Genomic DNA, 57,671 nt, shown 5'->3' on the forward strand with positions numbered 1-57,671 from the left:
TATGCAAGGCACGCACAGCAAGCTCGAGGTAGCGCTCATCGATAATCACCGATATCTTTATTTCAGATGTGGTGATCATCTGAATATTGATATTGTCTTCACCCAGAGCACTAAACATACGACTGGCCACGTTCGCATGGGAACGCATTCCCACGCCGACAATTGATACTTTGGCAATCTTGTCGTCTGTGATCACTTCGCGTGCGCCAAGTTCCGCCGAAACACGCTCCAGAACATCACGCGCTTTATGCAGATCATTTCGATGCACAGTAAAAGTAAAGTCTGTAGTTCCATCAACCGCGCTGATGTTTTGCACGATCACGTCCACTTCAATATTTTCGCGGCCAACTGGTGCAAGAATACGGCAGGCAACCCCGGGGGTATCCGGAACACCGCGAATAGTTAGCTTGGCTTCATCACGGTTGAATGCGATACCAGATACGACGGGTTGTTCCATCTCGTTGTTTTCCTCATCCAGACTAATCAGGGTTCCTTCACCCTCTTCAAAAGTTGAAAGTACGCGCAGCGGAACCTTGTATTTACCGGCAAACTCTACGGCGCGGATCTGCAGGACCTTTGAGCCAAGACTCGCCATCTCCAGCATTTCCTCAAACGTAATCCGATCCATACGACGCGCACTATCCACCACTCGTGGATCAGTGGTGTAGACCCCATCAACATCCGTATAAATCTGGCACTCAGTGGCATCAAGCGCTGCAGCGAGAGCCACGCCCGTGGTATCTGAACCACCGCGCCCCAAAGTAGTGATATTTCCATCATCATCTACCCCCTGGAAGCCGGCTACTACAATTACTTTGCCGTTATCCAGGTCAGCGCGCATGCGTTCAACATCAATACGCTGGATACGTGCTTTGGTATGGGCGTTGTCCGTGAGGATCTTGACCTGCCCCCCGGTATAGGAGCAGGCATCATAGCCACGTTTCTTCAGAGCCATGCTCAATAGCGCAATGGTGACCTGCTCACCGGTAGACACCAGCACATCCAGCTCGCGGGGATCGGGTTTTTCCTGGATCTGATATGCCAAATCAATCAGGCGGTTGGTCTCTCCACTCATGGCAGAAAGCACCACAACCAAGCCATGCCCTTTGGCGCGAAACGCGGCTACTTTATCAGCGACAGCCTCTATACGCTCTATCGAGCCTACAGAGGTTCCACCGTATTTCTGCACGAACAAACTCATAATCTTTGTGTTTCCTTAGCCCCTGGCCAAGTACGCGCACTGCTCTGACTTGTGCAGGCGCGCACTTAATCACCAAACTTCGGTGAAATCAACTTCACATACGACTTCTGGCGCCGTTTTTACCGAAATCAGCTGCTGAGGGAGCCCTCAACCCATGTGGGCACCTCCTGCAACATACCCGCTAGGGCGGAAACATCAGTTCCTCCCCCCTGTGCCATATCCTTACGGCCACCGCCCTTACCACCAAGCTTGGCAGCGGCAAAGCGCATAAGATCCCCCGCTGACAGGCGATCTGTCAGGTCCTTGGTTACTGCCGCTACCAGAGCCACCTTATCCTCACCAGGTGCTGCAAGCAGGACAACACCACTACCAAGCTTGTTTTTCATCTGGTCAGCCAGGTCTCGCAGGGATTTAGGGTCTGCGCCATCAACAGACGCCGCCAACAACTTGAAGCCAGCAATTTCCACCGCTTGAGCAGAGAGATCACCTCCGGCACCACTGGCCAATTTGGTCTTAAGCTGACCAATTTCCTTCTCCAGTTTGCGGTTGTTAAGCAATAGCTGCTCAACTTTATCGGCAAGGCTATCCGGGCGCGCCTTGAGAAGTGCTGCAATATGTTCAAGACGCTGCTGGGTTTGATCGAACAATGACAGCGCATGTGCGCCAGTCACGGCTTCAATGCGGCGTTGACCGGAGGCGATACCGCTCTCACTCACAATGCGCAGAAGACCTATATCACCGGTACGCTTGACATGAGTCCCGCCGCATAACTCAACAGAAAAAGCGCCAGTTTCAGTCTCTCCCATGGAAAGAACACGAACTGTATCGCCATATTTCTCACCGAACAGGGCCATTGCCCCCATTTCCTTGGCAGACTCAATATCGGTTTCGCAAGTATCAACCGGAGTATTGGCGCGAACCTGGGCATTCACCAGGGATTCAATGGCATGCAGCTGCTTATTGGTAACAGCCTCTGGATGAGAGAAATCGAAACGAAGGCGCTCGGAGTCCACCAGCGACCCCTTTTGCGTAACATGCTCGCCCAACACTTTGCGCAGAGCAGCGTGCAGCAGGTGGGTGGCGGAGTGATTCAGTGCGGTTGCCTGGCGCACTTCTGCAGACACCTTGGCAGAAATTTGATCACCAATAGTGATGACACCCTGCAACATTTTACCGGTGTGCAAGTGGTGGCCGCCCTGCTTGGTACAATCACGAACCTCAAAACGTCCAGCTGTTGAACTCAGATAGCCACTATCGCCAGCCTGGCCTCCAGACTCGGCATAAAACGGGGTGCGGTCGAGAATCACCGCACCTTCTTCACCTTCCTCCAGGCGCTCGACTTGCTCGCGACCTTTGACGATAGCGATAACCCTACCCCGCGCCTCAGTTGTTTCGTAACCGAGGAACTCTGTCACACCTTCCAGATCCAGAACCTCGGTATAGTCCTGCTTGAATTTACCTGCTGCGCGCGCACGTTCGCGCTGGGCTTCCATCGCAGCCTCATAACCTGCCATATCCAGTGACAAACCACGCTCTCGGGCAATATCCTGAGTCAGGTCGGTGGGAAAGCCATAAGTATCATGTAAAGTAAACACCAGCTCACCAGGAATCTCGCTACCTTCCAGGGAGGCCAGCGCACTCTCCAGCAGAGCCATCCCTTTGTCCAGGGTTTTGGCAAACTGCTCTTCCTCTTTACGTAGAGCCCGCTCAATAAGCTCTTGCTTCTCACGCAACTCAGGATAAGCATCACCCATTTGCTCAGTCAGGGCTTCCACTAACTTAAAAAAGAACACCTCTTTATGGCCGAGTTTGTGACCATGACGCACAGCACGACGGATAATGCGACGCAACACAAAACCCCGCCCCTCATTGGATGGCATCACCCCATCAGCAATCAGGAAGGAGCAAGAGCGAATATGGTCTGCAATGACACGCAGGGATTTTTCTTCGAGGTTCTTGCAGGAGACTATTTCACTAGCAGCTTTAAGCAGCGCCTGGAAAAGATCAATTTCATAATTTGAGTGCACGCTTTGCATAACCGCGGCAATACGCTCCAAACCCATGCCTGTATCTACGGAGGGCTTGGGCAGTGGGTGCAGTTCGCCATCAGCAGTGCGCTCGTACTGCATAAATACCAGGTTCCAAATCTCAATATAGCGGTCGAGATCGTCGTTATCGGAACCTGGGGGGCCACCGGGAACATCGGCACCGTGATCGTAGAAAATTTCTGAGCTGGGCCCACAAGGACCTGTATCGCCCATTTGCCAGAAGTTGTCCTCATCGAGGCGAGAAAAACGCTCTGCGCTAACGCCCACTTCTTTTAACCAGATATCAGCGGCCTCATCATCGCTGATATGAACAGTCACCCACAGGCGCTCTTCGGGCAAACCCAGTACTTTTGTGAGGAAATCCCAGGCAAAGCGGATGGCTTCACGCTTGAAATAATCGCCAAAACTGAAGTTGCCCAACATTTCAAAGAAGGTGTGATGGCGCGCAGTATAGCCCACATTCTCCAGGTCATTGTGCTTGCCTCCGGCACGCACACAGCGCTGAGAGCTAGCGGCCCGATTGTAAGGGCGCTTTTCCTGACCGAGGAAGGTGTCCTTAAACTGCACCATGCCGGCATTGGTGAATAGCAGGGTCGGGTCATTGCCCGGAACCAGAGAGCTCGACGGCACCACAGTATGGCCCTGCTCGGCAAAGTAATTCAGAAAGGCGTCGCGAATCTGTGCGCTTTTCATCCGGCGTAATTCCACTTCGTTAGTTGAAAGTTATGTGAACGACACCGATGACGCGGTGCCACGTCTGTCCTGCTACTGCGCAAGCCCTTGTTCGGGCATCTTCTTTTGAGCCAGCAGGTGAACATGCAGGTGAAATACGGTCTGCCCCGCACTACGGCCATTGTTAACCACCAGCCGAAAGCCCTCGAGTCGCAAGCGCCGGCCCAGCTCGGCTGCCACCCACATCAGGTGGCCGAGTAGACCTTTGTCTTCGCTTTTGGCATCGGACAGATTAACTAGAGGTTTGCGCGGGATAATGAGGAGATGGGTCGGGGCTTGTGGCGCCCGATCCTCAATAACGACACAAAGGTCATCCTCGTAGATTTTCTCGGCCGGGATATCGCCCGAGATTATTTGACTGAAAACGCTGGGTTCACCCATTGGCTTATTTTTCCAGCTTTTCCTCAGCTGTCAGCTGACGCGCTTCAGATTCCAGCATCACCGGAATCCCGTCCCTAACCGGATAGGCCAAGCCACTGGCTCGACAAACCAGCTCCTGGGTATCTTCGCGGTACTCAAGCGGTGCCTTACTTACAGGACACACTAATAGGCTCAGCAACTTCTTATCCATGTTCCACCCCACTATTTCCCCCCGACACAACTTCCGGAGGGCAAAAATGACCGCGTATCATACAATGCTTCATGGGGTTTTTCACGGTATTCACCTCTGCTTAAGCCAACAGATTTCCCCGTTTTAACCCATCTTTACCTATTTTTATCCAGAGATGACAGGGTTTGAGGCTGGCAAAATGGAGTTTAGGTGGCCCAGTAGTAAATCACGGGCTAGACGCCCCTCCTCCACCTCGTTGAACAGCTCGTGGTAAGCTGCCGGAAAACAGTGAAGCCTTTTATTGGTCGAACCCATTCGACCAAACCACTCCCGACTCAGCTCTACATCCACCAAACGATCCGATTCCGGCAGCAGCATTAAGCAGGGTGTAAGCAGCCGCTCCAGATTAGCTGACAGAAACGTCCTCTCCTGGAGAAAGCTTTCAAACCAACGCAGGGAAACCCCGTGGTGGGCAAGCTCATCATTGCGATAGGCTTCGACAATAGAAACATCCCGGCTCAACCACTTGTCATCAATTCGACTGGAAAGTACAAGCTTCGGAAATAATTTGGCCAGCATCATTACCAGCCACAGCTCCAGGCCAGCGGGCTCTTTAGCTCCGCGAAATCCAGGCGCAGACAGGATCACACTGTCCACGAAACCATACCGAATAGCGCTGCCGCAGGCCACTACCGCCCCCATACTATGGCCCAACAGATGCACACTTGTATTGGGGTTACCACTTTTGACCAAACAAATAAATTCATGCAGGTCCTCGCAATAAAGGGAGAAATCATCAATATGCCCCCTTTTTCCATCTGATAACCCATGACCATAATGATCGGGGGCGTAGACGCTGAACCCGGCACGATTCAGATACTGGGCCAGCATGGTGTAGCGGCCGCTATGCTCACCCAAGCCGTGGGAAATAACTACTACCCCAAGCGCTTTCTCAACCCACCAACGGCGGTAGTGCAGGCTTACATTTCTGGTTACAAACTCCATTGCCCCTCCTTATTTTCCTTATTGTTGTAGCTTGGGCCATTCGGCACCTGTCAGCTCTCCCGCTCCAGACTGCTGCAGTACTGTCCCAACATGGCCAAATGGTTAAGGCGTGCCCGCTTGAGTAACGCACCCTGTGCTTTGGCAATATTTTCAGAGCGCCCCGCCCAAGCTGCCAATGCTGGCTGCTGCAACGCCCGGCCGTAGGAAAAGCTCAGTTGCCAAGGTGCATTATTTATCTTGTTCAACGCGTTGAGATTTGCAGAAGCCTCTTCGTTCCCCTGGCCACCAGAGAGGAAGTTTATGCTCGGTACGGCTGCTGGCACTGACCGACGTAAACTTCGCAGGGTGTATTCCGCAACCTGCTGCGGCTCCGCTCGTGCCGATTGCGCCCCAGGTATGACCATGCTGGGCTTCAGTAACATCAATTCAAGAGTGACGCCATGACGATACAGCGCATGAAAAACAGTATGCCAAACTTGTTCATTAACTTCGGCACAACGCTCAATGCTGTGATCCCCATCCATGAGAACTTCCGGCTCCACAATTGGCACCACGCCCTCGGCCTGACACACAGCTGCGTAACGGGCCAACATTTCAGCATTGGCCTGTAGCCCGAGCTCGGTGGGATTGTGTGGACTAACTGGATAGACTTCACGCCACTTGGCAAATCGAGCCCCCTGCTTTTTGTACTCGCGCAGTCGTTCGGCAAGTCCATCCAGGCCATATGTAATCATATCCCCCGCAGTACCAGCCAATGGCCCTTTTCCCTTGTCGACCTTAATCCCGGGGACAACCTTTTGATTCGCAGCCACCTGTGCCAAAAGTTTGCCATTAGCACTGCATTGACCAAGCGTCTCCTCAAACAGAATTACCCCACTGATAAAATCTCCCAGGCCCTTTGCCTCTAGCAGGGCCGCACGGTAATCCCGTCGACTCTGCTCGGTGGACTCCACCCCAATCGTGTTGAAACGCTTGGCAATAGTGCCACTGCTCTCATCTGCAGCGAGAATTCCCCTGCGACCATCCACCAATGCATCAACTGTTGCCTGTAACTCCTCCCAAACCGCCATTTGGCCACCTCCCTGTGCCGAAAGCCCATCTTGAAAAATTATTGGCCTAACTAAAATGCCTTACACGCGGCAACTGCCCGTTGCCAGCCGGCCAACCGCGATTTCCTTTCTGAAGCAGCCATAGAGGGCATAAAATCTCGCTCAATCTCCCTCAAACATTCCGGCAACTTGTCAAAGTGCCACAGACCACTACCAATACCCGCCAGAAGAGCAGCGCCGATGGCTGTAGACTCGATTTGCTTTGGCCGCTCAACCCGCAACGCAGAAATATCTGCCTGAAACTGCATCAGGAAATTATTTGCGCATGCCCCACCATCCACTCGCATATGGCTAATGGATACCCCGAGAGCCCCCTCCATCAAGCGCGCCAACTCATCACTCTGATAGGCGATAGATTCAAGCGTAGCGCGCACTATTTCTGCCCGGCCAGCGCCGCGACTCAAGCCGCACACAGTGCCCCTCGCTGATGGGTCCCAATGAGGAGCACCGAGGCCACTGAACGCGGGCACCAGGTAAACTCCACGGGTATCAGGAATACTCTGCGCAATCACCTCTGTATCCACTGCCTGCTGAATCAAGCCCATCTCATCACGTAGCCATTGGATCGCAGACCCCGCGGTAAATACCGACCCCTCAACTGCATAAGCAGGGGCACCGCTGATATCACAGGCAATAGTGGCGAGCAGCCCCGGAGATGGCTTCGGTCGCTTCTCACCTGCAAAAGCCAGCATAAAACAGCCAGTACCATAAGTATTTTTGATCTCCCCGGGACGGAGACAGCCCTGACCAAACAACGCTGCCTGCTGATCGCCGGCCACACCACAAATAGGTGCGCTTGCCCCAATGAACGCCTCAGGATCGGTATCGGTAAAATGACCGGCAGAAGGCCGGATTTCCGGCAGGATAGACTCTGGACAACCAAAGAGAGCCAGCAATTCCGGATCCCAGCGCTTTTGTTCCAGGTTGTAAAGTAGGGTGCGACTGGCATTGGTGTGATCAGTCAAGTGTGCGCGGCCACCGCTCATTTTCCACACCAGCCAGCTATCTACTGTGCCGAAACACAGGTCTCCGCGATGAGCGCGCTCCAGCAGCTGTGGCTGTGCACGGAAAATCCACAGCAATTTGCTTGCGGAGAAATAGGCATCCAATAGCAATCCACTTCGTTCGCGCAGCCAATCAGATTTTTCTGCAGCAGCTAACTCCTGGCAGATTTCTGCGGAGCGACGGCACTGCCATACAATGGCGGGGTGCACCGGCTCGCCGGTATGCCGGTCCCACAGAACTGTAGTTTCACGCTGATTGGTAATACCCACTGCCTCAACATCGGACGCGCGGATGCCGGCGCGTTGCAGAGCTGCCGCGCAAACCCGCTGCGTCACCTGCCAAATCTCTTCGGCATTCTGCTCAACCCAACCGGGTTTAGGGTAGTAGTTGGGGATTTCAGAGTAACTGCGCCCAACCAGAGCACCGCTACTATTAAAGACAAAGGCCGTAGTGCCCGTAGTGCCCTGGTCAATGGACAGGATCATAGGGTGTCTCGCGCTTATTATTCTTGCTTTCATCATCACAGGTCGGACAGCAACAATACCACCGTGACCCAATCATGCATGAGAGTATAAGCCCGATTACTTCCCGTCTAGCGCCCAGCTGATAGCATCTGCGGGAAAACCGCGATACGCCAAATAGCGCTGGCGCCTTGCGCGCTCTTTCATTTGCTGGTCTCTGGGCAGCGCTATATTGATAGGAGCACGGTATTTGCGCTGGAGCTGCTCCTGGGCAAGCTCAAACCAATCAACCTCCAGCAGCTCAATCGCATGGGTCGCGAGCTCTCCTCGAATCCCCCGCTGCTGCAACTCCTGACGAATACGCATAGGTCCCTGCCCACGCTGAACACGAGCGCGGACAAATACTTCAGCAAAGCGCTGATCTGACTGATAATTAAGTGTTTGTAAGCGCTCGAATAGAGCATCGAAATCGGCACCGGGGAACTTGCCCGCAAGCTTTTGCTTCAATTCATGGCGCGAATGCTCACGACGGGCAAGTAACTCAAGCGCCGCACCGAACAGCACTTGAGCGGGATCAACGGAGAAATCCGTGTTTGAATAAGGCACTTACTCTTCCGGGAGTTCCACTGCCTCTTCGGGGCTTGCCGGAACCAGGTCACCCAGCAGTTGCGCACGCAGTTGCCCTTCAATCTCATTGCGGATATCCGGGTTGTCACGTAAGAACTTTGTGGCGTTAGCCTTACCCTGGCCAATCTTCTCGCCCTTATAGCTGTACCAGGCACCAGCCTTGTCAACCAAGCCCAGTTTCACTCCATAGTCGATTACCTCGCCAACCATATTGATGCCTTCGCCATACATGATCTGGAATTCAGTCTGCTTGAAGGGGGGCGCCACCTTATTTTTGACAACTTTTACGCGAGTCTCATTACCCACTACCTCATCGCCGTCCTTTACGGAACCGATACGACGGATATCCAGACGCACGGAAGAATAGAACTTAAGCGCGTTACCACCAGTGGTGGTTTCCGGGGAACCAAACATCACACCGATCTTCATACGGATCTGGTTAATAAAAATTGCCAGAGTATTGGTGTTCTTGATATTACCGGTCAGCTTGCGCAAAGCCTGGGACATCAGGCGGGCCTGCAAGCCGACGTGGGAATCCCCCATCTCGCCCTCAATCTCTGCACGCGGGGTCAAGGCCGCCACAGAGTCCACTACCAGCACGTCCACGGCACCGGAGCGTACCAGCATATCGGCCACTTCGAGAGCCTGCTCACCGGTATCCGGCTGGGAAACGATCAGCTCGTCAACATTAACACCCAGCTTCTCTGCATAGATGGGGTCGAGCGCATGTTCAGCATCCACAAACGCGCAGGTGCCACCTTTGCGCTGCGCCTCAGCAATAACTTGCAGTGTCAGGGTAGTTTTACCTGAGGATTCAGGACCATAGATCTCAACAATACGGCCGCGGGGCAGACCACCAATACCCAGGGCCACATCCAGACCTAAGGAGCCAGTTGAGATCGCCGGGATACGCTCGCGCTCTTTATCTCCCATGCGCATCACTGTGCCTTTGCCAAACTGGCGTTCGATCTGCGAGAGCGCCGCCTTTAGCGCCTTGTCTTTATTGGAATCCATGACCATTCCCATATTGCTAAGCTGTGTTGATTGGTGGCAAGCTTAACGAAGGATTACTGTATAGGCAACCAGTAATTCCGGCACAACCGGTACCAGTCACCATCGCGCAAATTATGGGCTTTGGGCAGCCGCAAAGCTCGCCCTAACATTGCCAAGGTAACCCCCTGCAGCCCTAAACCGGATGCTCATCCAGGATAGCGAGCATACCTTTGATTGCCTCTCTCACAGTCTGCGCCTGTACTTCAGCCCTATCGCCTTGAAAATGAAAGCAACGGGCATCGATCTGCACGGGTTCCTGCCCATCGGCATGAGCCCAGGCAATCCAGACGGTACCTACAGGCTTCTCTTCAGTACCGCCATCGGGACCGGCAATACCACTCACTGCAACAGATAGATTGGCATCCATCATTGCCAACACGCCACAGGCCATCTGGCGGGCAACCGGCTCACTGACAGCACCAAACTGTTGTAAATCCTTGACATCTACACCCAGAACGCTGTGTTTGATGCGGTTGGCATAACTCACGACAGAGCCGTCAAACCAACTTGATGCCCCGGCAATAGCGGTTATCGCTGCGGCAACAGCCCCCCCAGTGCAAGACTCCGCAGCGGTAACTCGCCATGCACGTTTATCCAGTTCCTTACCCAGCCGCTGAGCTAACAGGGTAACGTCTCTATACTCAATCATTACACTTCCCATTAAATTGAATCGGGAGTAGCCCCCTGCCAGGCAGCAGCCTTGATACACTTTGCTCCTAAACCATCGATACGATTGATGCTTTATTAGCTTCGAATTTTAGGGGGCTGGCTATCAAGAGTAGTTTTTCATATCGAGATTAAAAAAGACTGATCGCTTACAGCATTGATCAACGCTGACTTCAGGGAAAACGAAATACAAAATGCCAGAGAGCCTTCCCCAAAGCGAGACCATCAAGACCACCTCCATATTTGTGATGATCATGAGATCAGAGTTGTTCACTTATTGGATGATGGCTGGTTTTACTCCAGCCACTCAAAACCAAGTCTATTGAAATCCAATTGACTCTTGTTCACAAATAAGAGAAGGGAAACGAAATTCAGGTCGGTAGTATCATTTAGCCATGGCGGAATTTATTAACGAACTGTTTTGAACAGCCAACGGTGAAAATTTTTCCGCCATTCTTGCATCTAGCTTCGCACTAAACCTGGGCTAAGTTGCGACGAAGGTGGTACATGAACTGTTCGGCGCGATTAAGCCAACTCAGGTTCCGCACATCGCTTCTGATGAACCCAATCTACAATTTCGCCCTCCGGGATATAACCACAAACAGTTTCCCTCAGTAGCTGGCGTACCCGCTCATAATCATCACGCTCTACCGCACTAAGTAGCTGGGCCAACACCGTCTTGAATGATTCCCAGGACAAGTGATCCTCTGTAGCGCACATAATCATTGGGTGATCGGTCGGGCTGACGTTGTCACCAATCAATAGCTCTTCATAGAGTTTTTCACCCGGACGCAAGCCGGTAAACTCGATAGCGACATCGCCGTGCGGGTCCTTCTCTGACCGCACAGTGCAACCACTGAGGTGGATCATCTTTTCTGCTAACTCAGCAATTTTCACTGGGCTGCCCATATCCAGTACAAACACATCCCCACCCTGCCCCATCGCACCAGCTTGAATAACCAACTGGGCAGCCTCGGGAATCGTCATAAAGTAGCGGGTAATATTGGGGTGCGTTACCGTTACCGGGCCACCACGCTTGATCTGATCACGAAAACGCGGAATCACCGACCCCGATGAACCCAGCACATTGCCGAATCGAACCATGGTGAAACGGGTTTTGTTGACTTGGTTTACAGTTTCGCCATCATTGAACAACGTAGGAGCTGGCTCTTGGCTCAGTGCCTGTAGCACCATTTCTGCAAGGCGTTTAGTGCTACCCATCACATTGGTTGGGCGCACCGCTTTGTCAGTAGAAATCAATACAAAGTGTTCAACTCCCGCTTTTACCGCCGCCTGAGCGGTATGCAGAGAGCCAAACACGTTGTTCATCACACCCTCGGCAATATTATGTTCAACCATCGGGACGTGCTTATACGCCGCTGCATGATACACGGTGACCACATCCCAGGACCGCATCAGATCCAATAGACGCCCTGGGTTACGGATAGACCCAAGGACCGGTACCAATCGCACAGGCAACGATTCACGTCGGATCCGCTGCTCCAACTCTGTATGGATGCTGTAAAGGTTAAACTCACTGTGCTCAAACAACAGCAGTGTAGTTGGACCTGTAGCTACAATCTGACGACACAACTCCGAACCAATCGAGCCTCCAGCGCCAGTCACCATCACTACATGACCACGAATACACCTTTCAAAAAGAGCCTGCTGTGGCGGCACCGCATCGCGGCCAAGTAAATCAGCAACATCTACTTCCTGAATATCTTCGACTTTAACCCGACCACTAGCCAAATCCATGAAGCCCGGTACGCTACGCACATGTAAAGGGAAGCTTTCGAGTAACTCAAGTATCTCGCGTCGGCGTGCACGAGAGGCAGACGGAATTGCAAGAAGTATTTCCTCAGCTCCAGTTTGCTCAATCATTCTTTGAATGTTCTTAGGTTTGAAAACCCGCAGACCCGCTATAACACGATTGGCAATACCACGATCATCATCAATGAAAGCTACCGGCATCATGACTCGATCTATACGCAATGCAGCCACAAGTTGGTTGCCTGCCGCCCCAGCACCGTAGATGGCCACCTTTGGTAAATGATCGACTCGGTTGATAAAGGGCACTTGCTGGCTAGCCACATACCAATCGCCCATAAAGTACTGCCGCATAACCAGCCTGAGGCCGCCGATCATCAACAAGCTCAGCCAACAGTATATAAACACAACCGAGCGAGGCACCCTTAGCGGTGGCTCGCGGTTCAAATAAACAACTAAAGCAAGCACCAAAGCCGACAGCATTACCGCTTTGAAGATGCTAATCAACGCATCCTTGCCAAAATAGCGCATCACCGCACGATACATGCCAAACCTAACGAAAATAGGTATCGCGATTAGCGGTGCACTAACAAATAACCAAGCGTATTCGGCAAAGGGGTTAACAGGCTTATCCAATCCCAAACGAATTGCAAAGGCCAGCCAAAGGGCTAGCCACACTAGCAGAACATCAGTTATCACTTGTAAGATGCGTTTATTACGGCGGGGCAGCCCCAGTAGCCAGTTGCGCAGCTCATCCATTATTCCTTGGACCCCATAATTCTAATAGTAATCATTACGCTGTCAGCGCCGTTCCCGGTGCCAATACCTCCCCCTCGGCTATAACCACGCGATACCCAGCACTACACCCCGCTTGCAACCAAGCTTTCGCACCCACTTGCACCCCACCAGCTAAATGTACACCAACTCCTAAATGGGCAAACTCCCCCAAGCAAGCATCATGATCCACTGTCGCTTGAGCATTGACGATTGCACCGCAGCCAATCCGTGCGTCTACTCCAACCATGGCTAACGCCATCACCGCACTCCCCGCCCCCAATTGTGCACTAACGCTGACAGACGCAGCGGGATGGACTATCGTAGCCAATGGAAAGCCCGCTTGCTGCAAAGTTGCCAACCACTGCTCTCGTAACGCATTGTTACCAACTGCAGCAATGGCAGCATCCACTGTTCCAGCAACCTCAGCCAAAGTGAAGCTGTTCGCTATTACAGGGCAGCCGAAAGATTCTTCCAATTCCGGCCAACGGTCATCAGCAAAACAAACCCGCTGCCATTTTCCTGACAACATTGCGGCCTCAGCCACGGCTTTACCATGACCACCTGCTCCCAGAATTAACAGTGTCTTTCTCAAACTCATATTTCAATTACTTAATCATACAAGGTGTGATTATTTTGTAGTAATTCGGTTGCAGAACTACTTATTAGTATTTATAACCGCCAGTAAATTAGATACAGTAAAGTGCATCCTCTACTCCCGCTCCCCTGCCTTGAACTTCACCACCAGTACCAACAGCGGAAAATAAGCAATGAGCAAACCTAAGGCACCATCCAGTTCTCCTAACCCAACCCACAATGCGATCGGCAGTAACCAAAGCAAATTAATCACTAGCACCGACAGAGTCACCGGTAAGTGCTTTCCAAACCGACGTGAAGCAAACTGATAGGCATGGCTTCGATGTGCCTCATACACTTTCTCTCCACGCGATAAGCGACGCATTAAAGTCCAGGTTGCATCCAGTATGAAAACCCCAAGCAAAATTAACCAGCTCCACAATAATTGTGGCGCCACCCAGGCAGCCTGCAAGGACAACACTCCCAAAGTAATACCTAGAAAGCCACTGCCAGCGTCCCCCATAAAGATACGTGCAGGTGGGAAATTCCAAAATAAAAAACCTGCCACCGAAACTGCTAATAGCACCGGAATGACCCAGTCGGAAGTTTGTAGAGAGCCCGAAAAGCCAAGCCCAAAATACAATAGCGCCCCGCCTAGGCATACACAAATGGCCTCAATACTGGCAATACCATCAATACCATCCATAAAGTTATAGAGATTCAGCATCCACACTAAATAGATCGCTGCCAGAGCATGGCCAAGCCAACCCAGGTTCAAGGTAATACCAAATAAGCTCAGTGGGGGCAGCCCACCCAACCACTGCAATGCCCAAATAGCAGCAGCAAAATGCCCCAGTAGTCGCCAACGTGCGGGAATATGGCCATGATCATCTAGAAAACCAATCACGGCCACACCTATACCTGCTCCCAACAGCGCCCACATCATAGTCCACGGTACTATGTCAACTAAGGTTAAAAGCGGTAAGGTTCCCAGAAAGGCGAACACAAAGGCGACTCCACCACCACGAGGCGTTGGTGAAATATGTGAACTACGCGCGTTCGGGATATCAACCAAACTGCGAGCTAAGGCATAACGGCGCAAGGCCCCGGTCATAAATAGTGAAACGCCAGCCACTGCCACCAGTAACCACCAGATACTCATTTGAATTGCTGCTCCAAAAAATGCTTGGCCGTATTTCGCAATGCTTGATCAACACCAACCGGCGGGTTCCAGCTCAATAAATCACGAGTTTTATCTATATCAACCTGTAACGAACCACACAGTCTCTGAGAGAGAGCCCGCTTACGTAAAATTGCCGCTCCAGCCTCCAAAATTATGCTCGGTATAGGCAATAAGTATGATGGCTTACCCAAGGCGATACTCAATCTACGTAACAATTCAGTAGTCGATAGGTCCTCACCATCACTAACCAAGAAAGTCTGATTAGCAGCAGCAGGATGATCGACACAGGTCACAAGTAGATCAATTAAATTATCTAAGGCAACCAAACTACGCCGATTATAGATAGCTCCAAAAGGCAAAGGAACGCCCTTATGTAGCCAACGCATCATTGTAAGGAAATTGGCTTTCACACCCGGCCCATAGACCATTGGTGGTCGGATGATCACAACCTCCATTCCAGTTTCATCCATCAATGCGCGTAATCCCTGCTCCGCTTCCATCTTGGAAATACCATAGAAATCCACTGGCTGCGGATTATCATCAGCACAATAAGCTCCGCCCTCCAATGTACCTTCACCATTTACCTTAATTGAGCTGATAAATATAAAGCGGCGCACACCAGCCTTAGCCGCCTGACGAGCAAGGTTCAATGTGCCATCCACATTAACTCTACGAAACTCATTAAGTGGGTCTGATGAACTATCGTGCATAACATGCACGCGAGCCGCAGTATGAAGTATCTGATCAACCCCTTGTAAAGCACTAAGCCAGTTTCCACCGGCATCAATGTCTCCCATTGGCACCGGCTCTACACTGGGAAAATTACATGTATTGCTTCGGCGGACTCCCGCTAGCAAGGTAAAACGGCCATCATCAACTAGGCGTTTTAAAAGCGCATTTCCAACAAACCCAGTCGCACCGGTTACTAGTAATTTCTGCTTAACTCGATCTTTCAAATACTTAACTCCAACTTCTTATATACTTCCATATGTGCGCTGACAATGTGTTCAAGGGCGAACTCGCGCTCAGCTAAGTCTCTTCCTGCAAGTCCCATGTCGCGTCGCAGTTTGGCATCCCCAATAAGAGCCTGTATAGCATCAGCCAGTGCAACCGGATCGCGCACAGGCACTAGCACCCCTGAAATACCCGGTTCGATAGCATGCCGGCATCCTGGAACATCTGTGGTTACTATCGCACGACCGCATGCTGCTGCTTCTAGCAATACTTTAGGTAGCCCCTCCCTATAAGAAGGTAAAACTACAATATGAGAAGAGGCGAATAACTCTGCTATATCCGCTCGGAATCCTAAAAGCTCAACAATATCCTCATCCCGCCACTTATTCAGGGTCTCATGTGAAATGCTGGTTGGATTACCTGGATCCGTATCGCCAATCAAATAAAATCTCGCTTTAACATCTCGCTGCTTGAGAAGGCGTACCGCATCCATGAACTCACCAACTCCCTTGTCCACTAGTAAACGAGCCGCAAGTGATACTGTCAACGGGCCATCTGATTCAGGCATAACTGGGTAGTGGGCAAGGTTTACTCCCGCTCCTCGGATCATCTCGACTTTATCGCAATCAAGTCCAGCAAAATCAAGAAGCATATCTCGGTCATCCGGGTTCTGGAATATCACCCGTAGATTCTTCTTTCCAAAAGACAGACGGTAAAGCCATTTTACGCTCATACGAACCAATGAAGCTTTTATTCCGCGTGCGATAAAAATAGAACCAAGACCAGAGACTGCAGCCACCACCCCATGCACGCCAGCAAGACGTGCTACAATACCTCCATAAATAACTGGTTTGATAGTGACCAGATGGACAAGATCTGGCCTCCAATGGCGGTACAATTTATAAATAGAAAATATAAGTTTAAAGTCTGATAGTGGATTTTTTCCGCTACGCGTTAATGGCAGCTCAAAATGAGCAAAACCATATTTAACAATTTCATCAACAGCTGGCCCCGGCATACTCGCGATACTTACTTCGTAACCATAACGCTTAGCATTAAGCGCGATAGGTAGCCGATGAGAGATAAAAAAAGCTGCATCATTGACTACAAAAAGCAAACGCTTCTTCATATAAACCCTACCACCCGAACCTTAAGACTTGATAATGCGATCCATTATTGAAACAGGTAAACATCTTTTAAAATCAAATGTGTTACCCATTCCTCCATACAGTGCGGTTGATATAATCAACATAACTCAAAACGACTCGTACTACCTGAATTGAGACCGGCCCACCCTTATAATCAGCAACAGTGGGTATCGTCTGCTGAGAATGGTTATGCTGGCTGGTAACAACTTTTACAGCCTCTAGCACTTGATCTCGCTTGAGCCCACTCATAACTAATGTGCCTACATCCATACCCTCAGGCCGCTCATGCTCATTACGAATCGTGATAGCTGGCAAGTTAAGAAGAGATGCCTCTTCCGTAATTGTTCCACTGTCAGATAAAACGCAACATGAAGACATTTGCAACTTTATGTAATCCAGAAAACCGAACGGTTTCATAAATTGAATTAACGGGTGATCCAACTGAACACCTAGATCTTCTAAACGTTTTCGAGTACGAGGATGGGTCGAGATAATAACCGGATATTGGTAGCAGTCTGCTAATGCATTTAGGGTTTCGAGAAGATCCTTAAGGTTCTCAGGACTATCTACATTTTCTTCACGATGAGCACTAACAATAAAAAATTTACCTTTTATTAACGACATTCTCGCCAAAACATCAGACTCTTGAATTTTTGGCAGATAATAATCAAGCACCTCCGCCATATGAGAGCCAGTTTTAATTATAGTTTCAGGGCGAATACCTTCCGCAATAAGATAACGGCGCGCATGTTCAGTTAGCACCATATTAATATCGCTCAAATGATCTAGAACTTTGCGATTTAACTCTTCAGGAACTCGTTGATCAAAGCAACGGTTACCAGCCTCCATGTGGAATACCGGTATCTTTCGCCGCTTAGCGGCTATAACAGCTAAACAAGTATTGGTATCACCATAAAGTAGCACAGCATCAGGCTTTTCAAGCTCAAAAACAGCGTCAGACTTACTGATAATATCAGCTATAGTCTGTGCAACAGTCGCACCACCAGCACCTAGAAAATGATCCGGCTTTCGAATTTCCAGCTCATCAAAGAATACTTGGTTGAGTTCATAATCGTAGTTCTGCCCAGAATGAACAAGTACATGATCTACTTGCTTATCTAGTTCAGCAATAACTCGGCTCATCTTAATCAGCTCTGGGCGAGTTCCAACGAGCGTCATTACCTTAAGCATTAAGAGCTTCTCCAATATAATCTAAACTCAACAGTACATCTTTAACCTGTTCAACGCTAAGACGATCTGTATTATGTGACGTATAATCATCTAGTCCGGTAATATCTCTCTCACCCTCGACAAAATATTTCTTGTAGTTTAAGTCCCGGTTATCAGCAGGGATTCGGTAATAGCGTCCCATATCTACAGATTTTGCCATTTCCTCTCGGGAAATTAGAGATTCGTATAGCTTTTCACCATGTCGGGTACCGATGACTTTTATTTTGTTTTCACAAGCAAATAGTTCTTTAAGAGCTTGCGCCAGAACCTCTACCGTGGAAGCTGGAGCTTTTTGCACGAAAAGATCACCCTGTTCAGCATGCTCGAACGCATGCAAGACAAGATCTACCGAATCTTCCAACGACATCAAAAATCTAGTCATATTAGGATCAGTTATTGTCAATGGAGCTCCGCTCTTGATCTGGTTAACGAACAAAGGAATCACTGACCCACGGGATGCCATAACATTTCCATAACGAGTAGCACAAATAACTGGACCTGATACAGGAATCATCCTCGATTTGGCAACCATTAGCTTTTCTGCCATAGCTTTGGAAATACCCATAGCATTAATTGGGTAGACCGCCTTATCGGTACTAAGTACTACGACCCGTTGAACACCGGTAGCGATTGCTGCATTCAGCACATTTTCTGTCCCCATAACATTAGTGCGCACTGCTTCCATTGGGTAGAATTCGCAGGAAGGCACTTGCTTTAAAGCTGCCGCATGAAAGACATAATCAACGCCAATCATAGCTTGGGCAACACTGTCATAGTTCCGAACATCGCCAATGTAAAACTTGACCTTGTCATTAGACAGATTAATTCTCAGGTCTTCCTGTTTCTTTTCATCGCGACTAAAAATACGTATTTCACGAACTCCAGTATTCAGAAAGCGCCTGAGCACCGTATTACCAAATGAACCCGTACCTCCCGTTATCAATAAAACCTTATCATCAAACATATATTGAAACCCACATAACCATTCAATTCAAAAGCAAGCTGCCTGAGCACTTACTTCACTTCAATAAAATCTACCTTCGAGGTCAGAAAAAATTTACAATCGAAAGATTTCTCCTGACTGTCAAGCAACCAAATTAGCACTGCTTTTATACATTCTCTCAACTAATTCTGGCCAAGTAGGTGGAATATAACCTGTAGCCTGGTGAAAAAGTTCAGAATTTAAAGATCGATCAATCACTAAGCGCTCGTCGGGCACTATATCAATAGACTTCTGATACTTCTTTGCAATCAAACACAGTAACTCATACTTACTGATAGGCGCTGAAGCAACATGAAAAAGACCACTAAGTTCCGGCCGAGTGATCACATAATCCTTAATAACCAAAGCTAACTCAATAGTCGGCAAACCAGAAAAAACTGCCTTGGAATACCCTCTCACTTGGTCTGTTTGAGAGAGAAACCAATTAACAAGCGCCATATTTGACCCCAGCTCATGTCCGATAATAGAAGTTCGGAGAGTAATCGCATGCGGCGAATCACGGAGCTCACCTATGAATTTGGACTTTCCATATAAATCTTCCGCGTCCGATACATCTTCTTCCTTATATCTCCCCTTACGGCCAGAAAAAACACAATCGGTACTGACATGAATCACTCGAATATCGGAAAGCCCACAGAGCCGCTCTAGGCGATGCGGGAATATCGAATTTACTGGTAGTGTCGAAAGGGGATTATTAGCATCTGCAAGCTGCTTGATAAGCCCAACGCAGTTAATGACTACGTCTGGACGTACTGTATTTAGTGCCTGTACTAACGCATCATTATCCAGAACATCAACGCCAACCAATAGCCTCTTCCGCTGGTCCTCCGAAAAAAAATGCAAGGCAGAGGCGCTACGAAGTGTCCCCCACACCTCATGAGATAAATCTTTACAAAAAACTTTTATTACAGCATTCCCTAACATTCCCGAGGCACCAAGAACCAATACCCTCATTACTCCACCCCTAACTAGCCAAAAAAACTATTACTCTATCTATAATGATTAAATTCATTCTCTGACCTCTTTACTAAAACTACCTCTCTAGGCATTTAAACCAACATCAACCTAACATACCAAATTGCCAGAGAACCACCGAGCAGCGGTTAAGAATTAAAGATGCAAAGGATAACGTTTATCACGCAAAACGTCTTCGCAATATAAAACTAACATAATAATGAATCTTTTTATAAAACATTAAAACAGAAATCAAAAGAAAATAAACGAGAGTAAAGGGAATAGATAAAAACCACCAATACTCAAAAAACTGGCCATGGAGCCAGCTTAGAAATAGATAAGCTACAATGCCACAAAAACAACTTATTATCACATAGTGCAAGCAAGGTATAATTAACCCAGAATTGATCTTACGTTGCACCAATAAAATCATAACGAAGCTATTGAAAACAGTTGATATCACAACTGAAGAAACCAACCCCTTCAATCCAAAATTTTGAGAAAGCACATAACTAAACGATGCATTAATAAACAAAGCAAACAATGAAACAAAAACCGGTATCAATGTATCTCCATATGAGAAAAACACACGATTCATAATATCTCTAAGCAAACAAAAAGGAAGGGCGATTAATATGATAGAAAAGACTGAGGCAAGCTTAACAGTATCATCCCTTCCAAAATTACCACGCTGAAATAAGAGCTCTACAATTTCTTCTGCGTAGAAGCCCATATAAATAACAGCAGGGACTGAAAGAATGACAACTAATCGAACACATCGTGTGAGATAGCGAAACAATTCAGCCTGACCTTCCTTCGTCGAAACTGCTGCAATACGGGGAAAAATAGATGCAGTTAAAAAAACCAAAAATACTGAGAGAAATATCAGATTAAGTTTATTTGAGTAAGAAAGTAATGATATAGCCCCTACTCCAAGGTCCGACGCGAAGTATACCCCCACAAATGCATTTATTTGCTCTATATAGAAAGCAGTAACCGCCGGCAAAAACAGAAGCATAAATTTCTTATCAGAAAAGTAAGAAAACGCAGCACCACCTACAAATGAAAAGCTCTTACGTGAAATAAAGAAATTTATAAGTAACAACAACACCCAAGCCAGGGCACCAAGCAACAAAACCTTATCGAACTCGGCTGCACCATTAAAAAAATATAACCCTATACAAAAAAAAGTATTATTAAAAACAGGCACAATATAGGAAGGAATTACAACTTTGTTGACGGTCTGTAGAGAATTGAAAAATGAGACCAAACTTGAAAAAACAAAGGTCGCGGACATAATACACAAATAGCTTACGGAAAGAGCCCTAACACGGCTATCGACTGAAGCTGATACCATGTCCAACATCCCCCCCCCAAAACTAAATACGAAAACGCCAATACATGCGGAAAGTAGAAAGAAGAAAGATATAGCAGAGGAAAGTTCCTTGTTTACCTCTAAAATATCGCCCCTATTCAATAAACGCGAGTACATTGGCACTAAAAATATAGGTATTGCCGAGTAGACAGCCATATATAGTAAGGAAGCCAAAGAATTTGACAGGAAATACGCATCTGTAACGACAGAAACTCCATGATAAAACGTTATCAATACATCCTTAAAGAACCCGCTCAACTTGCCCAGTAGAATAAGCGAGAAAATTACAAGAAACTTCCAGTACCTATTCACTTCATTCCTCACGTTGACAGAGAGCTTTGCCAGGCAGAAAGTTATGAAAAGATAAATTTCGCGAAAAAAACCAACCTACGAATAAGACTAGCAACACCATTACACCAGCCAACCCATGCATAAGTTGATTATTGGCATAGCTAAATATCAATCCCATGGAAAAGTATATAAACAATGGGCCAGCAAAAGGGTTACTAGCTTTTATTGCCTGCAACCAAAGCCTCGCATATAAGAATGAAAAAATTGGAGTAAGAAATAGAACACCAATAAAAGTTATATCAGAGGCAAGCCATGCAAACAAAGAATGCCACTTATCAAACCCCCAGCCGTAAACTTCACCTACACGATATGGGTAAGTCTGCTCTAAGACAAAACCATCTGTAGAGAGACCTATCTCTACAATCCTACCGATAGAGTAGGAGTTCCCAACAAAATAAGACCACTCGAATGGCAAATTTAGGCTTAAATACAACCCATAAAGCCCGTTTGAAAAATAACCTAGAAAAATGCCTAGTGCTAGCGTATATTCAGAACCTATAAGGTTAAAAAACAAAGAGCTCTCATCCCATTCAATCAAGGGATGCGTTTTCAAGTGAATATTATCAAGTCCAATACCTGCAGCAAGGTAACGCTGCCGAAGAATCTCTAAGAAAAGGAAGAAAACACATAATCCGATCAAACCAAAAACACAAAAAGTTCGAAAATTCAACTTCCTGCCTTTGGCTGCAAAATTGATCAACATACAGAAAAAAGTAAATATTACTATATCACCCAAATATTTCTGCTTACCACTTCCAACCACATTAACCAAAATAAAAGTTATCAGTATGAAACAAAAAGCACTCTTGGCAAGCAAACCCATTGTTCGATAATAATAGATAGAAAACAATAAAGCCAAAGTGATTAAAGCTTGACCAAAAATATTCAAAATATAAAAAATATCAACTCGAGCTTGTCCACGCTCATACCCCTCGTAACCTTTTACATAATTTGCACCGATGTCCCCAAGGTTCAATTTACCACCTAAGGCGAGAAAGGAGTACCAATGCGCAATGGAAGTTATCACAGCGAAGAACAAAAGTGTGCTAATGAAGAAGGAGACTCTCTGAGCAGAGATAGAGCGTACATCTAGGTTAAATGAATCTATCCGATATTCCCCTCTAGCCCCCAATATAAAACCAAAAGCAAACAGAAGCACCAAAATTGTTATGAAAGGAATCAGAACAAAATAATCAAGATCTTTATATTCAATTGGTCCTAACGTCAAACTTAATATGACGAAGCAGGAATACCCAATGTATATATTAAGAGGGAGGTATCGATAACTAAAGATCTTCATTTTATCTTAAACAGATCCTTATATGCCGCAACTTTTTCGCGGCCAGTTAAATGTCCAATTTTCAGTGATTTCCTTTGAGCTCGAACCAAAAAATCTTCTGTCGTACCGATCTGCTTTGCTGGATTTCCGGCAACAATGGATCCATCAGGAACACTTTTAGTTACAACAGAATTGGCCCCCACAATACACTGACTGCCAATTGTTACATTCGGTAAAATCAACGCTCCCATACCTATAAACACATCATCGCCTACATGAATTTTCCCTGCCAGCTCAAGGTCAGGAATATCTTTCCGGAAAGGCAATGTTGAGCCATCATGACAAACGAATTTTGCACCAATACTGATATAAACATTATCCCCCAAAGTCACTAGGTAAGGCTCTGAACTGAACATTGAATAACTAGAGCCGTATATGGTTACAAAACCCTTTAGTTCAACCCCAATTTTTCTTGCATAGGACGTGGGAAACAACGCGGCATGTAGCATATTTAGCGGTGCTGTAAAAACTTTAAGCAATCTACGCACCTTCATTCAAACCTCCACCTCTGTAATGAACTCAGAGACCATATCCAGATAATTCCCATAATCAAAAGTTCGCGAAAAATAAGCTTGCTGCTTGATAGTGTTGACTTCGGACGCTGATAAAGACATCAATCTTTTTATTAAAGAGAGTTCATCACCGCGATCAGCAAGAAATAGGCCGTCACTATCGGAATATCGATCAAGGCAAATCATTTTGTTTGAAATTACTGGCGTGCCGCACGTTATTGACTCCGCTAGTTTTGAGGGAAATCCGGCCAATGTTACCCGTGTTTCATCACGAAAAAAAATACTAAAATCAGACTCAGCAATACGCTGCAAAACCAATCGATTAGATTGCCTTCCCTTAAAAACTGTACATTTTGCCATATCGAGCAACTTAGCAGAGTGCTCAGGAAACACTCGAAGATAATCCTCTAACTCAATCCCATAAATTTCGAAGTAAAAATCCTCCCCCTCACTATATAATTTATGGAAAATTTCAACACATACGTCGAGGCGTTCCTTAAGATTATTTCGCTCCTTGTTCACTCTGTCTACATCAAAGGGAGAGCCGACATATATAAACTTTTTGCGAAAAGAGCATCCGCGATGAGGTGGCGAAGGAAATCTGCTTACATCAAATAAGGTAGGGAGCTCAACGACTGTTTTCCCTTTGGATACGTAGAAATCAGTGAGATACTTACTCGTAGTAAATATGCCGTCGGCTAGGCGGTGAATAAAATTCATTCGCACCGATGTATCCAAGAATTTTATCACTTGACGTGTAAAATTTCCTGCGCCAGCATCATACCACTCCGTAGCATCGGCGATTATTTTTATACCAGTGCGCTTACAAATTAGTTTTATTTGACCTTGAGCCAGTGCAGGATAATTATAACAAATCACACCTACAAGACTGTTGGAGGGATATTTTTTTAGAAACTTAAGTATCGAACTCAAACCAAGGATATATCTCAACCATGCCACAACTCTCCTAGGGTAGGGAACACTCCAACATTCGAAGTCAAAAAAGTCTTTACGCAAAAGCTCTGTGCCGGCCACCCTAGAGCTATCAACGCCTATAAAAACAACCTCGTAACCAAGTTCACGCAGGATCTTGCCATTCGCAATAACACGGTGGGCAGCGGCATTTCTATCAGGTAACTCGAAGCCGCCAACGTAAATTATCGTTCCTTTACTCATTCTCTTAACCAAAAGTCTTCACATTGAAACGACCAGCGCCAAGAAGATATAAAAGGCTTTTTGCAAATCCAAAAATCACCCGTTATTCTAAGCACAATAAGTTATTTAAACAACTCAATGTACCATGGCATATCTCGCCAAATACCTTCCTGAATACTAAATTTTGGGCAATAACCAAGCTTAGTTATTGCCTTATCGATGTTTGCTTGGGAGTGGCGGACATCACCTTCACGAAACTGACGATAGATTACCTGCTTGTTATAGGCAATATTATGATCTGCAAGGGCTTCCTTAATATAAACGAATAGTTGATTCAAGCTTGTTTTAGCACCTACAGCTACGTTATAAACCTGATTTTTCGAATCAGCTTCAGCGGTAGCTGCGAGCAGGTTCGCCTGAACAGCATTTTCAACAAAACAGAAATCGCGACTAGTTTCACCATCACCATTAATGAATACATCGCCACCATTAATCATAGCGGCAGCCCATTTAGGAATCACGGCAGCATAGGCCCCTTCTGGATCTTGGCGTTTACCAAACACGTTGAAATAACGAAGGCCAACCGTTGCAAATCCATAAGCACGATCAAAAACTTCGGCATACAACTCATTGACATACTTGGTTATTGCATAAGGTGACAGCGGTTTGCCAATAATATCCTCAACCTTGGGCAATCCTGGGTGGTCACCATAAGTAGAGCTACTTGCCGCATAGGTAAAACTCTTTACCTTCGCATCGCGCGCGGCCACCAACATATTTAGAAAACCGTCAATATTTGTTCGATTAGTAGTAACAGGGTCTTTAAGTGAGCGAGGTACCGAGCCAAGTGCAGCTTGATGTAAAACATAGTCTACATCACTACATGCCTTATGGCAGTCCTCTTGATCGCGTATATCACCATTAATGAATCTAAAGCGCTCCCACTGTTCCTGGCTGACCGAAGCACGCACCTCATTCAGATTTCGCTGATGCCCTGTCGCAAAATTATCCAAACCAACTACATATTGATCGAGCCGAAGAAGAGCTTCTAATAAGTTAGAACCGATGAAGCCAGCTACTCCAGTAATCAACCATCTTTTTGGGGAGTCAGGCAGTGTTTGTAATATAGTTTCGTAACGCGTCATGGATTCATTCGAGAAAGTGAGTTAATAATTTAGTCACAGAGCTTCCACTCAAAAGTGGTAACTCATCATTATTTCCTAGGTGTCCCATACATAAAGTAATTGAACTTGGAATTACAGCCGTAAGTCCGAATCTTCGCAACTTAATAGGTACTTGAGATCGTAAAGAACATGTTCAGCCTTGCCGAGACGTCGGATTTTGCTAACACCTAAATCCCTAAACTCGCTATGTGCTACTGCGAGAATTATTCCATCATAAGCATCACTTGTAGGCTCCAGCACCGGTATAATTCCATACTCACTCTGTGCCTCTTCAACATTTATCCAAGGATCATAGACATCCACTTTAATATTGTAATCCGCCAGCTCACGAATAATGTCTACTATCTTAGTATTACGCAAATCTGGGCAGTTTTCTTTGAAGGTCAACCCCATTACCAATACACGGGCACCATCAACATGAATACGCTTTTTAAGCATTGCCTTGACAAGTTGAGACGCCACATAAGCCCCCATCCCGTCATTTAAGCGCCGTCCAGCAAGGATGATTTCTGGATGATACCCAATACTTTCAGCCTTATGGGTTAAATAATAAGGGTCCACCCCTATACAGTGGCCGCCTACCAAGCCTGGTCGAAACGGCAAAAAATTCCACTTAGTGCCCGCGGCCCTCAAAACAGCCTCAGTATCGATATTCATTCTGTTAAAAATAAGCGCGAGTTCGTTTATTAGCGCAATATTAAGATCGCGCTGAGTATTCTCAATTACCTTTGCAGCCTCTGCAACCCTGATACTTTCTGCCTTATGTGTGCCTACGGTAATAATCTGCCGGTACAAAGAATCAATCAATTCAGCAATTTCTGATGTTGACCCTGAAGTGATTTTTGTAATTGTACTTAAGCGATGCTCCTTGTCCCCAGGATTGATCCGCTCTGGACTATACCCAGCAAAAAAGTCAATATTGAATTTTAGGCCAGATGCTGCTTCTAACACCGGAATACAATCTTCCTCCGTTGCACCCGGATAAACCGTCGACTCATAAATGACGATGTCGCCCTTCTTAAGTACTTTCCCAACTGAATGTGAGGCCTTGATAAGAGGAGTGAGATCAGGCGTATTATGCTCGTCAATTGGTGTTGGGACCGTAACAATGAAAACATTGCACTTTGCCAGATCGCTCAAATGAGTAGTGAAGCGCAACCCCTCTGCCGCCACAAGGTCGTCATCACTAACTTCCATAGTTGCATCATGACCCGCGGTTAGCGCATCAACTCGGGTCTGATTGACATCAAACCCAATCACCGTACGGCACTTTCCAAATTCCACTGCCAACGGCAAACCAACATAGCCAAGACCAATAACAGCTAGTCTCAGTTCATCCAATTTTTGCATAACGTAAGGGCCAAAAATCAAGAAAATTAGAAGTTAACAGGAGCCACCAAGCACGCCAACACTTATCGGGAGCCAGCCGAAACTAAACCATCAAGGCTAACGCTTTCTTGGGAATTATTTGGGTACCCATTTAACATCAGACGAACCAGGGCGATCAAAAAGCCAAGCATTCCACCAAGAAGCACTCCTAATACCAAGATCAACGCTTTTCTTGGTTTAACGGGGGCATCAGGTATTTCAATCGGGCCATCTAAACGAGAAACACTAACGTTCATGGAGGGGGCCAGAGCATTTTGGAGGGTGGTGTGCTGCTGCTCCAAATAGCGAAGCGAGGGGATAAATGGCTCATCCGCAGTACGGCCTTCCAAAACCTCAATCTCAGAACGCAATGCTCTAGTGCCACGCATATACATTAGGTCGCCATTCATAAAGGCCGATAACTGTTGGGAAATTTGTCCGCCGATAACCGGGGGAGCCTCCAACCCTACGGCCTCAGCTACAGTCAAAGCTTCTCTAAGCTTCGCTAAACGATCATTTTTGTGGATCTCTGCAAACTTCCTCAGAGTATTTAGTTCCCCCTGGATCTGCTTGCTTTTCACTTCGACTTCTCTCTGTGTGTTACGTAACACCTCGGCAGTAGATTGTCGAGTAACTTGATCCAAGTAGTACTGAGCCCAATCAGCAGCCTTAAGTGGGTCGGAGTGCTTAACGATGACGGTGTGGGCTATCTGACCTTTAGCTGGGAGCTGGACTTTCAGTAACTTACCAAATTTTTTGTATAGCTCATCCCGGGATCCAGAGCGTTGTTCGTTATCAAGGGATGGCAAGTACACATTTTTAAAAAACTGATTGCGGCTCCCCTCAGAACGCAGATTACGAGTAAATACAGAATAAACATCAGTCACTGAGAAGGGGGCAAGCCCAGTGTTTTCACTTCGCGCTATATTAAATCCAGTAATATCGCTGAGCACAGGCGGCAATACACCAATACGCGCCTCGTAAACTGGCTTACTAAGAAACGCATATAGGGCAGCCCCCAAGGTAACCACGAGTGTTACTATCGCTATCAACCACCTTTGACCCCACAATCCCTGAACCAACGCAGTTATATCAATTTCATCATTCCCTGGTGCACTACTTGAATGATTGGCGCTAGTCACTGTTAATTACCTTATTTTGATTGATTTTTACTTGCCGCAAGAATAACAATTTATATCTTAGGACCTTGGCGTACAAAACCGAGCATTCTGCCATTGCTTTTGGGCATTGCAACCCCCATACACAAAAGAAGCTGATCGATAGTAGTATTTTGCTATCAAAGAGAGCCAACCTTCCCTTTCGCTGTTCGGCAGATTCCCGAAAAAGCACTATAAAAGTAGATATTTCAGTAATTAGAAGAGCGGTTTTGAACGAGCAAGAACCTCTTCGAGCCAAAATATCGCAAGCTTACCCATCGGTGGTGCGAGCGCTTATAATTTTAGGTCGCTCAGAGCAGGCTAAAGCTAATTCGTACCCACCATAAACCAAACAAAAATTGAACGGCATTAAGTGGATTGAACCCGGAAAGCCTAACCTGAAGGAACATATGATCATCACATAAAAGGACCATTCTATACGATCCGGCCAACAACTTACAGGTAAAACACCTCCATAAAAATTAACCCTTCAAAGTAAAGAGTTATAAGATTTCTAAATCTTATACCTTCCACTCATGACACCTAAAGATAAAGTTGACTACAGAACACTCACTCCGCCACAGGCTGCCTTGACCTCTCATCGCTTTATCCGGCTTGGCGTGATTCAATAACAAGGAACAACTACTTTAAATAAAAAACAGAAAACACTCACAAATTCACTGTGAGACTGCCTTTAAGGCAGCTAACTCCCTTCCTGCCTATCGAAATCAAACAAGTATCCCCCTCTCATCAAACAGCTTCTGTGGTTAGCGGGGTGAGCACTCAAGCCCGCTTCATACCACTAAAAAGAATGAAATGCAGCCAACTTGATCAAAAATCAAACTAAACAGGTGCCTATGCAGTACCAAAATCCCAAAGAAATGATGGCTTTATCGAATAGAGACCCCCAATAGTCGGGCCTGAAACCACCAGGCAGCACCGAATATATCAAGTAACCCTGCTTTGCATGTCCATAAGATGGTTAACCCTGAGTGCTTAGCCCTACTCTCGCCTTAGATTCAAGAGTTAATATCTAATGAACTGCCTGCCATTGGGGAGTGAAGGCTTAGAAAGGTATAAATTTCATTGAAATACAAGGGTGCTCAGGCTAGCCAGTTCTAGCAACTACTCAACCCTAAAAGTGAAGGCACTATTAAGCTGCTCACCTATGCGTCATTACTAAAATTCCACGCCCCTGCTTTAGATAGCTGTGATATAGATCCTTGACAGGCTCCACTAACACCTCAGCGTCCACTCGATCAAAGCCAAAAGATAAGTAGAAGGGCTCTAAGTGGGTATAGGGAAATGCATAAGTAGCCTGATCGAAATGTTTCGCCATTAACTCCAACAATCTGCGCGCGACTCCCCTGCCCTGGTGCTCCCGCGCCACCGAAACCCCAGCAAGCAGCCTGAAGGTGTCGTACCCCCTTAAGTAGCCACAGGCTACAATCTCCCCCTTTTCATCCCGCACCACGGCACAGTCCTCATAACGCCTAGCTTTGCCTCGAAAGCCATGCATGCGATAAAATTTATTCGCCAGTGGTATCTCAATATCTGACAACCACTGAGCCCGATAGGAAGGCTGTGTTAACGTCATAATTCCGCCTGCATGATGTAGAAAAGAAATGCCCAGAAAAACCTGTGATACCTGCCTGCGCCCACAGAATGCGTGCTACTGTACCGCTCTGGTAAAGGTAGCTAATACCATAAAGGTGCTGATCATACAGCACCCTCTAGAGGGGAAGCACCCATTTAATACCGGGCGTATGGCGCATCTTTGCCTCAGTAACAGTGAGATGATCATTGCTGAGAAGCTCTCAGGCTCAGAACTGGATACACTTCTCGACACACCTTCAGCGCTCCTATACCCATCCCTAGGTTGGCTACCCGATAATATTGACTTGGATATCGATTCCTTTATAAGCGACAGTGACAACAACCAACAACCGGTAATTACACAGCTGATAGTTATTGATGCTACCTGGAAAAAGTCTAAGAAGATTCTCCACTTAAACCCTCAACTTCAAACCCTTCCCAGAGTCAATCTCAGCGGTGGTTTAAAGTCCAATTACACAATTCGAAAAACCTCAATATCAAATGGTTTATCAACAATTGAAAGTATTGTCCAGGCAATGCAACTGCTTGAACAAAAAACTGATTTTCAAAGATTACTAAAGCCATTTGAGAGGATGATCGCCTTACAGAAACTTAGCTACCTGAACTAACCCTACTCGCCCCAACCCAAGTATTATTTCTACTATATGTGTTATTCCCCCTTAAAGGTATCAGCCGACCTAATTCCTTTAGCTAATTCCCCTACGGCCACAAAATCCCTTCATTAACAATTTGACTTACAAAAGACTCATTAAAAACTGGCCCCCCATAACCAGCCAGTAAGAGCTGCTCGGAAATATTCGTTTTCAACCCATGCAGCCCTAAGAACGGGCAGGCAACATGGCCAAGCCATGACTTCTTGACGACATCTTCATAAAAAAACAATAGTTAACACCTTAAATCGAAAAATATGTCGCAATGTCCAGACTAATACGTCTTTGCCTAATAGAAGAAGGCATAAGATGACTCCATAGGGATTAGACAGCTCCTTATGTCAAATAGATTACCGTATTGAAGTCACATGAAGATTAACCAATCGGACGCTGCCAACGGTAACGCCTTTCTGGAGTTGTCAGAGGAAAGGCCCAAGCTATTAATTTTCATCAGAAAACGAATCCGCAACACACAGGAAACAGGTGAAAGACCAAAAGGCCCAAAATAAGCGCGCCTTGCGCGCAGACGCAGTGCGTAATGAGGATGCGTTACTGGAGGCAGCCAAAGAGGTATTTCAAATTTCAGGCGTGAATGCACCCGTCAGAGAGATTGCCGCTAAAGCCGGCGTGGGTATAGGTACCCTGGTATAGTTACCCTGTACCGCAGGTTCCCGCAGCGGTCAGACTTGGTGGCCAGCGTATTCCGTCGAGAAGTGGATGACTGCGCTGCGGAAGCCGCCACCCTTGCTGCTGAAAAGAGTCCGCTGCAAGCGCTAACCCTCTGGTTAAAGCGCTATGTTAATTTTCTCGCTGCTAAAAAAGGATTGGCCTCAGCCCTCCATTCCGGTGATCCTGCATTCGAAGCACTGCCAGCCTATTTCCGTGAAAATTTCGAACCGGCCTTGAGTACACTACTCGCTGCAGTCATGAAATCCGGAGAAATTCAGGAAGAGGTTGATCCCTTTGATCTATTACGCGCGATCGGCAACCTGTCTGTCACCAGCAGTGAAGACGATATTCAACACACATATCGTATATTGGACTTACTGATTAAGGGATTGCAGTTTACTGGAGGTACCACAGGGAAAGTAGGGTAATGCTTTTACATGTAAATTAATAATGGGGCTAGATGCAGCCCCACTTATCAATTAACTCATGGCGTTGTAGATATCCTCTTCTCCATGGTTTCATGTCACTCCTGCCTCAATAGATACCAAATTTACCACCCCTTGATAGACCAGCAAACACATAAAAAAAGATAAAGCATATCGAATCATCGAGCGATATCGATCGCTATCAATTCTAGTCTGTAACCTAAAACCTACCACCAACCCTAAATAGGCAGCAATAGTTATTATGGATAACGGAATAAATTCAAATTCGTTATAGGTTAGGTACAAAGAAAGAATCGCAAGCTGCATCAACTTACCGATAAAAAAGCAGATATTTGAGACAAAAATAATTTCCAGCTTGGATTTGGTCATTTCAAGCAGGTAGATCATAAGAAGTGGCGCGATAGCATTTGTAGCGCCGCCTATTAATCCTGCCAACAGGCCCATTAGAACTGCAAAAAACTGTGGTCTTTTCGATAACGCAGATAAGTATTTTCTCAAGACTCCAGAGAACAGGTAAATTAATATGGACCCTGCGAGTAACAGCTTTAGAATATCAGGGTTAACCCATGTTAACAGCCATGCTCCCGACAAACTTCCCAACGAAACAAGAAGGATAACCAAACTATATTTAGATAAGTCAATCTGAAAACTCCTACATTTATATAAGCTTGATACTATCACCAACAGTGAAGGTACCATCGTTAAAATAACAGCAGTTTTCAGATCATAGACCAGGGCCAGAATGGGGGTTGAGAGCATTGGAAAGCCAAAGCCCAATGCTCCATGGAATAAGCCTGCAATCAATATTAAAAGCAAACCAACTAAAATTATCTCTATCGCCACTCGCTAAGCAACCCTCAAAGTAGCAGGCATATTGAAGCGTATGCGCTTAAGGTGCCTCTTCTTATCCTTTATCTTGGTCCTAGCATGAAGATAACGCCGATTATCCAACAATAATATTTGATTATCACCCAAATGAAATCTAAACATATTGTGTGGCAGCGAAATCTTCAGCTCAAGTTCACATAATGCCTCCAGCTCATCCTTAGAACAAAGGCTTCGCTCGATAATATCATACCTATATCTAAACCCATGGCTTTCATCAATTAGGGTCGCCTCAATAAAGCTGGCTTTTTTATGGAATTCTTCTGGCACTCTTAATCTAAATCTCTTATTTGAAAGTACTTGAAAAGCTCTCTCGCTAAGGCTCTCAATAATCCTATCAGCACATACCAAAACACTTTCACCTCCTCCAAGAGTATCTGCTCTCACCACATGAAGGCCGAAGTACCCTGGCATTTCCTGCTCAAAGGCACCATCATTGTGCAGATTAAATTCCCGGTCGCTATGCGATATTGCAAGTGCCTCATCTCCTGTTTCTCCACCAATCCTAACGTCCCATACTGTGCGCCCCCTTCCATCATGTTCATGAATTAAGCCTATGGTACTGATTATATTCTTCATAATTTCGGCTGAATCATCTGGGAAGCCCAACCGTATTAGTACAATACTTTTTTTAAGTAGTGCTATTTTATAACTTTCATATTCATAGTCAGAGTTCGAGCCTAAATTAAAGCAGCAATAATCTGGAACCCTAAGTGGTATAGCATGAGATGATAAATGTAACGATGACATAGCTAGCTCCCTCTATGGTTTCACAATTTCCAACGTAAGGTATGTCTGCGATCACTGACAATCAATGAGGAGCAAGCTTTATGCCAGAAATGATCAGCGCATCACAAATTTTCGCATTTTAACAATTGATTATTCCCTGAGTCATCTATCAGCTCCAACAACGTAGCTGTACAATATACTCAAGAGCCCAAATACCGGATGTACCTGTAGCTAGCTCTAGATAAGTGATAGCGATACCCCCACTCCGTCTGTAGACAGTTTACTTTCAGCGCGTTTGATCCGAGAATCTTAGGAGCACTAGATGAGCGAAACCTATAAGTTATATGGTATGGCTGCCTCCCTTTATACTGCCAAGGCCCGTAGCTATCTGCGTAAGCAAGGGATTGATTTTAAAGAGTACGGTGTCAATAGTGATCACTATAGCCAGCAACTACTTCCTGTGCTGGGCCGCTTTATTATGCCCGCCATAGAAACGCCAAACGGCGAAGTAATTCAGGACAGCTCAGATATTATTGAGTACTTTGAACGGAAAAATAGTACTCACAACCCCGCCTACCCGACCAGCACTGTTTTACAGGTAATCTCGTACTTATTCGAACTATTTGGCGGAGAAGGCTTACTGCGGCCCGCGATGCATTATCGCTGGAATTTTGATACCCAGAACCTGCAGTATCTCAAGAACGAGTTTGTAGCGGGACTCGCTCCTCCCAATGCTGACGAGGAAACAGAAAATAGTTTGTTCGGCTTTGCCAGCAACCGTATGCGGAAAGCCTGCCAAGGCTTTGGAGTATCGGAACAGAGTGCAGCTTTGATTGAGGCATCCTACAAAGAGTTCCTTGATCTTTTCTCTCACCATCTAAAGAAATTTCCCTATCTATTGGGACATCAACCTACTTTAGGTGACTATGCACTAATGGGACCATTATATGCCCACTTGTATCGGGACCCAGTACCCGGAATGTTGATGCGGCAACACGCCCCTATAGTTGCCCGCTGGGTGGAGCGTATGAATACAACTGAGGATTGTTGGGTAGAACATATGGAGTCAAATTCTCCCCTTATTGACCCAGCATGTCTCCCACCGACCTTAAAGGCCTTAATGCGATATATTGCTATAGAGTACTTGCCGGAGTTAAAAGCGCATATCCAGTTTGCTAATAGTTGGTTGGATCAGCACACCACCTTAAAAGCTGGAACCAATGGTATGGATAACCCAACTGCTCGAACAATTGGGCAGGCTGAGTTTACTTGGAGAGGTATCCGCTTAAAAACACACGTACTGCCTTACCGTTTTTATCTGCTACAACGCTTGCAAGAATGTTACCAGCGCGCCAATCAAAAAGAACAAGATGCTATTAAGTCACTTTTTACTGAAGTAGGTATCGATTCTCTACTGACACTCACTACAAGCCGAAAGGTAGAGCGGCATCAGTTTCTTGAGGTATGGGGAGACTTACGCGCTATTAAAGAAACACCTGAAATTTCATAAGAAACTAATACGTTAATCAGGGATTGGGAGCAATCTAAATACGCCTTTGCTCCCATTGCACTTTAATAAACAATTACATCTCTTTAAGCCGATCGCCGATTAATTATTGCTGCCAAATAAATTTGCGTAGATACTACTGTAAATCTCGTGTTTCGTTCAGCTCCAAATAGCTTTAGTTCCATTTACTTTATCTAAAAAAGAAACTGATACTCTTCCAGTAGCAATTCGTTATCACATTTAGAGTACTCGCAGCTTTGTGAATTCTAGAGGCCCATTTATAGGCTGTTTGATTCTTCAAGCGTGCGCATATAGAAATATAGGCGCCAAAATTAACCCATTATATTTCATTAAGTTCCTTTAACATCAAAGCTGCGTAAAATCGATAGCCTTTTATCAATATTGTAAGCTGTAATTGAACAGGCTTCTGCAGGCCAACAGCTTAAGAACTGCATTAGAACCCAAATTTCTAAGAGCCCCATCCCCTCAAGAGGAGAACGGTAGAGTGACGTAAGAGTAGATGAAAGGCACTGATCCAAGGTACAACACCAGGGGCCAGCTAACCAAATTGATAGAACAAGTATCAAGATGGTTATATGGATAATACGCTAGAAACCCACTCGTCTTCAATAAAGTCGAGTACATTCAGCAGCTTGGAGCGACGCCCTAAGCTCTGGGAGTGTTGCATCCGTCTTTTCTTCTTTTACGCCTATCGTTCTCCTGCACCACCTCTTATTTCCTTCATGTACTACTTTCTAAACTTTCTCACCAAAGAATGCCCCTCATGAATTGAGTATCATTAGGAAATGAATATGCTGATCTTAAAGCGCCGGACAAGCGAAAACCTACGGATTGGGACAAGTGTCACTGTTACAGTATTGGAGGTTAAGGGTAATCAAGTAAAGAAAGGAATACCTGCCCCCAAGTCTTTGGCCGTACACCGCGAAGAAATTTTTATGCGGATTCAAAAGAAGCGAAAAGCCGGCAAAAAAAATTTCTGAGGAGCGGATTCTCTCAACAGAAAGCGCCCGTAGTGAACCCATACTTCCTTGCAAGGCCATTTAGCCTAGCATTGAGGAGGTCATGACACTATTTAATAGTGCAAGCCCTAGAGGGGCAAAAAAGCCAAGTGTTAAGCATCTGGGAATCCACTCCGAAATAAAGATCGTCTCCATAAAGGCCTGAAAACCCAAAAGGCTTGCTATCCTCAGAATTAAGAACTCAACCAGAATAAATTTTTCCGTTTTAAACGCCGTATATTTTTAGCTAAAAACTCATGATTCACGAATAAAACCCCGGAAGAATTGGATCTGTTGAGTACTCGTGTGTCACGCAGCACAAAACCGTCGAAATGTAACTGACTGGCAGTAAACTTAGCATGCGGCACTTACTTTCGGTAAATTGATTTCCCGTATTTATTATCTTTAAAATCACCGATTGTGGTTCCACACTCCAACAATATCCAAATCCAGCCGATTACAGGCCAAAATTGAATTAATCCCCACCAGCCTCTCTTGCCAATATCGTGATACCTTTTGGCCGTAACAGCCAATAGTGGCCAAAGAAGAACGACAAATAAGCTCAAAGCAGCATTTATGCTTACATCGACCAACAATATCGGCATTAGAGAGATTGGTAAAAAAGCCAGCAAAAATTGCCTTCTTGCGATTCTACCATCAAAGCTAAAAAGCAAAGCTTTAATAGAAACTGATCTAGGGCTATCAAGAGTAACTAATTTTACCCTTTCAATGGGAGAACGACCTAAAATTTCCATTGATTCCTCTTTACTATTAACATCCGCACTAGCAGCTTTATTGAAGTCCAGCGGAAATATGTGATCTTTCTCCTATAAAACGGGGCAAGATCACAATCCGCTGCTGGCCCTTGTTAGCTACGTTTAAAGATCACTCCATGATTTTTCATCTATTCCTTAAGATAACCACCCCGAACATCAGAAGTAGATAAATCCAGTTCATTGTTAAGAGCTTCAACTATATCAACTATAACATCATAGCCATCAACGTTTTTGCTTTCTGAGATTGCGCTTGCAAGGTGTTTTATAGTATCTGCCAAGAATATCCCCCAGGCCTTTTCCTCTTGAAATTCATGGTTACGGAAAAGATGTGGATTGATAGAAGTCCATTGAGCGCCATTGGCGACAAAAGCTCGAATTAATTCAACCGAATTTTCATCCTGAACCGCTGCAGGAGGTATTTCCAATTCATTCATAACATTCCTGATATGCACTACTACCACGGCAATTATCGGCCAGTCAAGCAGCGCTTGGCAAGACCTTGCTGCCAAAACCAGCAGTCTGGACAGATTGCTTTATTATACTCTTTTCCACTCATACCACAGATAGTGATACCCTTGGATCTCTCTGACAACGTAGCGCTGAGAACAGCTACTGCACTGAACACAGTAATGCTTTTCTTATAGATCTTTCGAACTTCAGAACTTTCGATAGAAATATTTTCAGAATCTTTTTCTGGCTGGAACAGCTAATCGGCTGGATAAAACTGACAAATACACCCCTGATCCGCTGAAACGAACTCTATTTTTTATGGCGAATAATAGATGATGCTCATTCGATATAAAAGCACCACCAGCTCGACTATTGACGCATGCCTCCTAAAATCGTTCAAATATGGCGACAAGGCCATTATCCTTGACAAATCTCAAGATGCTTTTATCTCAAAAGCAGCATCTCTTACTTTTGATACACCATAAGAAAGAAGCCTATTTAACCACGGATCTTTTCGCAAAAAATTAAACAATCTTTTCACCTACCTGAAAGCATTACGCCCGGTACATCGACGATCAAAACAAAGCGAAGCGACGTATAGTCCGTCTGGACTAACGCTTTCACTGAGTGTAGGTACTGCTGTTTTTTTTCAATGGATGGCTCAACTTACGAAGCCATTTATAAAATAAAAAAACACAGCTATGGGGATAGGGTATATAAATCCCATATAAATTTGTTCGATAGCTTCAGGTGAATTTAGCTATTGACGAAATTTACTCAATTCATCCAGTTACTTTAGGTTAGGGGGAAACTCGCTTAACCTCTTTCCTCTGTGACGAAACAAGGCACTGCACATAGGCTAAAGTAAGAAGAATACTGGCATACCCTATTCTACCGCAATAAGTTTCTCGGCGTTTTACCAATTATTAACGATCTCCGCTTGATAAAAATAGTTTACTGTTAATAGTTACCCATTTGCACATAGTGGAACCAGTATTTTGGTATAGATGTGGTTGATTATATTTATACAGTTAACATCTCGCATCAACGGCCATGTAAGTAATGTGTCCGCTTGCATGCACTTATTATACAGCACCGCCATCTAGTGATTGATAGAAGTGCATAAAAGCACCTGAAGGACAGGTCGCAAATTTGATGAGTTTGTATTTTGACGAAATGTCACCGTTTTCAAATAAGCGTTTCCCTTCTCCAACAACTACTGGGAACGTCCAAAGTCTCAGCTCATCTACCAGATTATGCTTGAGAAGTGACTGCACCAACTGCCAACTTCCGTGAACCTGTAGTAGTGGTCCTTCCATTTCTTTAATTTTGGCAACCTCTTCGGCCGCATCCGAGCCCCTTAGCTTAATTGAATTATTCCATGTAAGATCATCAGTCCTTGATGTCACGACGTATTTTTTTGCCTGATTAAGTTTTTCCGCAGCTGGATTACCTGGTTCAACATTTGCAAAATTCGAGGCAAACAAATTGTAGGTATTGCGTCCTAATAGCAGATCATACGGTTCCGCCATTGCCTCCTTTCCAACCTGCTCCATGACTTCATCCCAATAATCCTTGGCCCAGCCTCCATGACTGAAACCGCCTGAAAAGTCTTCCTCGGGTATGCTCGGTGCCTGCATTACGCCGTCAAGCGTTTGAAATATCAGTATGGCCAGATTTCTCATTGGTTGATTCTCACGAAGAGTCAAATCTTTTGGGTCGTATAACGCCAAGCTAAGCGGTGCCCTTTACGGCACCCTTGCTTGAAAGTCTGATTAGCCTTTTAAGGTGGCATCTAGCACCGTAGTAGAAAAATGGTGGCGCTAGAAAGCCAGACAATAAAATATACCATACCGGCACCTCACGTGCTGGGAAAAACGCTAACACTAATATTATTGAAGAGACGATAAGAGGGTTAAGCAATTTACCTTTTCTGGATATTTTAGAGATTATAAAGCCCGACCAGAAGTAGCTAGAGATACATGCAAAAAATAAAATAATCAGCTCTTCAGTGATGTATGGAGCGTCATATGGCTGGGAACCAAATAGTAAAATTTTAATAAACACTGAGATTACAGCTATAACGACAACACCAAGCAGGCCAAGAAAACCGCCCAAGAAAATTCCTTTTAGATCTATATTATTCATAAAATCCCCAGAAGAAGCTAATGCCCGCAATAGGGGTAATCAATGCTGTGCAAAATTGGGAGTGTACCGACCTACACAAAATATGCACAGCGCTGTGCGTCCCGCTAAGGCCCGCAACGCCATAGCAAACTGCTTACGCTTGTTATACATCTCTAGCTTACCGAACCCGGTAAAAACTCAATTGCACAACCATCTCTCTCTAAAATATAGCCATCCATATAATAGCCACGGAGTGACTCTTTAAAGAAATAGATTTTATCGCCAAACGTCAGCTTTTCCTTGACGTCTACAAGAAGTTTGGATTCTGAAATAGGATCAAGACCTAATTCTTTTCTCCTTTTATTTATATGCGTCTTAATTTCAGAAACTAGTAACGGCCCAAATATCTCCACACCTTCCTTAGAATATAGGTCCTCCATAGATGGACTTTCCTTGGCGCAAGCGAATACTAAATTTGTTGCACTAAATATGGAAAAAAGTACTGCAGAGAAAATTGTCTTATTCATAATGTATAATGACCAGATTTTGAGTAGTCGGAATGCAGTGTAGGCTTCCCCAGCCACGTGAAGCACGGCGACAACAGCGCTTTGTTATGTGTTTTTGGCATGCTCCCTGCTCAGCACTTTAATGAGTATTATTGTTGATTGTACTAGGGCGAATGATAAAGCTATGCCCCATGTAACCCAGAATGCTACGTATTGGAACCCGCGATTATTTGCATACAAATCTGGAGACGGATTCCTAGCCAATTATTCCATCATTATGGAAGCATATATTTCGTCTAGAAAATGGATACCAACTGTTCCCAGAATAAAATATACCGCAACATAGATGCGCCTGCCCTTCTTACTCATTCTTACCTCGAGTTACACATAACGCCACCGGCAGGGGCAGCTTATCTTGTGCACTTTTTGCGCAAAAAGGGAGCGTAGCAACCCATGCAAAATATGCACAAGGTAAGCTACGCCACGGAGGGCCGAAAGCCAGGAGCTTTATTGCCTGGCGTTGTTAACTATGATGCAGGATGTAGTACCCAACAGCCCATAACAGTGCCACATTCAGAACGCCGATCACATAGCCAAAAACTCTAATATTCTTTTCTTTCATACAGCTTTGAAAATAGCCGACAGTGAACCCTAAATAAACCACTGGGAGTGCCACTGTCATAATAAACCATACAATTTTGTATGCATTATAGTCAAAGCTATCTAGGGTCTTCTTGATTTTGGGAAATCGCTCTTTTCCCTCCTCCGATCCTAGAATCGTAGGAATGAGACTTCCGTAGCCTATTAAAAATAATAGAAGCTACAACATGAACATTAATACTACCAATATTTCTTCCCGGCTTTGGCAGTTAACTCCGCGATAATCGGAACAGCATGCGAAGCGTGGTGTGTCCGGTGGAAGTCCGTAGGGCTGGAACGAAATTCATCACCTTGTTATGCCTTAAACAAGTCATTGATAAAACTTACCGGAGACTTTTTACTTACCACCAGATCAGAAATAGCATTGACAAATAACTCCTTATCAGAAGCGGGTCCTGGTCCATGATTTGCTCTGCTATCTTTCGATCGTTCCGTAAGCATTGTGCCGACCTCACCATTCATTGGGTTAACGAAATATTCCAAACTGAAACATCTATAAATCTCACTACCCTTTGGCTTTACCAGGCCTGGTAATAGGTTTCGTTTCTCTGAGTAGGCATAGGTAGATTAATTGTTGTTAGCTCCACCCTTTTTTCAATCTCATCAACGAAAACATCGATTTTTTTCTTGATATAATTTCATCTTCCGGAAATTTTTCTACAAAACTATCCCAAGCATTAGAAAACACACTTCAACCATTCCTATCTATAGCCGCCACAAAATTTTCAATTGCATCACTAAATATTACTTTCGGAAGTAGTATTCTAGTCATGCAATAATGATGCTCTTTGTTCTCAGTTATTCCACTCTTTAGTTCTTAACCTCTGAGAGACATAGCAGCCAATTCAAAAGCAGCCTCTATATAATTCTACCGTCTTAAATCAAAGTCCGCTTAAAAAGCCAACAAAATCAAAAAGCTACATCAAGTGTCACGAAATCAAACAGGTAGACATATAGCAGCGCCTTTATACTTCCAAGCTTTCTCTGCTCTGTATCATTTTTCAGTTCCCTTAAATATCAACAAGTTCGAAAATTTCCTCATGAAGTAGGAGAAGCTTCTCTTGAACTTTGATATACGAAGTGGGATTTAGCTATCAGCACTGTATTTTCCTAACTTGATTACGTACATGCGTCCTAGTGGAAAGTGCGCTACCAATAATTTTCTTTGTGCACCACTATGAAGAATCAGGAGTTACATAGATACCTAGCCTTACATCTTCTTAACTGCCAGGCCCTCCTATAAGTAACATCACACTCTTAAGAGCAAGGTAAGGTGAGAGGTTTTACCTCAAAATCAAAACACCGTATTTCCCTATCAAAGCTTTGCTCTTTAATACATTCGTTTGCTACAAACCATTCCTCTTGCGGTTGATCAGCTATCCATAGTGGTTTGCCCCTCACTCTGCTATTCTGCGCCCCCTATAAAAGAAGCCCTTCGAACTCTGGGCTGGGCTTCCTGTCCAGACCTGCCAAGATTGCGCGCTTCAGGAACATCAGGTTTGGGCTTTCCGTTCAATTTTTGATCGAACGCTTCTGCTTTTTATGCCCTGGAACAAACCTGCCCCCTACCCCAGTATGAGCTAGCCGTATCTCTTGCGGGGCTCTCGGGGTTTGCGAACACTTTTGTAATTTACTGATTTTCTTAGAGAAAAATGCCAAAAACCGCAAGCAAAACCAAAGCCGCGAAGCCCGAACACACTCCCATGATGCAGCAATACATGCGCATCAAAGCCCAGCACCCCCAGGAGCTGGTGTTCTACCGTATGGGGGACTTTTACGAGCTGTTCTTTGATGATGCCAAGAAGGCTGCAGAACTGTTAGATGTCACCCTTACAGCACGAGGCAAATCAGGCGGTGAGCCAATCCCCATGGCAGGCATTCCTTACCATGCCGCAGAAGGATATTTAGCGCGTTTGATCAAGGCTGGTGTATCTGTAGCGATTTGTGAGCAGATTGGCGATCCAGCCACCAGCAAGGGACCCGTTGAGCGGCAAGTAGTAAGGATTGTCACCCCTGGTACCGTCACTGATGAAGCTCTCCTCAATGACCGTCGCGATAACCTGTTGGCTGCCATCTCTCACTTGGGTGATGGTTTTGGCCTGGCACTATTAGACTTGGCCACTGGCCGCTTTGTGGTGCAAGAGACCGATACCCTTGAGGCTCTTGCTGAACAGGTTCAACGGCATAATCCCGCAGAACTTCTAGCTCCAGAAGATCTCACTTTGCCGGCGGAGATTGAGCGCCGCACCGGTTTGCGCCGCCGCGCCCCCTGGGAATTCGAATTGGAAACTGCCCTGCGCCTGCTGAATCAGCAATTTGGCACCATGAATCTGGAAGCCTTCGGCTGCAGCCATATGCACGGTGCGGTAGTCGCCGCTGGTTGCCTACTGCAATATGCGCGGGATACCCAGCGTACCGAACTTCCCCATATTCGTGGCCTGCTCACCGAAAGCGGCGATGAAACAGTTGCCTTGGACGGTGCCAGCCGCCGCAACCTGGAAATCGACCTAAACCTCAACGGCGGCGATGACAATACCCTGCTGTCAGTTTTTGATAGCTGCAAAACCGCAATGGGTAGCCGTTTACTACGCCGTTGGTTAAATAACCCTCTGCGCCAGCTCACTACACTGCGCAACCGCCAGGATGCTATTGCGGCCCTGATTGCTGATTATGGTTTTGAACCACTGCGTGATGCCCTGAAACCTGTTGGGGACATGGAGCGTATCCTGGGCCGCTTGGCATTGCGCTCTGCACGCCCCCGCGACTTGGCACGCCTTGGCCAATCCCTGGCACAGTTCCCCGAAATTCAGGGGCAATTAGAAGATTCAGATGCCACGCTGCTCAGAGAGTTATGCAGCCAGGTCGGTGAATGGCCAGAGACCGTGGCGCTTCTGCAAAAGGCCATTATCGAAAACCCGCCTGTCGTAATACGCGATGGCGGGGTTATCGCCACCGGCTATGACGAAGATTTAGATGAGCTGCGGGCTATCAGCGAGAACGCCGGGGATTATCTGGTTCAGCTGGAGCAGCGAGAGAAAGAGCGCACAGGCATCCCAACCTTAAAAGTGGGTTACAACCGGGTGCATGGCTACTTTATCGAGATCAGCCGGGGCCAGAGTGACAAAGCGCCAGCCGAATATATCCGCCGCCAGACCCTGAAAAATGCCGAGCGCTTTATTACTCCGGAATTAAAGGAGTTCGAGGACAAGGCACTCTCCGCCAAGAGCCGCGCATTGGCTCGGGAGAAAGCACTTTATGAGGAACTGATCAATCAGCTAAATGAGTCCCTGGCAGAGCTGCAAGCCGCTGCGGCCGGTATTTCTGAACTGGATGTATTGGCCTGTTTGGCCGAGCGAGCGGACGACTTGCGCCTCTGCCGCCCCGAACTGGGTACCGAGCCGGGTCTGCATATTACCGGCGGGCGCCACCCGGTAGTCGAGCAAGTTTTAGACGAACCCTTCGTAGCCAACGATATCGAGCTTCGCGACGACCGACGCATGCTGGTCATTACCGGTCCAAACATGGGTGGTAAATCTACCTATATGCGCCAAACTGCGCTGATTGCATTGCTGGCCCACTGCGGCAGCTATGTTCCCGCAGACAGCGCCCAGATCGGTCTACTGGATCGTATCTTCACCCGTATCGGCAGCGCCGATGACCTGGCCGGTGGCCGCTCTACCTTTATGGTAGAGATGACCGAGACAGCTAATATCCTGCGTAATGCCAGCGAGCACAGCCTGGTGCTGATGGATGAGATTGGCCGCGGCACCAGTACTTACGATGGCCTCTCCCTGGCCTGGGCCTGTGCTCACTATCTGGCAGGGGAAGTACGCGCCTTTACCCTTTTTGCCACTCACTACTTCGAACTGACCGATCTACCCAGCCAATGTGCAGAAGCAGCCAATATCCATTTGGATGCCACTGAGCACGGTGAAGGTATCGTCTTCCTGCACCGCATTCAGGAAGGGCCCGCGTCTAAAAGTTATGGATTGCAGGTCGCCAAGCTGGCGGGTATTCCTGCAGATGTGCTTACCGAAGCCCGCGCCCGCCTTGCAGCATTGGAGGCCGGCGTCCAATCAGTAGATGTTCCGGCTCCTCTCTCCAAACCCGCGCCGGCCCCCAGGCAGGAACCGGAAACAGCGGTAGCTCCAGCGGCTACGGCACCCGGCTCTCCCCAGCAGGTTGATCTGTTCGGCAGCCCCAGCCACCCGGCGGTAGATGCCCTGGAAGGGCTGGACCCGGACGATATGACGCCACGTCAGGCATTGGAAGCACTCTACTCTTTGCGCAAGCTATTGAAGTGAAGACTTGGGCGACAGCTGTCGTCCAACGCAACTTGTTATAAACAGTGAACTAAATCGACTGAAAAGCCACTACAATTCGCGCCAGTAATTGATAAAATCCGCTGCACGAAGAATTCAGTGGCACTATCGAGGGACAAACATGACATTCGTAATTGGGGAAAACTGCATTAAGTGCAAATACACTGACTGTGTAGAGGTTTGCCCGGTAGACTGTTTTTACGAAGGCCCCAACTTCCTGGTTATTCACCCCGACGAGTGTATTGACTGCGCCCTGTGTGAACCGGAGTGTCCCGCCAATGCGATTTTCTCGGAGGATGAAGTTCCTGATGACCAGCAGGAATATATTGAGCTGAACGCTGAGCTCGCTGAAGTCTGGCCCAATATCACTGAGAAAAAAGACCCATTACCAGATGCCGAGGAATGGGATGGTAAGAAGGGTAAGCTCGAGCTTCTCGAGCGATAACAGCCTACAAAAAAGCCGTCACTGACGGCTTTTTTCATTTTTGAGCTTTAATAAAGCAGGATAGCTAAATGAGAATAATTATAACTGCGATTTCAATTATTTATTTAAGCTTTTCTCTAGCCACTTTGGCTAATACTGGGAAGGAAAAACAGATTGCCCTGGCCTTTGGCGAGGGCCCCGTACCCGGGGTAACAGAGTCCCTATTACAGCAACTCGATGCACTCCAAATCAAAGCCACCTTTTTTCCTGTCGGCATGCAAATGGAACAGTTTCCCGAACAAACTCGCGCCATTATTAATGCCGGTCACCAGCTGGGAAATCACGGTTACTCCCACATCAACCTGGCTGAACTACCCCTAAGCAGTGCTAAGGAGGAAATCAAAAAAACCTGTAAATTACTCCAAAGCCATGGCTACCAGGAACGCCCAATGATTATGCCGCCATTTGGCAATATATCCGTTGAGCTCAGTGATTTACTGGAAGAACAGGAGTTCCAGCTGGCTGAATGGGATCTTGAGCCCCGCCTTCATGTCGACATGAGTGAACCTGAGTCAATTGCCGACTATGTGGCAGAAAACGCTACCGATGGCAGTGTGGTGATGTTTCATCCCATGTATGAACACAGTGAGCAGATTATTGAGGCCCTCCCGCTGATCAGCACTCAACTCCACCAGCAAGGATTTCGTTTTGTTACTCTCGCCCAAATAGCAGAGAGCGAGAAAATCGAAAACTTGTAAGAGACAGCAGACGACATTATCAATAGGGCCAATGGGAGCCGGGTATTGAACTCTGCGGCCCACTCCCGTACTCACATTGGGAGCTATCACCATGTTGCGCTGGGCCATACTCTTTCTGGTAATTGCCTTGATCGCCGCCTTCTTTGGCTTCAGTGGTATTGCCACCACGGCGACGGAAATCGCTAAAATTCTCTTCTTTATCTTTATTGTGCTGTTCGTACTGGCACTGATATTCGGTAAATCCAGGCCGCCCAAATAGTATTGCCTGACAAGTAGCTCAGGGATTCAGCCAGTAACCCCGGTATGTGCCGGGGTTACTTTTGGTGTGGTGTGCGAGTCGGGACCAGACTTAGTACTTCTGCCAGGTGGTTAAAGCCCGAAACCAGTTCCATCACTCCCAATGCTTCAAGCAGCTCATCATCCCTGGCCCCTAGCTTTCGCGCTTCAGCGATCAAGTGCCGGCGATGATCATCAGGGGCACTGTTGGCATTGCGGGCCAGATCGAACAGAGCATGTTCTTTTTCTGAAAAATGCACGTTTTTGGGGTCGGTACGGATGCGCATAATCTCCGCAGCATCCACTCCCAGCATTTGCAAAGATGTACTGTGATGATAGATGCCATAGTCACAATGATTGTCCGCGGAAACAGCAAGCCCGATAGCTTCTTTCAGCTGGGCAGACAGGCAACCGTGCAGCATGACCGCCTTAAACTTGTCCCAATTGGCTTTAAGCAACCCCTCGTGGTGTGCATAAACGCGAAACAGGCTCGGTATGCCGCCCAGCTGATCCTGAATCTCTGCAAAAACCCTGACCTCCTCGTCACCATCCGGGCTCTCCACCAAAGGGATGCTGCTCATCGTTCACCTACCTGTTAACCTGGCTGTTATTAACTGGCTCCGGCCCCAGCGACACAATTGACTTCCTGGCGCCCTAAAAGACTGTATATAATCACAGCATGCGAAAGATTATCCATTGCGACTGTGATTGTTTTTACGCGTCGGTTGAAATGCGAGACGATCCCAACCTGCGTGGGCGACCACTGGCTGTAGGAGGTAGCAGTGACCGCCGTGGGGTTATTTCCACCTGCAACTACGAAGCGCGCAGCTATGGGGTGCGCTCCGCTATGCCTACCGCCCAGGCCAAGAAACTCTGCCCTGACTTGATTGTAGTACCCGGTAACATGGCTAAATACCGGGAGGTTAGCGGGCAGATCCGCGAGATATTCCTCGACTACTGCGATGATATTGAACCCTTATCCCTTGATGAGGCCTTCCTGGATGTCACGAATAGTGCTCGCTGCCAGGGCAGCGCCACTCTCATTGCTGAAGAAATCCGCCAGAGGGTAAAAGACAACCTGGGTATCACCATCTCCGCTGGGGTGGCGCCAAACAAGTTCCTGGCCAAGATTGCCAGTGACTGGCGTAAGCCCGACGGCCTCACAGTTATTACCCCCGACGAAGTAGATCAATTTGTTGTGCGCCTGCCGGTTGGCAAAATCCATGGTGTCGGCCGGGTAACCGCTGAAAAAATGCATCGCCAAGGCATTCATACCTGCGCGGATCTGAGACGTTATTCTCAAATCGAGTTAAGTAAACTTTTTGGTAAATTTGGCCGCCGCCTTTATGAACTGAGCCGTGGTATCGACGAGCGCCCGGTTAGTGGTGACGGTGCACGTAAGAGCGTCAGTGTAGAACGCACCTTCAGTGAAGACCTGTGTGAATTTGAGGAATGGCTGGAGCAATTAAGCGCACTTTATATGCGCCTATTGGAACGGGTGGAAAAGCTCGGCGATCGCTACGAAGTTAATGGCGCCACCGTAAAAGTAAAATACGCGGACTTTACCCAGAGTACCCATGAGCGCAGTAGCCGCGCGGGAAGAATCTCTGAGTTTCGGCAGCTGCTACAAGAGTGCTGGGAAAAACGGCCGAACCCTATTCGTCTCCTAGGTGTCGGGCTCAGGCTGACCGACTTACGCGCAGGCAAAGGTCCTGAGCAGCTGCCTCTGCCACTACCAGAATTACTACTTCGATAATTTTTCCACCAGACATAATATTTCTTTTTGCGCCATCTCCCCTTTAAAAAAGGCTTAAAGCGACAATCAACCGCTCGTCAAAAACTGGCGTTGGCCGTTACCCGATGTAAAACCGGGTAAGAAACGGACATCTATACTTCGCAAGCCCAAAGACTCTTAGCCAACCTCTAAAAAACCAGAGTCCACCGGTGCCTGAGAAAATATGTAAGACGCTTAAACATACTACAATTTCCATTATCAACGCCGTATAAACCCAGGCTCCAGAAGCCACCAGAGCTCGGATTATCCGCGTACGGAGGCGCGACAACTTGTCCCGCAAAGCATTTCAACACCTGACAGACGAAGCGCTCCTCGATCACTACAAGGAAACGCGTAAAACTGTCGTATTTCACCAACTTTATACGCGCCACAAAGACGCCTTGTATCGCTATTCAATACAAATGGCGCCAGCCTCTTCCGCAAAAATATTACAAGAGCTCTGGCAAAAAATATTGGAAAACCCGCCACAGTTACATGGCAGGCTTTTTCGCAACTGGTTATTTATTCAAATCAACAAAGCTCTGCGTGAACAACAAGCATTGAACGAGCACAAGTCTACTGCAGTCGATTACCGAAAAAGTGCCGTGCTCGTAGCTATCCAGAAACTTCCCTCCTTGCAGCGCAACATTTTGCTTCTCCATATGGAGTGCAAGCTTTCCCTCGCCACTGTCGCAGATATTGAGCAGATATCCCTGAAAAAGTGTCGGGAATACTATCATCGGGCAAAGGAGCAAATTGAAACGCTGGTGTACGGAGTACAACCAAAACCCTGGCAAGTGGAGGTTATAGAAGAGTGATCGAGGTAGAAGCATGAGCAATTGGGAGCACCAATATCGCGAAGAGGTGTCAGCTTTTACCTCCCCGCAGCAACTGGATACCCAGGTGTTACAGCAAGCAAAAAGGCTACAGCCGAAAAAAGATATCGGCCGAATACTGTCCAGAGCCTCACTCGGCTGCGCCACCATCGCTGCCATCTTAATGTTGGTGCATCCAGCACAGCACCTGGGAGCCCTGACCCCAAGGATGACCCCAGACAACGAAAGTCCTCAACCCGAATTGGAAATCGCCCGGTGGCAGCCTCCTCAAATAGAGTCTGAAACACAGGAAGACCCCTGGCAGGCATTGAGAAATCAGGTTACAGCGGGAAACTATATTGCTCTATGCCAAGAGTGGCGATTACAACAGAGGACCACAGCAGAACAACCCTTACCTCGTGAGCTGCGCAAATTCGCACAAAAGCGCTGTCGCATCCTGCACTAGCGACAGTCAGTTTTGTGTATTACCGCAGCTCCTATTTGAAATCCGGGTATCGGTTTACCAATCGACTCTACAGATGGAAGTCGTAATTAAGGCAAACCTTTCAAGTGCAGTTTGGCTTTACTGAAATGACCTTGATTGACAAAAAACTGCCCACCGAAAAACCAGGCAAAAATCCAGTATTAAAAAATAGCCTAGCCGTGGCTGGTATCTACGGTGCCGGTGGCCCAAGTGCGGGAGACAACCGAGCACTCAGCGCCCTGATCAATGAAATGGGTGGAAGCATGTTTGGCCCAGGCGAGAAGCGCCGGGCTCGAAAGTATCTTGTCCAAGAGGCTAGGCAGAAAAAAAGCCTGATGCTATTTGGCTATAGCCGCGGAGGTACCTCCGCAATTAAGCTTGCCAATATGCTCGGTCGTGTTGGGGTCACTCTAAATCACTTGGTGGTCTTTGATGCACACAGCATTTTTGATAGTAGGACTTTCCACCTTCTGTATGACAACGTCCTCCAGGCCCACAATTTTTTTCAGAGAAATCCGAGAAGCGCTGGACGTTATGGCTGGTGGGGAAGAAATCCTTACTGGGGGAGCCCGTTGATATCAAATTTTATTCAAGTGCAGCAGGTCAACTTTACCGGTGCCTACTATAAGAAAGGGATTCCCGTTTCCCACTTGAATATTGTGCGCCAATCCCTGGCATCTCTATAAATAATGACTGCTGTCAATAAAGTATTGGAAGGCAGGGTCCTAACAGAGCGGACACGCTCACCCAAAGCAGGGCTGGATCTATATCTACTTCGTTTGAATGAACCGATAATGTCGATGCAAAGTTGGGATCGCATTGCAACTGCCCGGAGTGATCGAAATGGCCGTTTTTCTTTTAATATCAGTGAAGCCGGCCCTTATGAGCTGCGCTGGAAACACGAAGCTGACGCGGTAGAACATGAGCTTCATATAGGTGATTTTGATACAAAAAAACAAATAGAAGTTATTTATTCCAACAAAGAAAGAAAGGTCTTCCCCTGGGCTAAAGACCTTTAATAAAGCTGAGCCCCTACCATTTGTTATTTGGTCAGCTGTAGAAACAAACACTCCGCCACGAATGCCGGCCTGACCTCTCCTTCGATATCCATAGTTGCCTGTAACCTGATCAAAAACTGGCCCTGCTTTTTCTCATTGATATCACAGATTTTTGCCCTTACAGCGACTCGGCTACCGACTTTAACTGGCCGAATAAATCGAACCTTTTCCAGTCCATAGTTTACTACCATATGCATTCCCTCAATCTGAATATCGAGCTTCTCTATAAAATGCGATAGCAGTGACAGAGTAAGGAATCCATGAGCGATAGTCCCCCCAAATGGTGTCTGCATTGCAGCTTCAGGGTCAACATGAATAAATTGCCGATCCAGAGTACATTCAGCAAAATTATTAACGCGCTGCTGATCTATCTCCAACCAGTGAGTGGGTTCAATTTCCAGTCCGATAAACTCACCAATTCTCTCTGGCGGAATTAGGGTAGGCATAGAAGGTTCCTTCTTCTGTGTTTTAGCGGGATTAACAAATCGGGGCAGCTGCAATGAGATTGCGGCTGCCCTCGATATTACTAGCACAAAGGAGCTAGTATGCCGATAAACCGCCATCCACCGCTAGTGCCTGGCCCGTAACATAAGTCATCTTCGGAGAGAGTAGCATCAACATAGCCGCTACCACTTCTTCAGGCTCGCCAAGACGCTTCATCGGGCAACCCTCGGCGAGAAAAGCCTGTACCTCTTCCGGGCTGGCCCCAGGGGCCTCCACAGAGGTCACCATAGGCGTCAGGCAATAGAATGGGCAAATGGCATTGACCCGAATGCCATATTTGGCATTTTCCATCGCCGCAGTTTTGGTCAGCCCGATAACCCCATGCTTGGCGGCTGCATATGAGGCAATTTTGGGTGCGCCACCCAGTCCAGCCATAGAGGATACATTGAGCACTACACCGCCACGATCTTTCATTAATGGCAGCTGGTGCTTGAGTCCGAAAAATACGCCCTTCAGGTTTACATTGTACTGGTGGTCCATCATCGCTTCGTCAGTCTGCTTCAGAGACATCATCGGCGGAGCGATACCGGCATTATTTACCGCCATATCCAGGCCGCCGAATTCGGACTCAGCCAGTTGCACGAGAGCAACACAATCCGCTTCAGAGGAAACATCACAGCGTTGAGCGCGCACCTGGATACCATCACTACCCAGGTCATCGGCGAGTTGCATCAGGCCCTCTTCATTGATATCTGCAAGCACCAGGCGCGCTCCACGAGATCCCAATTCTTTAGCCAGCAGCTTGCCAAAACCACTGGCGGCGCCAGTAATTAGGGCAACCTGGTTGCCGAAATCCAATATTGGATCTTGCATGTTAAATTCCCCCACAGGAAGTCATTCCGCCATCCACCACTACACATTCCCCCGTGGTGTAACTGGACGCATCAGAAACTAAGTAGAGCACAGTGCCCGCCATCTCCTCAGGCTCAGCGTGACGATGCATGGGGATATGGCCGATTGCAGTTTTATAAATATCCTCGTGAGTAAAAAGCGCCCCGGCAAACTTGGTTTTGGTCAGCCCAGGCAATAGGGCATTAACACGGATATTGAACTGGGCACATTCCTTGGCAAAGGCTTTGGTCATATTGACTACTGCCGCCTTGGTGATGGAGTAGATCCCCTGGCCCACGCCAGGCTGCAGGGCATTCACGGAGGCAGTATTCACAATCACACCACCACCTTGTTCGCGCATCAACTTGCCCGCCTCCACAGACATAAAGAAATAGCCGCGAATATTCACTTCAACCGTTTTTTCAAATGCCGCAAGATCGGTATCGAGGATATGACCAAAGTAGGGGTTGGTAGCCGCATTGTTGACCAGGATATCCAGCCGCCCGAAGCGCTCGCGAACATCGGAAAATACTTTCTGGATGTCTTCCATATTGCCTATATGGCAGGGCATCGCTTCTGCTTTACCACCGGCATCGACAATCGCATCAGCAACGGCTTGGCAGCCTTCGATTTTCCGGCTGGATACCAATACATGGGCGCCCTGCTCTGCCAGCAGTTTTGCAATTGCCTCACCAATGCCTCGGCTCGCACCGGTTACCAGAGCAATTTTTCCGGTGAGATCAAAAAGACTCTTTGCCATTTTTTATCCTTATCATTTTCCCAAAAGCGAAATAAATTGTATCGAGATGACCTTCTAACTAACTCGCCTCGCTGGCGATGCTCATTGCCGTTTGTGCCAGTGGCGCCACCAGCGCACCAAGGCTCGCCGCATTGCGATTTGAGGCGTTTCCATCCTGTGCGCGCTTGGCTACTCCCTGGACTATCGCCGCCAGGCGGAAAAAACTAAACGCTAAATAAAAAGGCCAGTGATCAATGCCCTCAATCCCCATACGCTCACAATACTTGGCCACATAAGCCTGCTCCGAGGGAATACCCAGCGAAGCAATATCCAGCCCCAATAACCCGGACATCTTGTCGCCCCCAGCAGGCATACGCATTTGCATGCACTGATAGGCAAGATCCGCAAACGGGTGGCCCAAAGTAGAAAGCTCCCAGTCCAGCAGCGCGATAACTTTGGGTTCTTTAGGATGGAAAATCATATTGTCGAGGCGGTAATCACCGTGTACCAGAGCTACCCGACCATCGTCTTCCGGTAGCGCACTGCCAAGCCATTCGATCAACTCTTCCATCGCCGCAATAGACTGTGTCTCGGAAGCCCGATATTGCCCCGTCCAACGCTCCAGCTGCCGCTGAAAATAATTTCCTGGGCGGCCGTAATCAGATAACCCCAAAGAGTCGATGTCGAGACTATGTAAAGCAGCGAGTACTCGATTCATTTCATCGTACATCGCACTGCGCGCAGGGGCGTCCACTTCGGGAATTGAAGCATTCCAGAAGATCCGCCCCTCACAGTATTCCATCAGGTAAAACATGGAACCGATCAAATCCCGGTCTTCACATAAATGAAAAACCTTGGGTACCGGTACATCAGTATCAGCCAAAGCAGACATAACACGGTATTCACGATCCACAGCATGAGCGGATTTCAATAGTTTTCCCGGGGGCTGCCGGCGCAATACATAGGTATTTGAAGGGGTTTCCAGCTTAAAGGTGGGATTGGATTGACCCCCAGAGAATTTACTCACTTTCAGTGGCCCGGAAAAACCTTCAACATTTGCGCTGAGGTATTCGCGCAACTTTTCCAGTGGCAAAGCTTCCACCGAACTACGGGATTCCTTTACTGTTTCAGACATGCTCCTCTCCCTGTGCAGTCTCTATGGCATAACGCGCAGCCAGGTTGCGTCCCAACTGCATCATATGCACTTGGTCCGGTCCATCGGCTAAACGGATAGTGCGCGCGTAAGCATAATGGTGGGCCAAGCTATAGTCCTGGCTCAACCCTGCCGCACCGTGAATCTGGATAGCGCGGTCAATCACTTTGCAGGCCATTTGCGGTGCAACAATTTTAATCATGGCGATCAGGTCTTTGGCCGCTTTATTGCCAAGCCGATCCATTTGCGCTGCAGCTTTTAAAGTTAGCAGACGCGCCTGCTCAATTTCACAGGCAGACTTGGCAATATCCTCCCGCACAGACCCCTGTTTGCTCATGGGGCGACCAAACACAATACGTTTTTCCGCGCGGCTTGCCATCATTTCCAGGGCGCGCTGGGCCTGGCCAATCAGGCGCATGCAATGGTGAATTCTGCCCGGCCCCAAACGTCCCTGAGCTATTTCAAAACCACGCCCTTCTCCGCGAATCAGGTTAGACGCGGGCACCCGCACATTATCAAAGATCACCTCCGCATGACCTTCTGGGGCATCATCGTAACCAAATACCCGCATGGGCCGAATTATTTTTACCCCAGGGGTATCGGTGGGAACCAGGATTTGAGATTGCTGGCGGTGCCGATCCGGATTAGCGGGATCGGTCTTGCCCATCACAATCATGACCTTACAGCGCTTATTCATCAGGCCACTAATATAAAATTTATGACCATTAATCACATATTCATCGCCATCGCGCACGATGGAAGTTTCAATGTTCGTGGCGTCGGAAGAGGCTACCCTGGGTTCGGTCATGGCGAATGCCGAGCGAATATTGCCTTCCAGCAATGGCCTCAGCCAGGTTTCCCGTTGCGCTTCCGATCCGTACTGGGTCAGTACTTCCATATTCCCGGTATCCGGGGCGCTGCAATTAAAAACTTCTGAGGCAAATAAGACCTTCCCCATCTCTTCCGCCAAAGGCGCATATTCCAAGTTGGTAAGGCCGGCACCATAGCGGGAGTCGGGTAAGAATAAATTCCACAGCTCAGCCTCCCGGGCCTTTTCTTTTAAAACCTCCATAATAGGGGGCTCGCCCCAGGGATCATCCTGTAACTGCTGAATATAAGTACTCTCAGCAGGATATACATATTCCTGCATAAAGCTTTTGAGCCGCTCCAACAGGCCCTTTACCTTTTCTGAATATTCAAACTCCATGTCTTCTCACCTTTAATTGCGTTGTAGGTTTTAATTCAGCTGTAAGTCACGGAAGTGTGGCGCTCCTCTCTCTCCAAATGAGGCACGTGGTTAAAACTGTTCAAGCTAAGGCCCTGCCCTGCGCTAGAGAAAAAACGGGTAGTGCCGGTATTCTGTATCTGCATGTTGAGTTTGATCACCGACTCGGGAGGACCTCCCAATACCTGCCGCACCATCATGGCAATAGCCCCACCGGAACTGACTACCAGGGTTTTACTGCCTTTGGGGGTATCGCTGATGAAATTCAAAACTTCACGAATGCGATTTTCGAATGCCTGCCAACTCTCTGCAGGAGCAATTTCCCCTGCGGACCAGGCGAGCATGCCCTGCATCAAAAAACGGTAAAAATCGGCACGGGGTGCGTTGGGGCCGGGGGTAGCTGCGGAATTTTTTTCACTGTAAAGACGCGCCACCTCATGGAAATTAAATTCATCCAACTGGGAAACTACCGTCAAGTGGCTGTCTAAATCGATGCCAAGACCTTCGCAAATGCCCACGGTGGTCTGCCGGTGGCGGCGCAGGCTGCCACATAAAATCCGGTCAAATTTCTGGCCAGTCTTCCGCCAGTATTCTCCCAGCCAGCGGGATTGCTGCCAGCCAACATCGGAGAGATTGTCGTAATCATCGGCGCCGAAGGACGCCTGTCCATGGCGCACCACAATTGATTCGGCCACAGCGAGTTCCTCTTTTTATGGAGCTCCAACCCTAGCCCTCTCGTTTGAATCATCAAAGTTTATTATGCGAATATGTGATCATTCACAATAGTTATGAATGGGGCACTTATGCAGCTGCAAAAAATGGATATGAACCTGTTCCTGGTTCTGGAGGCCATTTATAGCGCGGGCAACCTCACCCGTGCGGCTGAACAGTTGCATATCACCCAACCTGCGGTGAGTAATGCTTTGGCACGACTGCGCCGTACCCTGGACGACCCACTATTTATTCGCGGCCCATCCGGCATGACTCCCACCCCCCTTACGGAATCCATTATGCCCAGGGTGCAGCAGGCCCTTTCCCTGCTTGGTACCAGCCTGAATGAACACCGCCAGTTCAACCCCGCCCTGGCACGCAAAACATTGCGACTGTCTATGAACGATATGGCAGAAACCCTGTTGCTACCGCCCCTCTTGGAACGCCTGGAAAAAGAGGCGCCGGGTGTAACAGTAGAGTCATTCCACGTGCCCAGGGATCAGCTGGCAAAAGAACTGGCCGCCAATACGTTGGATTTCGCCCTGGATATTCCTCTGGCAACAGCACCCCAGCTGCAGCAACAGCGCCTGCACCAAGACCGCTATCTCTGTATGTTGCGCAATGGGCACCCCTTGGCCGGGGAGTCAAGCCTGACACTGGATCAATATCTACAGCTGGAACATATCCATGTCTCCAGTAGGCGCACGGGTCCTGGGTTGGCAGATATAGCTCTGAACAAACTGGGGCGGCGACGCAATATCAAACTTCGAGTACAGCACTACCGAGTGGCGCCTTTGGTAGTGTTACGTACCGACTTGGCTCTAACAGTACCGGCGAGTCTGGCCAGTCAATATTCTGCCCGTCTATTCGAGCTGCCATTCCAAATACCCCTGATGGACTGGCACCTGTTGTGGCACAAAAATCTACACGAAGATCCCGCCAATCGCTGGCTGCGAGAGCAGCTTCTCGCGGTTTTGGCTGTGTAAATAAACAGATGAAAATCCCTTTAAAAACAGACATCTCCGCCAAATGAGAATGGGACGCAAATAGTTTAATAAAACGTCAGGAATTGATCACTGAATTCGACCGGAAAGGTCACTGTTTCACGTCAAAGGCTCTTGTTATCCTGCTGGGCAACGATATGCACTTTTTTGCATATATACATGAACCCCAAAGGTTACAAGAAGAGAATTTTGCCATGTCCCAAGCCTACCCTAATATGCTTGCCCCCCTGGACCTGGGCTTCACCACCCTAAAAAACCGGGTGCTGATGGGCTCCATGCACACCAACCTGGAAGAACACCCCGGTGGCTTTACCCGTTTGGCGGCATTCTACGCTGAGCGCGCCCGCGGTGGCGTTGGCCTGATTGTAACGGGGGGTATCGCGCCCAACGAAGAGAGTGGCGTATTTAAGGGTGCCTCTAAAATGAACACCCCGGAAGAGGCGCAACAGCACCGGGAAGTGACCGAGGCCGTTCACGCCGAAGGCGGCAAAATCTGTATGCAGATCCTGCATACAGGCCGCTACGCTTACAACGAAAACCTGATTGCTCCCTCCCCCATCCAGGCTCCGATCAACCCTTTCACTCCGCGCGAGCTGACCAGTGAGGAAATTGAAGGCCAGATCGACGATTACGTACGCTGCGCCACCCTGGCCCGCGAAGCCGGCTACGACGGCGTGGAGATCATGGGCTCCGAGGGTTACTTCATTAACCAGTTCATCGTAAAGCGCACCAACAAGCGTACCGATGAGTGGGGCGGCAGCTTCGAGAACCGTATCCGCCTGCCGATCGAAGTGGTTCGCCGTGTGCGCGAGGCTGTTGGCGAAGACTTTATTATTATCTACCGCCTGTCCATGCTGGACCTGGTGGAAGACGGCAGTGACTTCGACGAAGTAGTGGCCCTGGGCCAGGCTATCGAAAAAGCCGGCGCCACGATTATCAATACCGGTATCGGCTGGCACGAAGCGCGTGTTCCCACTATCGCCACCAATGTACCCCGCGCCGCATTTACCGATATTACTGCCAAGGTGAAACAGCACCTATCTATCCCGGTAGTTGCCAGTA

The 57,671-nt window shown here is 47.3% G+C and carries 57 protein-coding genes (2 of these 57 only partly in view); 16 read left to right on the top strand and 41 right to left on the bottom strand.

Translation table 11 applies throughout. The features are described from left to right. From ACJJJB_RS13055 to ACJJJB_RS13180, 26 genes are all read right to left on the bottom strand, one after another. Positions 1 to 1,201, bottom strand: partial view of an aspartate kinase gene (locus tag ACJJJB_RS13055; protein ID WP_020411318.1) — the 5' portion only. Its footprint begins 32 nt before the window's first position; 1,201 of the gene's 1,233 nt are visible here — the first part of the coding sequence; its start codon is at positions 1,199 to 1,201; its stop codon lies off the left edge, out of view. Between the two features lie 128 nt (positions 1,202 to 1,329). Then, positions 1,330 to 3,942 (bottom strand): alanine--tRNA ligase, encoded by a 2,613-nt coding sequence (alaS, locus tag ACJJJB_RS13060; RefSeq protein ID WP_444946348.1) that lies wholly within the window; start codon positions 3,940 to 3,942, stop codon positions 1,330 to 1,332. A 72-nt stretch (positions 3,943 to 4,014) separates the two neighbouring features. After that, a complete protein-coding gene (locus ACJJJB_RS13065; protein WP_020411320.1) occupies positions 4,015 to 4,362 on the bottom strand; it encodes a histidine triad nucleotide-binding protein in 348 nt (115 codons plus the stop codon). 4 nt (positions 4,363 to 4,366) lie between these two features. Then, positions 4,367 to 4,552, bottom strand: a complete 186-nt coding sequence (locus tag ACJJJB_RS13070; RefSeq protein ID WP_020411321.1) for a Trm112 family protein — start codon at positions 4,550 to 4,552, stop codon at positions 4,367 to 4,369. Between the two features lie 144 nt (positions 4,553 to 4,696). Next, the gene (locus ACJJJB_RS13075) at positions 4,697 to 5,536 is read right to left on the bottom strand and encodes an alpha/beta hydrolase (protein WP_353376148.1); all 840 of its coding nucleotides are present in this window, start codon (positions 5,534 to 5,536) and stop codon (positions 4,697 to 4,699) included. A 50-nt stretch (positions 5,537 to 5,586) separates the two neighbouring features. Further along, complete coding sequence (locus ACJJJB_RS13080) at positions 5,587 to 6,606, bottom strand: class I fructose-bisphosphate aldolase (RefSeq protein ID WP_353376147.1); 1,020 nt, start codon at positions 6,604 to 6,606, stop codon at positions 5,587 to 5,589. A gap of 50 nt (positions 6,607 to 6,656) precedes the next feature. Then, positions 6,657 to 8,135: a glycerol kinase GlpK gene (glpK, locus tag ACJJJB_RS13085; RefSeq protein ID WP_282952801.1), complete on the bottom strand. Its 1,479-nt coding sequence runs from the start codon at positions 8,133 to 8,135 to the stop codon at positions 6,657 to 6,659. Positions 8,136 to 8,231: 96 nt separating this feature from the next. Continuing rightward, on the bottom strand, positions 8,232 to 8,717 hold the full coding sequence (locus ACJJJB_RS13090) for a regulatory protein RecX (protein WP_444946347.1): 486 nt from the start codon (positions 8,715 to 8,717) through the stop codon (positions 8,232 to 8,234). Beyond that, positions 8,718 to 9,752 carry a recombinase RecA gene (recA, locus tag ACJJJB_RS13095; RefSeq protein ID WP_444946346.1) on the bottom strand — a complete coding sequence of 345 codons (1,035 nt, stop codon included), beginning with the start codon at positions 9,750 to 9,752 and terminating at the stop codon, positions 8,718 to 8,720. Positions 9,753 to 9,924: 172 nt separating this feature from the next. Continuing rightward, positions 9,925 to 10,440, bottom strand: a complete 516-nt coding sequence (locus ACJJJB_RS13100) for a CinA family protein (RefSeq protein ID WP_353376145.1) — start codon at positions 10,438 to 10,440, stop codon at positions 9,925 to 9,927. Positions 10,441 to 10,982: 542 nt separating this feature from the next. Beyond that, positions 10,983 to 12,986 carry a polysaccharide biosynthesis protein gene (locus ACJJJB_RS13105; protein WP_353376144.1) on the bottom strand — a complete coding sequence of 668 codons (2,004 nt, stop codon included), beginning with the start codon at positions 12,984 to 12,986 and terminating at the stop codon, positions 10,983 to 10,985. Between the two features lie 34 nt (positions 12,987 to 13,020). Next, positions 13,021 to 13,602, bottom strand: coding sequence for an acetyltransferase (locus ACJJJB_RS13110; RefSeq protein ID WP_353376143.1), 582 nt, complete (start codon positions 13,600 to 13,602; stop codon positions 13,021 to 13,023). A 111-nt stretch (positions 13,603 to 13,713) separates the two neighbouring features. Further along, positions 13,714 to 14,739: an MraY family glycosyltransferase gene (locus ACJJJB_RS13115; RefSeq protein ID WP_353376142.1), complete on the bottom strand. Its 1,026-nt coding sequence runs from the start codon at positions 14,737 to 14,739 to the stop codon at positions 13,714 to 13,716. Beyond that, positions 14,736 to 15,716, bottom strand: coding sequence for a UDP-glucose 4-epimerase family protein (locus ACJJJB_RS13120; RefSeq protein ID WP_444946345.1), 981 nt, complete (start codon positions 15,714 to 15,716; stop codon positions 14,736 to 14,738). The genes ACJJJB_RS13115 and ACJJJB_RS13120 overlap by 4 nt, the downstream gene beginning before the upstream one ends. Further along, on the bottom strand, positions 15,713 to 16,843 hold the full coding sequence (locus ACJJJB_RS13125; protein ID WP_353376140.1) for a glycosyltransferase family 4 protein: 1,131 nt from the start codon (positions 16,841 to 16,843) through the stop codon (positions 15,713 to 15,715). Before ACJJJB_RS13125 ends, ACJJJB_RS13120 begins: the two co-directional genes overlap by 4 nt. 82 nt (positions 16,844 to 16,925) lie before the next feature. Then, complete coding sequence (gene wecB, locus ACJJJB_RS13130) at positions 16,926 to 18,053, bottom strand: non-hydrolyzing UDP-N-acetylglucosamine 2-epimerase (protein ID WP_353376139.1); 1,128 nt, start codon at positions 18,051 to 18,053, stop codon at positions 16,926 to 16,928. Next, complete coding sequence (locus ACJJJB_RS13135) at positions 18,046 to 19,056, bottom strand: polysaccharide biosynthesis protein (RefSeq protein ID WP_353376138.1); 1,011 nt, start codon at positions 19,054 to 19,056, stop codon at positions 18,046 to 18,048. Before ACJJJB_RS13135 ends, wecB begins: the two co-directional genes overlap by 8 nt. 120 nt (positions 19,057 to 19,176) lie before the next feature. Next, positions 19,177 to 20,049, bottom strand: coding sequence for a dTDP-4-dehydrorhamnose reductase family protein (locus ACJJJB_RS13140; protein ID WP_353376137.1), 873 nt, complete (start codon positions 20,047 to 20,049; stop codon positions 19,177 to 19,179). A 181-nt stretch (positions 20,050 to 20,230) separates the two neighbouring features. Further along, on the bottom strand, positions 20,231 to 21,736 hold the full coding sequence (murJ, locus tag ACJJJB_RS13145) for a murein biosynthesis integral membrane protein MurJ (protein ID WP_445365030.1): 1,506 nt from the start codon (positions 21,734 to 21,736) through the stop codon (positions 20,231 to 20,233). Position 21,737: 1 nt separating this feature from the next. Then, positions 21,738 to 23,075, bottom strand: a complete 1,338-nt coding sequence (locus ACJJJB_RS13150) for a hypothetical protein (protein WP_444946343.1) — start codon at positions 23,073 to 23,075, stop codon at positions 21,738 to 21,740. Next, positions 23,072 to 23,608 carry an acyltransferase gene (locus ACJJJB_RS13155; RefSeq protein WP_353376134.1) on the bottom strand — a complete coding sequence of 179 codons (537 nt, stop codon included), beginning with the start codon at positions 23,606 to 23,608 and terminating at the stop codon, positions 23,072 to 23,074. The genes ACJJJB_RS13150 and ACJJJB_RS13155 overlap by 4 nt, the downstream gene beginning before the upstream one ends. Further along, a complete protein-coding gene (locus ACJJJB_RS13160) occupies positions 23,609 to 24,802 on the bottom strand; it encodes a glycosyltransferase family protein (protein WP_353376133.1) in 1,194 nt (397 codons plus the stop codon). Positions 24,803 to 24,903: 101 nt separating this feature from the next. After that, a complete protein-coding gene (locus ACJJJB_RS13165) occupies positions 24,904 to 25,926 on the bottom strand; it encodes an NAD-dependent epimerase/dehydratase family protein (protein WP_444946342.1) in 1,023 nt (340 codons plus the stop codon). 111 nt (positions 25,927 to 26,037) lie between these two features. Continuing rightward, positions 26,038 to 27,315 carry a Vi polysaccharide biosynthesis UDP-N-acetylglucosamine C-6 dehydrogenase TviB gene (gene tviB / locus ACJJJB_RS13170; RefSeq protein ID WP_353376131.1) on the bottom strand — a complete coding sequence of 426 codons (1,278 nt, stop codon included), beginning with the start codon at positions 27,313 to 27,315 and terminating at the stop codon, positions 26,038 to 26,040. 62 nt (positions 27,316 to 27,377) lie between these two features. After that, complete coding sequence (locus ACJJJB_RS13175; RefSeq protein ID WP_353376130.1) at positions 27,378 to 28,475, bottom strand: LPS O-antigen chain length determinant protein WzzB; 1,098 nt, start codon at positions 28,473 to 28,475, stop codon at positions 27,378 to 27,380. Positions 28,476 to 29,652: 1,177 nt separating this feature from the next. Continuing rightward, positions 29,653 to 30,087 carry a GNAT family N-acetyltransferase gene (locus ACJJJB_RS13180; protein WP_353376129.1) on the bottom strand — a complete coding sequence of 145 codons (435 nt, stop codon included), beginning with the start codon at positions 30,085 to 30,087 and terminating at the stop codon, positions 29,653 to 29,655. 28 nt (positions 30,088 to 30,115) lie between these two features. Here ACJJJB_RS13180 and ACJJJB_RS13185 point away from each other — a divergent pair, with 28 nt between their 5' ends. Further along, the gene (locus ACJJJB_RS13185; RefSeq protein ID WP_353376128.1) at positions 30,116 to 30,715 is read left to right on the top strand and encodes a tRNA-uridine aminocarboxypropyltransferase; all 600 of its coding nucleotides are present in this window, start codon (positions 30,116 to 30,118) and stop codon (positions 30,713 to 30,715) included. A 91-nt stretch (positions 30,716 to 30,806) separates the two neighbouring features. Here the strand turns inward: ACJJJB_RS13185 and ACJJJB_RS13190 are convergent, their stop codons facing one another. Continuing rightward, positions 30,807 to 30,989: a hypothetical protein gene (locus ACJJJB_RS13190; protein ID WP_444946341.1), complete on the bottom strand. Its 183-nt coding sequence runs from the start codon at positions 30,987 to 30,989 to the stop codon at positions 30,807 to 30,809. Between the two features lie 251 nt (positions 30,990 to 31,240). Between ACJJJB_RS13190 and ACJJJB_RS13195 the strand changes: the two genes are divergently transcribed. Next, the gene (locus ACJJJB_RS13195) at positions 31,241 to 31,408 is read left to right on the top strand and encodes a hypothetical protein (protein ID WP_353376127.1); all 168 of its coding nucleotides are present in this window, start codon (positions 31,241 to 31,243) and stop codon (positions 31,406 to 31,408) included. Between the two features lie 38 nt (positions 31,409 to 31,446). Beyond that, complete coding sequence (locus ACJJJB_RS13200) at positions 31,447 to 31,854, top strand: SbtR family transcriptional regulator (protein ID WP_020411347.1); 408 nt, start codon at positions 31,447 to 31,449, stop codon at positions 31,852 to 31,854. A 90-nt stretch (positions 31,855 to 31,944) separates the two neighbouring features. Here the strand turns inward: ACJJJB_RS13200 and ACJJJB_RS13205 are convergent, their stop codons facing one another. Together ACJJJB_RS13205 and ACJJJB_RS13210 are read right to left on the bottom strand one after the other, a co-directional pair. Continuing rightward, positions 31,945 to 32,715: a sulfite exporter TauE/SafE family protein gene (locus ACJJJB_RS13205; protein ID WP_020411348.1), complete on the bottom strand. Its 771-nt coding sequence runs from the start codon at positions 32,713 to 32,715 to the stop codon at positions 31,945 to 31,947. 3 nt (positions 32,716 to 32,718) lie between these two features. After that, a complete protein-coding gene (locus ACJJJB_RS13210) occupies positions 32,719 to 33,507 on the bottom strand; it encodes a TauD/TfdA family dioxygenase (protein ID WP_445365031.1) in 789 nt (262 codons plus the stop codon). Positions 33,508 to 33,808: 301 nt separating this feature from the next. Here ACJJJB_RS13210 and ACJJJB_RS13215 point away from each other — a divergent pair, with 301 nt between their 5' ends. Next, positions 33,809 to 34,996 carry a glutathione S-transferase gene (locus tag ACJJJB_RS13215; RefSeq protein ID WP_444946339.1) on the top strand — a complete coding sequence of 396 codons (1,188 nt, stop codon included), beginning with the start codon at positions 33,809 to 33,811 and terminating at the stop codon, positions 34,994 to 34,996. A gap of 809 nt (positions 34,997 to 35,805) precedes the next feature. Beyond that, a complete protein-coding gene (gene csrA / locus ACJJJB_RS13220; protein WP_444946338.1) occupies positions 35,806 to 35,994 on the top strand; it encodes a carbon storage regulator CsrA in 189 nt (62 codons plus the stop codon). A gap of 386 nt (positions 35,995 to 36,380) precedes the next feature. Here the strand turns inward: csrA and ACJJJB_RS13225 are convergent, their stop codons facing one another. The 5 genes from ACJJJB_RS13225 to ACJJJB_RS13245 form a co-directional block, all read right to left on the bottom strand. Then, positions 36,381 to 36,767, bottom strand: coding sequence for a DUF805 domain-containing protein (locus ACJJJB_RS13225; RefSeq protein ID WP_444946337.1), 387 nt, complete (start codon positions 36,765 to 36,767; stop codon positions 36,381 to 36,383). Between the two features lie 149 nt (positions 36,768 to 36,916). Next, positions 36,917 to 37,222 carry a DUF5076 domain-containing protein gene (locus ACJJJB_RS13230; RefSeq protein ID WP_353376121.1) on the bottom strand — a complete coding sequence of 102 codons (306 nt, stop codon included), beginning with the start codon at positions 37,220 to 37,222 and terminating at the stop codon, positions 36,917 to 36,919. A 1,101-nt stretch (positions 37,223 to 38,323) separates the two neighbouring features. Then, positions 38,324 to 38,923 carry a dihydrofolate reductase family protein gene (locus tag ACJJJB_RS13235; RefSeq protein WP_353376120.1) on the bottom strand — a complete coding sequence of 200 codons (600 nt, stop codon included), beginning with the start codon at positions 38,921 to 38,923 and terminating at the stop codon, positions 38,324 to 38,326. Between the two features lie 49 nt (positions 38,924 to 38,972). Beyond that, positions 38,973 to 39,386 (bottom strand): hypothetical protein, encoded by a 414-nt coding sequence (locus ACJJJB_RS13240; protein ID WP_444946336.1) that lies wholly within the window; start codon positions 39,384 to 39,386, stop codon positions 38,973 to 38,975. Positions 39,387 to 39,538: 152 nt separating this feature from the next. Further along, on the bottom strand, positions 39,539 to 39,892 hold the full coding sequence (locus tag ACJJJB_RS13245) for a hypothetical protein (RefSeq protein ID WP_444946335.1): 354 nt from the start codon (positions 39,890 to 39,892) through the stop codon (positions 39,539 to 39,541). Positions 39,893 to 42,183: 2,291 nt separating this feature from the next. Between ACJJJB_RS13245 and mutS the strand changes: the two genes are divergently transcribed. From mutS to ACJJJB_RS13265, 4 genes are all read left to right on the top strand, one after another. Further along, entirely contained in the window at positions 42,184 to 44,835 is a 2,652-nt protein-coding gene (gene mutS / locus ACJJJB_RS13250) for a DNA mismatch repair protein MutS (protein ID WP_444946334.1), read from the top strand. Between the two features lie 139 nt (positions 44,836 to 44,974). Then, on the top strand, positions 44,975 to 45,298 hold the full coding sequence (gene fdxA / locus ACJJJB_RS13255) for a ferredoxin FdxA (RefSeq protein WP_020411359.1): 324 nt from the start codon (positions 44,975 to 44,977) through the stop codon (positions 45,296 to 45,298). A 68-nt stretch (positions 45,299 to 45,366) separates the two neighbouring features. Further along, complete coding sequence (locus ACJJJB_RS13260; protein ID WP_444946333.1) at positions 45,367 to 46,035, top strand: polysaccharide deacetylase family protein; 669 nt, start codon at positions 45,367 to 45,369, stop codon at positions 46,033 to 46,035. Between the two features lie 91 nt (positions 46,036 to 46,126). After that, positions 46,127 to 46,294 carry a DUF1328 domain-containing protein gene (locus ACJJJB_RS13265; RefSeq protein WP_020411361.1) on the top strand — a complete coding sequence of 56 codons (168 nt, stop codon included), beginning with the start codon at positions 46,127 to 46,129 and terminating at the stop codon, positions 46,292 to 46,294. Positions 46,295 to 46,349: 55 nt separating this feature from the next. Here ACJJJB_RS13265 and ACJJJB_RS13270 read toward each other — a convergent pair whose 3' ends face one another. Beyond that, the gene (locus ACJJJB_RS13270) at positions 46,350 to 46,892 is read right to left on the bottom strand and encodes a carboxymuconolactone decarboxylase family protein (RefSeq protein ID WP_444946332.1); all 543 of its coding nucleotides are present in this window, start codon (positions 46,890 to 46,892) and stop codon (positions 46,350 to 46,352) included. Between the two features lie 98 nt (positions 46,893 to 46,990). Between ACJJJB_RS13270 and dinB the strand changes: the two genes are divergently transcribed. The 5 genes from dinB (at position 46,991) to ACJJJB_RS13295 (ending at position 50,403) form a co-directional block, all read left to right on the top strand. Continuing rightward, positions 46,991 to 48,067: a DNA polymerase IV gene (gene dinB / locus ACJJJB_RS13275; protein WP_026304883.1), complete on the top strand. Its 1,077-nt coding sequence runs from the start codon at positions 46,991 to 46,993 to the stop codon at positions 48,065 to 48,067. 308 nt (positions 48,068 to 48,375) lie between these two features. Beyond that, the gene (locus ACJJJB_RS13280; RefSeq protein ID WP_020411364.1) at positions 48,376 to 48,903 is read left to right on the top strand and encodes an RNA polymerase sigma factor; all 528 of its coding nucleotides are present in this window, start codon (positions 48,376 to 48,378) and stop codon (positions 48,901 to 48,903) included. A gap of 13 nt (positions 48,904 to 48,916) precedes the next feature. Continuing rightward, positions 48,917 to 49,366, top strand: a complete 450-nt coding sequence (locus ACJJJB_RS13285) for a hypothetical protein (RefSeq protein ID WP_444946331.1) — start codon at positions 48,917 to 48,919, stop codon at positions 49,364 to 49,366. 125 nt (positions 49,367 to 49,491) lie between these two features. Further along, positions 49,492 to 50,070, top strand: coding sequence for a hypothetical protein (locus ACJJJB_RS13290; RefSeq protein WP_444946330.1), 579 nt, complete (start codon positions 49,492 to 49,494; stop codon positions 50,068 to 50,070). Between the two features lie 108 nt (positions 50,071 to 50,178). Next, the gene (locus ACJJJB_RS13295) at positions 50,179 to 50,403 is read left to right on the top strand and encodes a hypothetical protein (RefSeq protein WP_445365032.1); all 225 of its coding nucleotides are present in this window, start codon (positions 50,179 to 50,181) and stop codon (positions 50,401 to 50,403) included. A gap of 23 nt (positions 50,404 to 50,426) precedes the next feature. Here ACJJJB_RS13295 and ACJJJB_RS13300 read toward each other — a convergent pair whose 3' ends face one another. The 6 genes from ACJJJB_RS13300 to ACJJJB_RS13325 form a co-directional block, all read right to left on the bottom strand. Then, positions 50,427 to 50,888, bottom strand: a complete 462-nt coding sequence (locus ACJJJB_RS13300; protein ID WP_020411368.1) for a MaoC family dehydratase — start codon at positions 50,886 to 50,888, stop codon at positions 50,427 to 50,429. Between the two features lie 94 nt (positions 50,889 to 50,982). Further along, complete coding sequence (locus tag ACJJJB_RS13305; RefSeq protein WP_444946328.1) at positions 50,983 to 51,759, bottom strand: SDR family NAD(P)-dependent oxidoreductase; 777 nt, start codon at positions 51,757 to 51,759, stop codon at positions 50,983 to 50,985. Position 51,760: 1 nt separating this feature from the next. Further along, on the bottom strand, positions 51,761 to 52,537 hold the full coding sequence (locus tag ACJJJB_RS13310) for an SDR family oxidoreductase (protein ID WP_020411370.1): 777 nt from the start codon (positions 52,535 to 52,537) through the stop codon (positions 51,761 to 51,763). Between the two features lie 58 nt (positions 52,538 to 52,595). Beyond that, positions 52,596 to 53,651 (bottom strand): phosphotransferase, encoded by a 1,056-nt coding sequence (locus ACJJJB_RS13315; protein WP_371840129.1) that lies wholly within the window; start codon positions 53,649 to 53,651, stop codon positions 52,596 to 52,598. Continuing rightward, a complete protein-coding gene (locus tag ACJJJB_RS13320) occupies positions 53,644 to 54,876 on the bottom strand; it encodes an acyl-CoA dehydrogenase family protein (protein WP_020411372.1) in 1,233 nt (410 codons plus the stop codon). The genes ACJJJB_RS13315 and ACJJJB_RS13320 overlap by 8 nt, the downstream gene beginning before the upstream one ends. A gap of 35 nt (positions 54,877 to 54,911) precedes the next feature. After that, positions 54,912 to 55,589, bottom strand: coding sequence for a histidine phosphatase family protein (locus tag ACJJJB_RS13325; RefSeq protein WP_371840131.1), 678 nt, complete (start codon positions 55,587 to 55,589; stop codon positions 54,912 to 54,914). 108 nt (positions 55,590 to 55,697) lie between these two features. On the opposite strand from ACJJJB_RS13325, the gene ACJJJB_RS13330 reads away from it, so the two are divergent. Together ACJJJB_RS13330 and ACJJJB_RS13335 are read left to right on the top strand one after the other, a co-directional pair. Beyond that, positions 55,698 to 56,591, top strand: a complete 894-nt coding sequence (locus ACJJJB_RS13330; RefSeq protein ID WP_020411374.1) for a LysR family transcriptional regulator — start codon at positions 55,698 to 55,700, stop codon at positions 56,589 to 56,591. Between the two features lie 212 nt (positions 56,592 to 56,803). Beyond that, positions 56,804 to 57,671: the 5' portion of an NADPH-dependent 2,4-dienoyl-CoA reductase gene (locus ACJJJB_RS13335; RefSeq protein ID WP_020411375.1), read on the top strand. Its footprint extends 1,169 nt past the window's final position; the window shows 868 of its 2,037 coding nt (coding positions 1–868); the start codon lies at positions 56,804 to 56,806; its stop codon lies off the right edge, out of view.

Source organism: Microbulbifer variabilis (assembly GCF_052468405.1).

Coding starts and splice junctions, on each gene's coding strand:
- alaS (WP_444946348.1), bottom strand. CDS start 3,942: ATGAAAAGCGCACAGATTCGCGACGCCTTTCTGAATTACTTTGCCGAG.
- ACJJJB_RS13065 (WP_020411320.1), bottom strand. CDS start 4,362: ATGGGTGAACCCAGCGTTTTCAGTCAAATAATCTCGGGCGATATCCCG.
- ACJJJB_RS13070 (WP_020411321.1), bottom strand. CDS start 4,552: ATGGATAAGAAGTTGCTGAGCCTATTAGTGTGTCCTGTAAGTAAGGCA.
- ACJJJB_RS13075 (WP_353376148.1), bottom strand. CDS start 5,536: ATGGAGTTTGTAACCAGAAATGTAAGCCTGCACTACCGCCGTTGGTGG.
- ACJJJB_RS13080 (WP_353376147.1), bottom strand. CDS start 6,606: ATGGCGGTTTGGGAGGAGTTACAGGCAACAGTTGATGCATTGGTGGAT.
- glpK (WP_282952801.1), bottom strand. CDS start 8,135: ATGATCCTGTCCATTGACCAGGGCACTACGGGCACTACGGCCTTTGTC.
- recA (WP_444946346.1), bottom strand. CDS start 9,752: ATGGATTCCAATAAAGACAAGGCGCTAAAGGCGGCGCTCTCGCAGATC.
- ACJJJB_RS13100 (WP_353376145.1), bottom strand. CDS start 10,440: ATGATTGAGTATAGAGACGTTACCCTGTTAGCTCAGCGGCTGGGTAAG.
- ACJJJB_RS13105 (WP_353376144.1), bottom strand. CDS start 12,986: ATGGATGAGCTGCGCAACTGGCTACTGGGGCTGCCCCGCCGTAATAAA.
- ACJJJB_RS13110 (WP_353376143.1), bottom strand. CDS start 13,602: ATGAGTTTGAGAAAGACACTGTTAATTCTGGGAGCAGGTGGTCATGGT.
- ACJJJB_RS13115 (WP_353376142.1), bottom strand. CDS start 14,739: ATGAGTATCTGGTGGTTACTGGTGGCAGTGGCTGGCGTTTCACTATTT.
- ACJJJB_RS13125 (WP_353376140.1), bottom strand. CDS start 16,843: ATGAAGAAGCGTTTGCTTTTTGTAGTCAATGATGCAGCTTTTTTTATC.
- wecB (WP_353376139.1), bottom strand. CDS start 18,053: ATGCTTAAGGTAATGACGCTCGTTGGAACTCGCCCAGAGCTGATTAAG.
- ACJJJB_RS13135 (WP_353376138.1), bottom strand. CDS start 19,056: ATGTTTGATGATAAGGTTTTATTGATAACGGGAGGTACGGGTTCATTT.
- ACJJJB_RS13140 (WP_353376137.1), bottom strand. CDS start 20,049: ATGAGGGTATTGGTTCTTGGTGCCTCGGGAATGTTAGGGAATGCTGTA.
- ACJJJB_RS13150 (WP_444946343.1), bottom strand. CDS start 23,075: ATGAAGATCTTTAGTTATCGATACCTCCCTCTTAATATATACATTGGG.
- ACJJJB_RS13155 (WP_353376134.1), bottom strand. CDS start 23,608: ATGAAGGTGCGTAGATTGCTTAAAGTTTTTACAGCACCGCTAAATATG.
- ACJJJB_RS13160 (WP_353376133.1), bottom strand. CDS start 24,802: ATGAGTAAAGGAACGATAATTTACGTTGGCGGCTTCGAGTTACCTGAT.
- ACJJJB_RS13165 (WP_444946342.1), bottom strand. CDS start 25,926: ATGACGCGTTACGAAACTATATTACAAACACTGCCTGACTCCCCAAAA.
- tviB (WP_353376131.1), bottom strand. CDS start 27,315: ATGCAAAAATTGGATGAACTGAGACTAGCTGTTATTGGTCTTGGCTAT.
- ACJJJB_RS13180 (WP_353376129.1), bottom strand. CDS start 30,087: ATGACGTTAACACAGCCTTCCTATCGGGCTCAGTGGTTGTCAGATATT.
- ACJJJB_RS13185 (WP_353376128.1), top strand. CDS start 30,116: ATGCCCAGAAAAACCTGTGATACCTGCCTGCGCCCACAGAATGCGTGC.
- ACJJJB_RS13210 (WP_445365031.1), bottom strand. CDS start 33,507: ATGTCATCGTTACATTTATCATCTCATGCTATACCACTTAGGGTTCCA.
- ACJJJB_RS13215 (WP_444946339.1), top strand. CDS start 33,809: ATGAGCGAAACCTATAAGTTATATGGTATGGCTGCCTCCCTTTATACT.
- csrA (WP_444946338.1), top strand. CDS start 35,806: ATGCTGATCTTAAAGCGCCGGACAAGCGAAAACCTACGGATTGGGACA.
- ACJJJB_RS13225 (WP_444946337.1), bottom strand. CDS start 36,767: ATGGAAATTTTAGGTCGTTCTCCCATTGAAAGGGTAAAATTAGTTACT.
- ACJJJB_RS13230 (WP_353376121.1), bottom strand. CDS start 37,222: ATGAATGAATTGGAAATACCTCCTGCAGCGGTTCAGGATGAAAATTCG.
- ACJJJB_RS13235 (WP_353376120.1), bottom strand. CDS start 38,923: ATGAGAAATCTGGCCATACTGATATTTCAAACGCTTGACGGCGTAATG.
- ACJJJB_RS13240 (WP_444946336.1), bottom strand. CDS start 39,386: ATGAATAATATAGATCTAAAAGGAATTTTCTTGGGCGGTTTTCTTGGC.
- ACJJJB_RS13245 (WP_444946335.1), bottom strand. CDS start 39,892: ATGAATAAGACAATTTTCTCTGCAGTACTTTTTTCCATATTTAGTGCA.
- mutS (WP_444946334.1), top strand. CDS start 42,184: ATGCCAAAAACCGCAAGCAAAACCAAAGCCGCGAAGCCCGAACACACT.
- fdxA (WP_020411359.1), top strand. CDS start 44,975: ATGACATTCGTAATTGGGGAAAACTGCATTAAGTGCAAATACACTGAC.
- ACJJJB_RS13260 (WP_444946333.1), top strand. CDS start 45,367: ATGAGAATAATTATAACTGCGATTTCAATTATTTATTTAAGCTTTTCT.
- ACJJJB_RS13265 (WP_020411361.1), top strand. CDS start 46,127: ATGTTGCGCTGGGCCATACTCTTTCTGGTAATTGCCTTGATCGCCGCC.
- ACJJJB_RS13270 (WP_444946332.1), bottom strand. CDS start 46,892: ATGAGCAGCATCCCTTTGGTGGAGAGCCCGGATGGTGACGAGGAGGTC.
- dinB (WP_026304883.1), top strand. CDS start 46,991: ATGCGAAAGATTATCCATTGCGACTGTGATTGTTTTTACGCGTCGGTT.
- ACJJJB_RS13285 (WP_444946331.1), top strand. CDS start 48,917: ATGAGCAATTGGGAGCACCAATATCGCGAAGAGGTGTCAGCTTTTACC.
- ACJJJB_RS13290 (WP_444946330.1), top strand. CDS start 49,492: ATGACCTTGATTGACAAAAAACTGCCCACCGAAAAACCAGGCAAAAAT.
- ACJJJB_RS13295 (WP_445365032.1), top strand. CDS start 50,179: ATGTCGATGCAAAGTTGGGATCGCATTGCAACTGCCCGGAGTGATCGA.
- ACJJJB_RS13300 (WP_020411368.1), bottom strand. CDS start 50,888: ATGCCTACCCTAATTCCGCCAGAGAGAATTGGTGAGTTTATCGGACTG.
- ACJJJB_RS13305 (WP_444946328.1), bottom strand. CDS start 51,759: ATGCAAGATCCAATATTGGATTTCGGCAACCAGGTTGCCCTAATTACT.
- ACJJJB_RS13310 (WP_020411370.1), bottom strand. CDS start 52,537: ATGGCAAAGAGTCTTTTTGATCTCACCGGAAAAATTGCTCTGGTAACC.
- ACJJJB_RS13315 (WP_371840129.1), bottom strand. CDS start 53,651: ATGTCTGAAACAGTAAAGGAATCCCGTAGTTCGGTGGAAGCTTTGCCA.
- ACJJJB_RS13320 (WP_020411372.1), bottom strand. CDS start 54,876: ATGGAGTTTGAATATTCAGAAAAGGTAAAGGGCCTGTTGGAGCGGCTC.
- ACJJJB_RS13330 (WP_020411374.1), top strand. CDS start 55,698: ATGCAGCTGCAAAAAATGGATATGAACCTGTTCCTGGTTCTGGAGGCC.